The sequence below is a fragment of the Ensifer sp. NM-2 genome, assembly GCF_003024455.1.
In the GTDB taxonomy this organism is placed as follows: domain Bacteria; phylum Pseudomonadota; class Alphaproteobacteria; order Rhizobiales; family Rhizobiaceae; genus Ensifer; species Ensifer canadensis.
In genome coordinates this window covers 1-56,233 of the sequence record NZ_PVZR01000031.1, presented here as the reverse complement: position 1 = coordinate 56,233, position 56,233 = coordinate 1, and the positions used below count along the sequence as shown (strand labels likewise).

General features: G+C 61.8%; 58 protein-coding genes (1 of these 58 cut by a window edge). 39 read left to right on the top strand and 19 right to left on the bottom strand.

Annotation, left to right across the window (positions count from 1 at the left end; genetic code table 11):
• A protein-coding gene (locus tag C6558_RS35110; RefSeq protein ID WP_025426378.1) for a lytic transglycosylase domain-containing protein crosses the window boundary here: on the bottom strand, positions 1-156 show its 5' end (the start). Its footprint begins 1,917 nt before the window's first position; only the first 156 of its 2,073 coding nucleotides appear in the window; its start codon is at positions 154-156; its stop codon lies off the left edge, out of view.
• A gap of 296 nt (positions 157-452) precedes the next feature.
• Here C6558_RS35110 and dapA point away from each other — a divergent pair, with 296 nt between their 5' ends.
• On the top strand, positions 453-1,337 hold the full coding sequence (gene dapA, locus C6558_RS35105; RefSeq protein WP_025426379.1) for a 4-hydroxy-tetrahydrodipicolinate synthase: 885 nt from the start codon (positions 453-455) through the stop codon (positions 1,335-1,337).
• Entirely contained in the window at positions 1,337-1,816 is a 480-nt protein-coding gene (gene smpB, locus C6558_RS35100; protein ID WP_025426380.1) for an SsrA-binding protein SmpB, read from the top strand. The genes dapA and smpB overlap by 1 nt, the downstream gene beginning before the upstream one ends.
• Before the next feature lie 71 nt (positions 1,817-1,887).
• Here the strand turns inward: smpB and C6558_RS35095 are convergent, their stop codons facing one another.
• A complete protein-coding gene (locus C6558_RS35095; RefSeq protein ID WP_025426381.1) occupies positions 1,888-2,469 on the bottom strand; it encodes an NYN domain-containing protein in 582 nt (193 codons plus the stop codon).
• 470 nt (positions 2,470-2,939) lie between these two features.
• On the opposite strand from C6558_RS35095, the gene rpoZ reads away from it, so the two are divergent.
• The 8 genes from rpoZ to era all read left to right on the top strand — a co-directional run bounded on the left by rpoZ (position 2,940) and on the right by era (position 9,906).
• Positions 2,940-3,347, top strand: a complete 408-nt coding sequence (gene rpoZ, locus C6558_RS35090) for a DNA-directed RNA polymerase subunit omega (protein ID WP_025426382.1) — start codon at positions 2,940-2,942, stop codon at positions 3,345-3,347.
• 103 nt (positions 3,348-3,450) lie between these two features.
• A complete protein-coding gene (locus C6558_RS35085; RefSeq protein ID WP_025426383.1) occupies positions 3,451-5,676 on the top strand; it encodes a bifunctional (p)ppGpp synthetase/guanosine-3',5'-bis(diphosphate) 3'-pyrophosphohydrolase in 2,226 nt (741 codons plus the stop codon).
• Positions 5,677-6,021: 345 nt separating this feature from the next.
• Positions 6,022-6,174 (top strand): DUF3563 family protein, encoded by a 153-nt coding sequence (locus C6558_RS35080; RefSeq protein ID WP_067698885.1) that lies wholly within the window; start codon positions 6,022-6,024, stop codon positions 6,172-6,174.
• Positions 6,175-6,458: 284 nt separating this feature from the next.
• Positions 6,459-6,923, top strand: coding sequence for a DUF2062 domain-containing protein (locus C6558_RS35075; RefSeq protein ID WP_234907713.1), 465 nt, complete (start codon positions 6,459-6,461; stop codon positions 6,921-6,923).
• A complete protein-coding gene (gene acpS, locus C6558_RS35070) occupies positions 6,920-7,339 on the top strand; it encodes a holo-ACP synthase (RefSeq protein ID WP_025426385.1) in 420 nt (139 codons plus the stop codon). Before C6558_RS35075 ends, acpS begins: the two co-directional genes overlap by 4 nt.
• 169 nt (positions 7,340-7,508) lie before the next feature.
• The gene (gene lepB, locus C6558_RS35065; RefSeq protein WP_025426386.1) at positions 7,509-8,252 is read left to right on the top strand and encodes a signal peptidase I; all 744 of its coding nucleotides are present in this window, start codon (positions 7,509-7,511) and stop codon (positions 8,250-8,252) included.
• Positions 8,249-8,968, top strand: a complete 720-nt coding sequence (gene rnc / locus C6558_RS35060) for a ribonuclease III (protein WP_025426387.1) — start codon at positions 8,249-8,251, stop codon at positions 8,966-8,968. Before lepB ends, rnc begins: the two co-directional genes overlap by 4 nt.
• Before the next feature lie 8 nt (positions 8,969-8,976).
• The gene (gene era, locus C6558_RS35055; RefSeq protein ID WP_025426388.1) at positions 8,977-9,906 is read left to right on the top strand and encodes a GTPase Era; all 930 of its coding nucleotides are present in this window, start codon (positions 8,977-8,979) and stop codon (positions 9,904-9,906) included.
• Positions 9,907-10,146: 240 nt separating this feature from the next.
• On the opposite strand, the gene C6558_RS35050 is transcribed toward era, so the two are convergent.
• Positions 10,147-11,172, bottom strand: coding sequence for a glycerophosphodiester phosphodiesterase family protein (locus C6558_RS35050; protein ID WP_025426389.1), 1,026 nt, complete (start codon positions 11,170-11,172; stop codon positions 10,147-10,149).
• A gap of 174 nt (positions 11,173-11,346) precedes the next feature.
• Between C6558_RS35050 and C6558_RS35045 the strand changes: the two genes are divergently transcribed.
• The 4 genes from C6558_RS35045 (at position 11,347) to C6558_RS35030 (ending at position 16,962) form a co-directional block, all read left to right on the top strand.
• A complete protein-coding gene (locus C6558_RS35045) occupies positions 11,347-12,393 on the top strand; it encodes a glutathione S-transferase family protein (protein ID WP_084814310.1) in 1,047 nt (348 codons plus the stop codon).
• Positions 12,394-12,699: 306 nt separating this feature from the next.
• Complete coding sequence (locus tag C6558_RS35040; RefSeq protein WP_025426391.1) at positions 12,700-13,956, top strand: cyclopropane-fatty-acyl-phospholipid synthase family protein; 1,257 nt, start codon at positions 12,700-12,702, stop codon at positions 13,954-13,956.
• Between the two features lie 172 nt (positions 13,957-14,128).
• Positions 14,129-16,435 carry a Tex family protein gene (locus tag C6558_RS35035; RefSeq protein WP_025426392.1) on the top strand — a complete coding sequence of 769 codons (2,307 nt, stop codon included), beginning with the start codon at positions 14,129-14,131 and terminating at the stop codon, positions 16,433-16,435.
• 209 nt (positions 16,436-16,644) lie between these two features.
• A complete protein-coding gene (locus tag C6558_RS35030; RefSeq protein ID WP_025426393.1) occupies positions 16,645-16,962 on the top strand; it encodes a hypothetical protein in 318 nt (105 codons plus the stop codon).
• A gap of 136 nt (positions 16,963-17,098) precedes the next feature.
• Here C6558_RS35030 and rkpK read toward each other — a convergent pair whose 3' ends face one another.
• From rkpK to C6558_RS35015, 3 genes are all read right to left on the bottom strand, one after another.
• Positions 17,099-18,412, bottom strand: a complete 1,314-nt coding sequence (gene rkpK, locus C6558_RS35025; protein ID WP_025426394.1) for a UDP-glucose 6-dehydrogenase — start codon at positions 18,410-18,412, stop codon at positions 17,099-17,101.
• A 72-nt stretch (positions 18,413-18,484) separates the two neighbouring features.
• The gene (locus tag C6558_RS35020; protein ID WP_057211454.1) at positions 18,485-19,528 is read right to left on the bottom strand and encodes an NAD-dependent epimerase; all 1,044 of its coding nucleotides are present in this window, start codon (positions 19,526-19,528) and stop codon (positions 18,485-18,487) included.
• A gap of 69 nt (positions 19,529-19,597) precedes the next feature.
• A complete protein-coding gene (locus C6558_RS35015) occupies positions 19,598-19,930 on the bottom strand; it encodes a helix-turn-helix transcriptional regulator (protein WP_025426396.1) in 333 nt (110 codons plus the stop codon).
• 49 nt (positions 19,931-19,979) lie between these two features.
• Between C6558_RS35015 and C6558_RS35010 the strand changes: the two genes are divergently transcribed.
• Both C6558_RS35010 and C6558_RS35005 read left to right on the top strand, forming a co-directional pair.
• The gene (locus tag C6558_RS35010) at positions 19,980-20,462 is read left to right on the top strand and encodes an SRPBCC domain-containing protein (protein ID WP_057226537.1); all 483 of its coding nucleotides are present in this window, start codon (positions 19,980-19,982) and stop codon (positions 20,460-20,462) included.
• 13 nt (positions 20,463-20,475) lie between these two features.
• The gene (locus tag C6558_RS35005) at positions 20,476-20,832 is read left to right on the top strand and encodes a glyoxalase/bleomycin resistance/dioxygenase family protein (protein WP_025426398.1); all 357 of its coding nucleotides are present in this window, start codon (positions 20,476-20,478) and stop codon (positions 20,830-20,832) included.
• A gap of 16 nt (positions 20,833-20,848) precedes the next feature.
• Here C6558_RS35005 and C6558_RS35000 read toward each other — a convergent pair whose 3' ends face one another.
• Positions 20,849-21,586, bottom strand: coding sequence for a L,D-transpeptidase (locus C6558_RS35000; protein ID WP_025426399.1), 738 nt, complete (start codon positions 21,584-21,586; stop codon positions 20,849-20,851).
• Between the two features lie 236 nt (positions 21,587-21,822).
• Between C6558_RS35000 and recO the strand changes: the two genes are divergently transcribed.
• From recO to C6558_RS34975, 5 genes are all read left to right on the top strand, one after another.
• The gene (recO, locus tag C6558_RS34995; RefSeq protein ID WP_038576811.1) at positions 21,823-22,569 is read left to right on the top strand and encodes a DNA repair protein RecO; all 747 of its coding nucleotides are present in this window, start codon (positions 21,823-21,825) and stop codon (positions 22,567-22,569) included.
• Between the two features lie 63 nt (positions 22,570-22,632).
• Positions 22,633-23,142, top strand: coding sequence for a PaaI family thioesterase (locus tag C6558_RS34990; protein WP_057211453.1), 510 nt, complete (start codon positions 22,633-22,635; stop codon positions 23,140-23,142).
• A 253-nt stretch (positions 23,143-23,395) separates the two neighbouring features.
• Positions 23,396-26,224 (top strand): DUF2339 domain-containing protein, encoded by a 2,829-nt coding sequence (locus C6558_RS34985; protein WP_025426402.1) that lies wholly within the window; start codon positions 23,396-23,398, stop codon positions 26,222-26,224.
• A gap of 9 nt (positions 26,225-26,233) precedes the next feature.
• Positions 26,234-26,890: an HD domain-containing protein gene (locus tag C6558_RS34980; RefSeq protein ID WP_025426403.1), complete on the top strand. Its 657-nt coding sequence runs from the start codon at positions 26,234-26,236 to the stop codon at positions 26,888-26,890.
• A 79-nt stretch (positions 26,891-26,969) separates the two neighbouring features.
• A complete protein-coding gene (locus C6558_RS34975; RefSeq protein WP_025426404.1) occupies positions 26,970-27,818 on the top strand; it encodes an MOSC domain-containing protein in 849 nt (282 codons plus the stop codon).
• A gap of 29 nt (positions 27,819-27,847) precedes the next feature.
• On the opposite strand, the gene C6558_RS34970 is transcribed toward C6558_RS34975, so the two are convergent.
• Entirely contained in the window at positions 27,848-28,771 is a 924-nt protein-coding gene (locus C6558_RS34970) for a phytanoyl-CoA dioxygenase family protein (protein WP_038576814.1), read from the bottom strand.
• 129 nt (positions 28,772-28,900) lie between these two features.
• Here C6558_RS34970 and C6558_RS34965 point away from each other — a divergent pair, with 129 nt between their 5' ends.
• The 5 genes from C6558_RS34965 to nadC all read left to right on the top strand — a co-directional run bounded on the left by C6558_RS34965 (position 28,901) and on the right by nadC (position 34,973).
• The gene (locus C6558_RS34965) at positions 28,901-29,767 is read left to right on the top strand and encodes an AraC family transcriptional regulator (RefSeq protein ID WP_025426406.1); all 867 of its coding nucleotides are present in this window, start codon (positions 28,901-28,903) and stop codon (positions 29,765-29,767) included.
• A gap of 106 nt (positions 29,768-29,873) precedes the next feature.
• A complete protein-coding gene (locus tag C6558_RS34960; RefSeq protein ID WP_025426407.1) occupies positions 29,874-31,112 on the top strand; it encodes an MFS transporter in 1,239 nt (412 codons plus the stop codon).
• A 169-nt stretch (positions 31,113-31,281) separates the two neighbouring features.
• A complete protein-coding gene (gene nadA / locus C6558_RS34955; RefSeq protein ID WP_025426408.1) occupies positions 31,282-32,361 on the top strand; it encodes a quinolinate synthase NadA in 1,080 nt (359 codons plus the stop codon).
• A gap of 55 nt (positions 32,362-32,416) precedes the next feature.
• A complete protein-coding gene (locus C6558_RS34950; RefSeq protein ID WP_025426409.1) occupies positions 32,417-34,015 on the top strand; it encodes an L-aspartate oxidase in 1,599 nt (532 codons plus the stop codon).
• 49 nt (positions 34,016-34,064) lie between these two features.
• On the top strand, positions 34,065-34,973 hold the full coding sequence (gene nadC / locus C6558_RS34945) for a carboxylating nicotinate-nucleotide diphosphorylase (protein ID WP_084814308.1): 909 nt from the start codon (positions 34,065-34,067) through the stop codon (positions 34,971-34,973).
• 113 nt (positions 34,974-35,086) lie between these two features.
• Here the strand turns inward: nadC and C6558_RS34940 are convergent, their stop codons facing one another.
• The 9 genes from C6558_RS34940 to C6558_RS34900 form a co-directional block, all read right to left on the bottom strand.
• Positions 35,087-35,329 carry a hypothetical protein gene (locus C6558_RS34940; RefSeq protein WP_025426411.1) on the bottom strand — a complete coding sequence of 81 codons (243 nt, stop codon included), beginning with the start codon at positions 35,327-35,329 and terminating at the stop codon, positions 35,087-35,089.
• A gap of 256 nt (positions 35,330-35,585) precedes the next feature.
• The gene (locus tag C6558_RS34935; RefSeq protein ID WP_107028447.1) at positions 35,586-36,566 is read right to left on the bottom strand and encodes an NAD regulator; all 981 of its coding nucleotides are present in this window, start codon (positions 36,564-36,566) and stop codon (positions 35,586-35,588) included.
• A 1-nt stretch (position 36,567) separates the two neighbouring features.
• Entirely contained in the window at positions 36,568-37,107 is a 540-nt protein-coding gene (locus C6558_RS34930; protein ID WP_025426413.1) for a tyrosine phosphatase family protein, read from the bottom strand.
• Between the two features lies 1 nt (position 37,108).
• Entirely contained in the window at positions 37,109-37,717 is a 609-nt protein-coding gene (locus C6558_RS34925) for a YfbR-like 5'-deoxynucleotidase (RefSeq protein ID WP_025426414.1), read from the bottom strand.
• The gene (locus C6558_RS34920) at positions 37,714-38,559 is read right to left on the bottom strand and encodes a folate-binding protein YgfZ (protein ID WP_025426415.1); all 846 of its coding nucleotides are present in this window, start codon (positions 38,557-38,559) and stop codon (positions 37,714-37,716) included. Before C6558_RS34920 ends, C6558_RS34925 begins: the two co-directional genes overlap by 4 nt.
• 341 nt (positions 38,560-38,900) lie before the next feature.
• Entirely contained in the window at positions 38,901-39,671 is a 771-nt protein-coding gene (locus C6558_RS34915; protein WP_025426416.1) for a hypothetical protein, read from the bottom strand.
• A gap of 16 nt (positions 39,672-39,687) precedes the next feature.
• Positions 39,688-39,957, bottom strand: a complete 270-nt coding sequence (locus C6558_RS34910) for a hypothetical protein (RefSeq protein WP_025426417.1) — start codon at positions 39,955-39,957, stop codon at positions 39,688-39,690.
• Positions 39,958-40,116: 159 nt separating this feature from the next.
• Entirely contained in the window at positions 40,117-40,569 is a 453-nt protein-coding gene (locus C6558_RS34905; RefSeq protein WP_025426418.1) for a TIGR02301 family protein, read from the bottom strand.
• Positions 40,569-41,039, bottom strand: coding sequence for an NUDIX hydrolase (locus tag C6558_RS34900; protein WP_025426419.1), 471 nt, complete (start codon positions 41,037-41,039; stop codon positions 40,569-40,571). The genes C6558_RS34905 and C6558_RS34900 overlap by 1 nt, the downstream gene beginning before the upstream one ends.
• Here C6558_RS34900 and C6558_RS34895 point away from each other — a divergent pair.
• Positions 41,038-41,877, top strand: coding sequence for an SOS response-associated peptidase family protein (locus C6558_RS34895; RefSeq protein ID WP_025426420.1), 840 nt, complete (start codon positions 41,038-41,040; stop codon positions 41,875-41,877). The genes C6558_RS34900 and C6558_RS34895 overlap by 2 nt on opposite strands.
• A gap of 13 nt (positions 41,878-41,890) precedes the next feature.
• On the opposite strand, the gene C6558_RS40450 is transcribed toward C6558_RS34895, so the two are convergent.
• The gene (locus C6558_RS40450) at positions 41,891-42,037 is read right to left on the bottom strand and encodes a hypothetical protein (protein ID WP_162174732.1); all 147 of its coding nucleotides are present in this window, start codon (positions 42,035-42,037) and stop codon (positions 41,891-41,893) included.
• A 522-nt stretch (positions 42,038-42,559) separates the two neighbouring features.
• Between C6558_RS40450 and cysS the strand changes: the two genes are divergently transcribed.
• The 8 genes from cysS (at position 42,560) to rarD (ending at position 49,694) form a co-directional block, all read left to right on the top strand.
• Entirely contained in the window at positions 42,560-43,951 is a 1,392-nt protein-coding gene (cysS, locus tag C6558_RS34890; RefSeq protein ID WP_025426421.1) for a cysteine--tRNA ligase, read from the top strand.
• 110 nt (positions 43,952-44,061) lie between these two features.
• Entirely contained in the window at positions 44,062-44,442 is a 381-nt protein-coding gene (locus tag C6558_RS34885) for a VOC family protein (protein ID WP_025426422.1), read from the top strand.
• A gap of 12 nt (positions 44,443-44,454) precedes the next feature.
• Positions 44,455-44,946 (top strand): GFA family protein, encoded by a 492-nt coding sequence (locus C6558_RS34880; protein WP_025426423.1) that lies wholly within the window; start codon positions 44,455-44,457, stop codon positions 44,944-44,946.
• The gene (locus C6558_RS34875) at positions 44,943-45,419 is read left to right on the top strand and encodes a GFA family protein (RefSeq protein WP_025426424.1); all 477 of its coding nucleotides are present in this window, start codon (positions 44,943-44,945) and stop codon (positions 45,417-45,419) included. The genes C6558_RS34880 and C6558_RS34875 overlap by 4 nt, the downstream gene beginning before the upstream one ends.
• Positions 45,416-45,913 carry a GFA family protein gene (locus tag C6558_RS34870; RefSeq protein WP_025426425.1) on the top strand — a complete coding sequence of 166 codons (498 nt, stop codon included), beginning with the start codon at positions 45,416-45,418 and terminating at the stop codon, positions 45,911-45,913. The genes C6558_RS34875 and C6558_RS34870 overlap by 4 nt, the downstream gene beginning before the upstream one ends.
• A 2-nt stretch (positions 45,914-45,915) precedes the next feature.
• Entirely contained in the window at positions 45,916-46,878 is a 963-nt protein-coding gene (gene pip / locus C6558_RS34865; protein WP_025426426.1) for a prolyl aminopeptidase, read from the top strand.
• A 26-nt stretch (positions 46,879-46,904) separates the two neighbouring features.
• Positions 46,905-48,521 (top strand): citramalate synthase, encoded by a 1,617-nt coding sequence (cimA, locus tag C6558_RS34860; protein ID WP_025426427.1) that lies wholly within the window; start codon positions 46,905-46,907, stop codon positions 48,519-48,521.
• Positions 48,522-48,755: 234 nt separating this feature from the next.
• Positions 48,756-49,694: an EamA family transporter RarD gene (gene rarD / locus C6558_RS34855; protein WP_025426428.1), complete on the top strand. Its 939-nt coding sequence runs from the start codon at positions 48,756-48,758 to the stop codon at positions 49,692-49,694.
• Between the two features lie 176 nt (positions 49,695-49,870).
• Here the strand turns inward: rarD and C6558_RS34850 are convergent, their stop codons facing one another.
• Complete coding sequence (locus C6558_RS34850) at positions 49,871-50,491, bottom strand: TIGR00730 family Rossman fold protein (RefSeq protein ID WP_025426429.1); 621 nt, start codon at positions 50,489-50,491, stop codon at positions 49,871-49,873.
• Between the two features lie 243 nt (positions 50,492-50,734).
• Here C6558_RS34850 and C6558_RS34845 point away from each other — a divergent pair, with 243 nt between their 5' ends.
• From C6558_RS34845 to pssA, 4 genes are all read left to right on the top strand, one after another.
• On the top strand, positions 50,735-52,501 hold the full coding sequence (locus C6558_RS34845; protein ID WP_025426430.1) for a LysM peptidoglycan-binding domain-containing protein: 1,767 nt from the start codon (positions 50,735-50,737) through the stop codon (positions 52,499-52,501).
• A gap of 219 nt (positions 52,502-52,720) precedes the next feature.
• A complete protein-coding gene (locus C6558_RS34840; protein ID WP_025426431.1) occupies positions 52,721-54,613 on the top strand; it encodes an ABC transporter ATP-binding protein/permease in 1,893 nt (630 codons plus the stop codon).
• 114 nt (positions 54,614-54,727) lie between these two features.
• Positions 54,728-55,426, top strand: a complete 699-nt coding sequence (locus C6558_RS34835; RefSeq protein ID WP_025426432.1) for a phosphatidylserine decarboxylase — start codon at positions 54,728-54,730, stop codon at positions 55,424-55,426.
• 9 nt (positions 55,427-55,435) lie between these two features.
• The coding region (gene pssA, locus C6558_RS34830) for a CDP-diacylglycerol--serine O-phosphatidyltransferase (protein WP_107028446.1) at positions 55,436-56,233 on the top strand (798 nt) is incomplete at its 3' end.

Below are 56,233 nucleotides of genomic sequence, written 5' to 3'. Positions count from 1 at the left end.
GATGTCCTTACCCGAAACGCGCCCGACCTTGTCGGAGATTGCGGGTTTGCTGCCCGGTACCGGCACTGTGTTCGAGGCTTCGGAGGAGAGGGCCGACGAGGCCAGAAGCGCTGTGCCGATCATGGCGGCGACAGGCAGAAGAATTGATCCGCGCATCAAGAGCCCCGTGTTTCCCCGTGTCTCACATTCATTTGCCGCCGGATTGCCTAACGAAAGGTTACCGGGGTTTATAGATCACAGCAATCGCACCGCCGCCACCTTAGCACCGGGTGGCGAGCCTCAAGGATTATGCGGCTTGAACGTCAAGCTTTTACGTGAAAACCGGCATGAAATGCCGTGTCACGGCGCTTGCCGCAGCCCCCTCACATGATTATGGTGCGGCAGTTTTTTAACCGTCGATTACGGCCAAAGCGTGAGTGTATGCTCGTCCTTTGAGCCGTCAGGAGTTGTGCATGTTCAAGGGTTCCATTCCCGCTCTCGTAACACCGTTCACCGCCGCCGGCGCGGTGGATGCGGAAGGTTTCGTCGCGCATGTGGAATGGCAGATAAAAGAGGGAAGCTCCGGTCTCGTGCCCGTCGGCACGACAGGTGAATCCCCGACCCTTTCGCATGCCGAGCACAAGCAGGTCGTCGAGCTCTGCATCAAGGCAGCCGCCGGCCGCGTGCCGGTAATCGCAGGCGCCGGCTCCAATAACACGACCGAAGCCATCGAGCTTGCGCAGCACGCCGAAAAGGCGGGTGCGGACGCGGTGCTCGTCGTTACACCCTATTACAACAAGCCCACGCAGAAGGGCCTGTTTGCCCACTATTCGGCGATTGCCGAGAGCGTGAAGCTGCCGATCGTCATCTACAATATCCCCGGTCGCTCCGTCGTCGACATGAGCGTCGAAACCATGGCCGCGCTTGCCAAGGCCCATTCGACGATCATCGGCGTGAAGGATGCCACCGGCAAGATCGAACGCGTATCCGAGCAGCGCATGGCCTGCGGCAAGGATTTCGTTCAGCTTTCCGGCGAAGACGCAACGGCGCTCGGCTTCAACGCCCATGGTGGGGTCGGCTGCATTTCGGTCACGGCAAATGTCGCGCCGCGGCTTTGCGCCGAATTCCAGCAGGCCACCCTTGCTGGCGATTATGCCAAGGCACTGGAATATCAGGACAAGTTGATGCCGCTGCACAAGGCGATCTTCATGGAGCCTGGCCTGTGCGGCGCCAAGTACGCGCTGAACCGTCTCGGCCGTATGAGCCGCGCGGTTCGTTCGCCGCTGCTTTCGACACTGGAGCCGGCAACGGAAGCCGCAATCGACTCGGCGCTCAGACATGCAGGATTGATGAACTGATGGCACCCAAGGGAAGCCAGCGCACGGTCAAGAAGATTGTCGCGGAAAACCGAAAGGCCCGCTTCAACTACGAGATCGTCGACACCTACGAGGCCGGCCTGGTTCTGACCGGCACCGAGGTGAAGTCGCTGCGTGAAGGCAAGGCAAACATCGCCGAATCCTACGCCACCGACGAGGGCGGGGAAATCTGGCTGATCAATTCCTATCTGCCGGAGTACCTGCAGGCAAACCGATTCAACCATGAGACCCGCCGCCGTCGCAAGCTGTTGCTGTCCAAGCGCGAGGTCAACCGGCTGCAGGGGGCCGTCAATCGCGAAGGCATGTCGCTCATTCCGCTCAAGATCTATTTCAACGATCAGGGCCGGGCGAAGCTCGAGCTGGCGCTCGGCAAGGGCAAGAAATTGCACGACAAGCGTGAAAGCGCCAAGGAGCGCGATTGGAACAGGCAGAAGAGCCGACTGCTGAAAGAGCGCGGCTGAACGCAGCCGCACTCTCGCCCCGACGCCCTGCCTAAAAATTTTTTTCGTTGTTTGGCGAGTGACTGGTTCGCTCAGATCCCAACGGGGTCGGCTACCGGCTCGACATGTTGCCGGGGAACGCGTTCCGATGGGTCACGGCCGATTTCGGCCCGCAGCGTGACGAGATCGATGAAGTGATCCGCCTGTCGGCGCAGGTCATCGGCGATCATCGGTGGCTGGGTCGACATCGTCGATACCACCGAAACCTTGCGACCCTTCCGCTGCAGCGCTTCGACGAGCGTGGTGAAGTCGCCATCGCCCGAGAAGATCACCAGATGATCGACGGTTTCTGACTGTTCCATGGCATCGATCGCAAGTTCGATGTCCATGTTGCCCTTGATCTTGCGGCGACCGAGCGAGTCCGTGAATTCCTTCGCAGGCTTGGTCACGACCTTGTAACCGTTATAGTCAAGCCAGTCGATCAGCGGACGGATCGACGAATATTCCTGGTCTTCGATGAGAGCCGTATAGTAGTAGGCGCGTAGCAGATAGCCACGCTTTTGAAATGCCTTGAGCAGTTTGCGATAGTCGATGTCGAAACCGAGGCTCTTCGACGCGGCGTAGAGGTTGGCGCCGTCGATAAAAAGAGCGATTTTCTCGCGAGGGTCAAACATCGTTATTCCTTTTTGGTGCGCATCACATTCGGGTAAGCGGCCCGTCGGCGGATGCGCGAAAATACGGCGATTACATTAATAATTGCTGATATTGCAAATAATGTAGTTAACCACTTGCATTATTCCAAGCGGCGGCACGCGAATATAGCTAGTTTTAGCAGTTGCTGCAGTTCGTCCACATCGGAAATCTGCAGTTTCTACCAGGCGTTTCCGGTTTGTATTAGAAAATGCAACTAGGGTGTGTGAATACAAAGTCCAGCCCGTCCGCGTCGCATTTTATCACGCAGTAAAGGATGATGTGAGCGCTCCGTGCAGGAAAAACTTGAACTTATGCTGTTTTGATTGTATCCGGGCGGCTAATTCCAGAAATCGGAGCCGACGAGGCCGTCATCCGGCGGCCGTTCCGGTCTCGTGTCGTTAATCCGTGCTGCGGCGATGATCGCCGCGCTTTGAGCCCAAAAGGACAGGCAATGGCCCGCGTCACCGTCGAAGATTGCATTGACAAGGTCGACAACCGTTTCGAACTCGTGCTGCTCGCCAGCCACCGCGCCCGCCTGATCTCGCAGGGCGCAGCGATCACCATCGATCGCGACAATGACAAGAACCCCGTCGTGGCTCTCCGCGAAATCGCCGACGAGACGCTCTCGCCCGGCGACCTCAAGGAAGACCTGATCCACTCGCTGCAGAAGCACGTCGAAGTGGACGAGCCCGAGCCCGATCCGGCTTCGCTGGTGCAAGCCGATGCCGACACGACTTTTGCCGAGACGGCGGAAGACGACGACCAGCCGGAGGCAATCACTTTCGACCGCATGTCGGAAGAGGAACTTCTGGCCGGCATCGAGGGCCTCGTGCCCCCGGAAAAGAGCGACGACTACTGAGATCCGTAACGGAACAAGCGTTCCCGCGTGTTTTCAAAGCAGTGCGCCACTCGTATGATTGGCGCACTTTTTTTATTGTCTTTTCCCATGGAGCCGCCAGCGAATGATGCGCCAGTACGAGCTCGTTGAGCGCGTTCAGAAATACAAGCCCGACGTCAATGAAGCCCTGTTGAACAAGGCTTACGTCTACGCGATGCAGAAGCACGGGCAGCAGAAGCGGGCAAGCGGCGACCCCTACATTTCCCACCCGCTGGAAGTGGCGGCGATCCTTACGGAAATGCATCTCGACGAATCGACGATCGCAGTCGCGCTCTTGCACGACACGATCGAGGATACGACCGCGACCCGGCAGGAGATCGATGATCTCTTCGGCGAGGACATCGGTGCGCTTGTCGAGGGCCTGACCAAGATCAAGAAGCTCGATCTCGTCACCAAGAAAGCCAAGCAGGCGGAAAACCTGCGCAAGTTGCTGCTCGCGATCTCCGACGACGTGCGCGTCCTCTTGGTCAAGCTTGCCGATCGTCTGCACAACATGCGCACGCTCGACCATATGACGCCCGAGAAGCGGGCACGCATCTCCGAAGAGACGATGGACATCTATGCGCCGCTCGCCGGCCGCATGGGCATGCAGGATATGCGCGAGGAGCTCGAAAACCTCTCGTTCCGCCATATCAATCCGGAGGCCTTCGAAACCGTCACCCGCCGCCTGGAAGAGCTGTCCGAGCGCAATGAAGGCCTGATCAAGAAGATCGAGGACGAATTGACTGAGCTGCTCCAGACCGAGGGGTTGAAGGGCGCGCAAGTCAAGGGGCGGCAGAAGAAGCCCTATTCGGTCTTCCGCAAGATGCAGTCGAAATCCCTGTCCTTCGAGCAGCTTTCCGACGTCTGGGGCTTTCGTATCGTCGTCGACGATATCCCGTCGTGCTATCGCGCGCTTGGCATCGTGCACACCCGCTGGCGCGTCGTGCCTGGCCGCTTCAAGGATTATATCTCGACGCCAAAGCAGAACGATTACCAGTCGATCCATACGACCATCGTCGGCCCGTCGCGCCAGCGCATCGAACTGCAGATTCGCACGCGCCGGATGAACGATATCGCCGAATACGGTATCGCCGCTCACTCGCTCTACAAGGACGGCGAGGGGGTCTCGACGGAAACCGCCCTGTCGCCGACCTCGAACGCCTATTCCTGGCTGCGGCGCACGATCGAGTCGCTCGCCGAAGGCGACAACCCGGAAGAGTTTCTCGAGCATACCAAGCTCGAGCTTTTCCAGGACCAGGTGTTCTGCTTCACGCCGAAGGGGCAGCTGATTGCGCTGCCGCGTGGCGCGACGCCGATCGACTTTGCCTATGCGGTCCACACCAACATCGGCGACACCTGCGTCGGCGCCAAGATCAACGGCCGCATCATGCCGCTGGTCACGCGCCTCAACAACGGCGACGAAGTCGAGATCATCCGTTCGGGCATCCAGGTGCCGCCGCCGGCGTGGGAAGAAATCGTCGTCACCGGCAAGGCGCGCTCCGCCATCCGGCGCGCGACGCGCGCTGCCATCCGCAAGCAATATGCCGGCCTCGGCTATCGCATTCTGGAGCGAACCTTCGAGCGCGCCAGCAAGACGTTTTCACGCGAAGCGCTGAAGCCCGCGCTGCATCGGCTTGGACATAAAGAGGTCGAGGATGCGATCGCGTCGGTTGGCCGCGGCGAACTGTCGTCGCTCGACGTGCTGCGCGCGGTTTTCCCCGACCATCAGGACGAGCGCGTCACCGTCAAGCCGAACGCCGACGATGGCTGGTTCAACATGCGCAGTGCCGCCGGCATGGTGTTCAAGTTGCCTGGCCGATCCAAGGAGGCGGGCGAGCCGGCGCAAGCGGAAGGTCCGGAAGCGCTGCCGATCCGAGGGCTCTCGGGTAACGCCGGCGTGCATTTCAGCGCGGCGGGTGCAGTTCCGGGCGACCGTATCGTCGGCATCATGGAGAAGGACAAGGGGATCACCATCTACCCGATCCAGTCGCCGATCCTGCAGAAGTTCGACGACGAGCCGGAGCGCTGGATCGACGTGCGTTGGGATCTGGACGAGGCCAACAGCAGCCGCTTCATGGCGCGCATCGCCATCAGCGCCTTGAACGAGCCGGGCACGCTGGCGGAGGTCGCCCAGTCGATCGCGACGAGCGACGTCAACATCCGCTCGCTTTCCATGGGGCGTGTGGCTGCCGACTTCAGTGAGTTGCAGTTCGATCTCGAGGTCTGGGATCTGAGGCAGCTGAACCACCTGATCACGCAGTTGAAGGAATTGCCGAGCATCTCCACGGTCAAGCGCCTCTTCGAGTGAAGGGGCGCCGCTCGACTTTCGCATAGCTGCCGAACCGTCACCACCGGCGCCGTTGCTTCCGCCTTCCGTCGGGGTCTCGCCTTGGCAGGCGGATCATGACCGGCACTTTCTTCTTCTTGCCTCCGTCTGTCTGGCCGTCCGTGAGGGTTGGCGATACTCGCATTCGGCGGTGAAGTTTGGGCCTGTGCGCGTCCGTTTTGCGCAGTTGCCTTCAAAACAGGCAGGTCGGGGCTTGAAAAACGGCAAGGCATGCTTGTTGCGCATGGCTGCTGTCTCTTCCTGGCTCTGGTGGAACAGTGACCTCTAAACTATCTTCTGCATGGGAGGTAAACGAAGAGGTTTGCCATGTTAAATCAGTTGAAGAAGATCACCCGCGCTCTGCGCGTCGCCACTCAGGAAGAGCGCGAGCTCGCCTATCTCAACGGTTCGGTCGATCGCATCGATCTCGAATACCGTCAGCGCCAGATCGATCGCGGCCTGTTCCGCAACGGCTACTAAGCCGCTGCCTGTTCCCGCATGATGGCGGGAATGGCGAGCCATGCGCCAGGCGAATGGCTCAATCGTGATCGCTGCACCACACGCCAGCGGGTTGCAAGCAAGGGGCATGACGCCTATCTTGCGGCCTTTAAACAGGCGGACACGCCGTCTTGTGCCGACTGGCGGTTTCAAGATGCGGTCATGACGGCATAATGTTATTCAGACGTAGAAAACCGGTCACGATATCCGAGAGGCTTCGCGCGCTTTTATGGCCGCGCAAGGGCTTTCGGCGTGGCCCGAGATACATGGCGCTGCGCATCCTGCGCCTGTCGTCGTCACCGCACTCGATTGCGGTCGGGGTCGCTGCAGGTGCCGCGTCCTCCTTCACGCCCTTCTTTGGGCTGCATATCATCATCGCGGTCGCGGTTGCCTCCGCGTTCTCCGGCAATCTGCTTGCGGCAGCGATCACCACGGCGCTTGCCAACCCGGTGACCATCCCGATGATCCTGACCGCGTCCTACGAACTTGGCACGGTCATCATGGGACCGCAGGCGTCAGGTCCCGCAACCGGCGCGGACGTCGCGCATATGGTCGAGCACCTCGAATTGTCGGCGCTTTGGGGGCCTGTGTTCAAGCCTATGCTCATCGGATCGGTTCCGCTTGCCGCCGCCGGCGCACTGATCTTCTATCCTCTTGCCTATCAGGCAGCCCGTCTTTTCCAGTCCCGCCGCAGGCGCGCGCGCGCGTCCGGTGCAAGGTCCACATCATGATCATCGGTATCGGCAGCGACCTCATCGACATCAGGCGCATCGAAAACTCGCTCTCGCGTTTCGGCGAGCGTTTCGTCAATCGTTGCTTCACCGAGGTGGAAATTGCCAAGTCCGAAGGTCGCAAGAACCGCGCCGCCTCCTACGCCAAGCGCTTCGCTGCCAAGGAGGCCTGTTCCAAGGCGCTCGGCACCGGAATAGCGCATGGCGTCTTCTGGAAAGACATGGGCGTCATCAATATGCCCGGTGGCAAGCCCACGATGCATTTGAGCGGTGGTGCTGCCGAACGGCTCCAGGCGATGGTGCCCAAGGGGCATCGGGCGGCAATCCATCTGACGATTACCGACGATTTCCCGCTGGCGCAGGCCTTCGTGATTATCGAAGCACTCCCCGTTGCCCCGCCAGAGGGAACGGTTTAGAGCATTCCGTTGAGAAATCCGGGCGTGCCCGATTGCAGGGGGCAGAGCGCCCTTGCAGCATGGATACAGAATTGCGCATCCGCCGGTGAGGCTGGAACCGAAAGCGCGAATGACAGTTGATTGAGCGGAGCGCCTATCCAGCGCGCCGATGACAAAGGAAGACAGCAGCGTGGCAGAAAAGACAGAAGCGAAGCAGAGCGGTCTCTGGGAGAATGTGAAGGTCATCATCCAGGCGCTGCTCCTGGCCGTGGTCATTCGCACCGTCTTCTTTCAGCCCTTCACCATTCCGTCGGGCTCGATGATGCCGACCCTGCTTGTCGGCGACTACATCTTCGTCAACAAGTTCGCCTACGGCTACTCCAAGTATTCGCTGCCGTTCTCGCCGGATCTGTTCTCGGGCCGAATCTTCGCCAGCGAGCCGGAGCGCGGCGACATCGTCGTCTTCCGCTTTCCGCCAAACCCGGACATCGACTACATCAAGCGTCTGGTCGGCCTGCCGGGCGATCGCATCCAGGTCCGCAACAGCATTCTCTACGTCAACGACAAGCCGATCGATCGCGCGCCTGACGGTGTCTTCCGCGCCGACGATCAGTACGACACCGGTGGCGACGTTCCGGTCTACCGCGAAACCATGGACAATGGCGTTTCCTATGACACGCTCGATCAGTTCCCGGATTCGCGCGGTGACAACACCCGCGAGTTCATCGTGCCCGAAGGTCATTACTTCATGATGGGCGACAATCGCGACAACTCGGCCGACAGCCGCTTCGACGTCGGCTTCGTGCCGGCCGAGAACCTTGTCGGCCGCGCGAGCCTGATCTTCTTCTCGCTCGGCAATGACACCTCGTTCCGCGAGATCTGGAAGTGGCCGGCGAACCTGCGCTACGACCGCCTGTTCAAGGCGGTCGAATGATGAAGGCGCGGTCGCTAAGCGCGGAGGATCGGGCCAAGCTCGAGGCCGTGATTGGCTATCAGTTCAGCGAGAAGGAACGGCTCGATCGGGCGCTGACCCATTCCAGCGCCCGCAATGCCAGGGGATCGAACTACCAGCGGCTCGAATTCCTCGGAGACCGTGTGCTGGGGCTTTGCGTCTCCGAGCTTCTGTTCCAGACCTTTCGTGATGCCAACGAGGGCGAACTTTCGGTGCGGCTGAACCAGCTCGTCAGCGCCGAGAGCTGCGCCCTGGTCGCCGACGACCTGGCGCTGCACCAGTTTATCCGCACCGGTTCCGACGTGAAGAAAATCACCGGAAAGGCGATGATGAATGTGCGCGCCGATGTGGTAGAGTCGCTCATCGCCGCCATCTATCTCGACGGCGGGCTGGAGGCGGCGCGTAAATTCGTGCTGCTTCACTGGAAAGAGCGGGCGACCCGTGCCGACGGCGCCCGTCGCGATGCCAAGACCGAATTGCAGGAATGGGCGCATGCCAAGTTTGGCATTGCGCCGACATATCGGACGGACAACCGCTCCGGCCCCGACCACGACCCGCGTTTCACGGTGACCGTGGAGGTTGCCGGCGTTGCGCCCGAGACCGGGACGGATCGATCCAAGCGCGGCGCCGAGCAGGTGGCCGCGACAAAATTGTTGGAACGCGAAGGCGTGTGGCGGAAAGTCTCCGCCGGAAATTGACGGAAAACATGACGGATATGGAAAAAGATACGGCCGCCGAAAGCGCGCCGACCCACTCTGGTTTCGTGGCGCTGATCGGCGCCACCAACGCGGGAAAATCGACGCTGGTCAACCGCCTCGTCGGCGCCAAGGTTTCGATCGTCAGCCACAAGGTTCAGACGACCCGGGCGATCGTGCGTGGCATTGCCATCCACGACAACGCACAGATCGTGTTCATGGACACGCCGGGCATCTTCAAGCCACGGCGCCGGCTCGACCGGGCAATGGTGACGACGGCCTGGGGTGGCGCCAAGGACGCCGATGTGATCATGCTCCTGATCGACAGCGAGCGTGGCCTGAAGGGCGATGCGGAAACGATCCTTCAGGGCATGAAGGAAGTCCACCAGCCGAAGATCCTGGTTCTGAACAAGATCGACCAGGTGCGACCGGAGGATCTGCTGAAGCTTGCAGCGGCGGCCAACGAGACGATCAAGTTCGAGCGCACCTTCATGATCTCCGCGCTGACCGGCTCGGGCTGCAAGGATCTGATGGATTATCTTGCCGAGACGCTGCCGGAAGGTCCCTGGTATTATCCGGAAGACCAGATCTCCGACCTGCCGATGCGCCAGCTCGCGGCCGAAATCACTCGCGAAAAACTGTTCCTGCGCCTGCATCAGGAACTTCCCTACGCCTCGCATGTCGAAACCGAGAAGTGGGAAGAGCGCAAGGACGGATCCGTTCGTATCGAACAGGTGATCTACGTCGAGCGCGAAAGCCAGAAGAAGATCGCACTCGGCAAGAATGGCGATGCGATCAAGGCGATCTCCACCGCGTCGCGGAAGGAAATCTCCGAAATCCTTGAGCAGCCGGTGCACCTCTTCCTGTTCGTCAAGGTGCGTGAAAACTGGGGCGATGATCCCGAGCGCTTCCGCGAAATGGGTCTTGAGTTCCCACGCTGATCGGCCAGTATTCTCAATACCGCTAACGCCGCTCGCCAGCCCTGCTGGCGGCCGGCTCCTCTCGGAGGGTGAACTTCGGGCTGCCGGGCATCTGCCGAAACGACAGGCGGGACTTGTCTCAGGTCAAGGCGCCGGTGCCCCAACCGTACGCTCCCTCAGTGACAAACGAGATTGGATAGGAACCGCTACTGCATGTTTCCTTAAATCCTATTCGATTTAAGGATAAAAACATGCAGCAAATCAAAGTGCTGCAGCGACCTTTGCGCGTCTAATAAGACGCGCGGCGCTGTAGGACGCCGGCTGTCTTTTTGCCAGCATCGGCCCGATCATCTCGGCACGGTTAGTCCAGACGTAGCCCGAGAAGTTCTCCGGCACCAGTTCAAGATCTTCCGCGCTATCGATGCCCGTGGTGAAATCTCCGCCGGCATAGGGGCCGAGCAGGATGATCTCGCTGCCGGCTGATTTCATGCGCTGTGCAAAACGGTCGGGCCAACCCCACAGCCAGGGCGCATAGTTTCCCGGAACGATCACCAGCGTGTTCTGGCAGGCGGCCGGAACGACGCCGGTCCAGCCATAGGCGATGTAGCGGGCGAGGCAGCCGACGACAGAGTTCCTGTCGTAACCACGCAGGCCCTTCACCAGCTTCAGCGCTTCCCGCGTCGGCTCGCCGCCGCCATAGACCCCAAAGACGGCTTGCCGCCATTCCGGATGTGTTTCGAGCAGGGCGGCGAGCGCTGCGCCTTCCTCGGCCCGGCGGCTCTTGAAATTGACGAGAAACTGGCGATCGGGCAGGGCGGTGAAAACCTCCTCCAAGGTCGGCATGTGGCCGGTGCCTTTTCCGCGGAACGGAAAGGTCTTGCCGCCGTCGGCGGTATAGCCGTAGCCGATGTCGAGCGATTTCAGCACCGTCATTGGCGTTTCCTCGGTGACCCCTTTGCCTTCAGTGCGGCAGTCGAACGTCCAGTCGTGGAAGACCGCGAACTGCCGATCGGGCGTCAGGTGGATGTCGAGTTCGACGACCGCAGCGCCGGAATCGAAGGCGGCCTGCATTGAGGCGACGGTATTTTCGAGGTGATCGTGCCGTGGCTTTTCGATGATCTCGGCCGTGCAGGTATCGTTCCCCACGCCCGCTTTCGGATAGGTCTGGTGGATGCCGCGATGCGCGAGAATCTTAGGCGGGCCCTCGGGGGGCGTTGCCAGCAGGGACGTGTTGAGGAGCCAGACGACGGCAGCAAAAAGCACGGCGACAATGACGAATCTTTTCATCCTGATTCTCCCTCTCGCGACCGGGATTGCTCGACAATGTGGCGCTACCGTGATGCTACGCGCTGGGCGTGTGGGCTGTGTAATGCGAACGATCTGTCAACCGGCCGCCGAATTGACCGGCACGCGCCCGCGTGTGAGTGAGTTGGCATTCCCCGTAGGTTCAGGAGAGAATTCATGCCGCAGCTCGTCGATGGAAAATGGGTCAAGGGTGACGTTGCTGCGAGCGAGATGAAGGGTGGCGCCTTTTTCCGCGAGCCGACCCGTTTCCACAGCTGGATCACGGCCGATGGCGGCCCCGGCCCGCAGGGGCAGCCAGGTCTTCCGGCGGAGGCCGGGCGCTTTCGTCTGTTCGTTTCGTACCTCTGCCCCTGGGCGTCGCGCACGATCGCTTTTCGCAATCTCAAGGGACTGCAGGACGTCATCGGGCTTACCGTCTCCGACCCGCTGCTAGGCGAGGATGGTTGGGTCTACGACGAGCCTGTGGACGCTGGCGGGCGTGTTGGTCTGATCCGTTATCATCACGAGCTCTATACGGCGAGTGATGGCCATTACACCGGCAAGGTGTCGGTCCCCGTCCTTTGGGACATGAAGGAAGGGCGCATCGTCAACAACGAATCCGCCGACATCATCCGCATCCTGAATTCGGCTTTCGACGACCTGACCGGCAACCGCCTCGATTTTTACCCTCAAGCGCTGCGTGCGGAGATCGATCACTGGAACGACCCGATTTACGAGCGCGTCAACAACGGCGTCTACCGCGCCGGGTTCGCCAAGTCTCAAAGCGCCTATGACGAGGCCGTCACGAGCCTGTTCGGGATGCTCGACGAGCTCGAGCGCCACCTGGCGGCCAATCGTTACATCGCCGGCGAGTACCTGACGGAGGCCGATATCCGTCTGTTCGTGACATTGATCCGGTTCGATGCGGCCTACCACGGCGTCTTCAAGTGCAATCTTCGCCGGATCGAAGATTATCCGGCGCTTTCCAACCATCTGCGCGAAATCTACCAGTGGCCCGGCATCGCCGAGACGGTGCGCATCGACCATATCAAGCGAGGCTATTACGGCATCGCCCACGTCAATCCGACCCGCATCGTGCCTGTTGGTCCCATGCTCGATTTCACCCGGCCGCATGACCGGCATTCCCTACCGGGTCGCGGGGTCGTCGGAGCTGAGGCCAATTCGGCCGATTTACTAAGCAAACAAATCTTTGAGGGGGCATAAAAAGCCCATTGCCAATCGTTTGAAGCTTACTAAGTTAGTGTAAGTTCTGATGGATAGGAGCCCGATGGCGGCTGGCATGGCGAATTTCCGGCAGCGCGCGCACGAGGAGCGCCGCATCTGTTCCGGATACCATGAGGCCACGCCAGAGCCGGTTTTCGCCGCTTCCAGAATTAGGTCGCGTCATGCCCCTGCGTTCCGCATCATTCTTCATGCGCGCCGCAACGCTTTCCCGGAAGCCCCGATAGAACCGGCCCCGTCGCCGCTCCTACGCAGCAGGACACAGGATGTGTCTGGCAGGGGTTGGATATGAATGCGGCATTGTTGAATTTGCTTCGCCGTCTGGTGCGCAAGGGCAATCTGACGGTGTTTTTTTCTGCGGGTGAGCAGGTCATTCTGGGTGACGGCTCGGGAAAGCCGGCAACGATCCGCATTGTCGATGCGGAAGCTGAAAAAGCGATCGCTATCGACCCGGGGCTTCGTTTCGGCGAGCTTTATATGGATGGCCGCGTCGTCATCGAGGACGGCGACATTTTCGATGTGCTCTCGATAGTAAAGGAAAACGGTCTGGAGAACGCCGCGACTGTTCCCAACACGCTGGTTGCTCTTCAGCATGTGTTGCGCCAGCAGGTGAAGAGCCGCATGCCGGTCAATCGCAACCGGCACAATGTCGCCCATCACTATGATCTCGATCGCAAGCTCTTCAATCTGTTCCTCGATCAGGACTGGCAATATTCCTGCGCCTATTTCGAGCCGCCGGGCATCTCGCTCGATGAGGCGCAACTCGCCAAGAAGCGCCATATCGCCGCCAAGCTGCTGCTTGAACCCGGGCAGAAGGTGCTTGAGGTCGGCTCCGGCTGGGGCGGGATGGCGATGTATCTTGCGGAATCCTCCGGCGTCGAGGTGACGGGCATCACACTCAGCGAAGAGCAGCTGAAGATCTCGCGCGAGCGGGCGGCCAAGCGAGGCTTGTCCGATCGTGTCCGCTTCGAGCTTCAGGACTATAGGACGATGCAGGGGCGGCAGTTCGACCGCATCGTGTCGGTCGGTATGTTCGAACATGTCGGCATCGGCAATTACGGCCGATTCTTTCGCAAGATCAGGGAATTGTTGAAGCCTGAGGGCGTGATGCTGTTGCACTCGATCGGGCAGGTCTACAAACCCTGGGCGACCAATCCATGGATCGAGAAATACATCTTCCCCGGCGGTTACATCCCGGCGCTTTCGGAGGTTCTGCCTTCCGTTGAAAAGACCCAGCTTCTCGTCAAGGATATCGAGATCCTGTCGATGCACTATGCCTGGACATTAAGGGCGTGGCGGGAGCGTTTCCTCGCGCGGCGCGAAGAGGCGGTAAAGCTGTTCGACGAGCGCTTCTTCCGGATGTGGGAGTTCTATCTCGCCGCGTCGGAGACGGCCTTCCTGCATGACAAGCACTTCATCTTCCAGCTGCAGCTGTCGCCGTCGCTCGATACGGTGCCTTTCGCACGCGGTTACATCGAGGCGAAGGAACGGGAACTGATGGAATTCGAAATGACCCGCCCGCCGCTTGAGCTGGTGGATATTTAACGCATGTCGCCCGAAAGTGCGCCGCGGTTTCGGTGCAACGACATCCTTAGAAAACACAGGTCGAGCGCACCTCTCCTGTGGAGTTCCGGTTTCGCCACGCAAGCCTTCACTTGGCCTTGAAGACCTGCGCCTTTATGGTCGCCGACTGAAAACAGGAAAGACGGATCCCACCATGGCCAGCCCAGCAAAACCCATCGCCGCCATCATTGCCAGCGAGATCAAGGCGTCGACCTCCCAGGTAATCGCCGCGGTGGAGCTGCTCGATGAGGGCGCGACGGTGCCGTTCATCGCGCGTTACCGCAAGGAAGTGACCGGCGGGCTCGACGACACGCAGCTGCGCACGCTGGCTGAGCGTCTGACCTATCTGCGCGAACTGGAGGCAAGGCGGGGTTCGATCATCGAATCGATCCGCGGACAGGGCAAGCTGACCGACGAACTCGAAGCCAAGATCGCCGCGGTGGAAACCAAGGCCGAACTCGAAGATATCTATCTGCCCTACAAGCCGAAGCGGCGCACCAAGGCGGAGATCGCCAAGGAGCGGGGCCTTGGGCCGCTTGCCGAAGCTATTCTCGCCGACCGGACGGTCGCACCGGCTGACCGCGCCGCAAAGTTTCTGACGGCAGATGTGCCCGATGTGAAGACGGCGCTTGACGGCGCGCGCGACATTATCGCCGAAGGCATGGCGGAGAATGCCGACCTGCTCGGCCGCCTGCGCAATCACATGAAGGGCGCGGCGTTCCTGCGGGCCAAGGTCGTCGACGGCAAGCAGGCGGCGGGTGCCAAGTTCTCGGACTATTTCGATCATTCCGAACGCTGGGCGACCACACCGGGTCACCGGGCGCTTGCCATGCTGCGCGGCTGGAACGAGGAGGTGTTGTCAGTCGATATCGTCGTCGATCAGGACGATACGTCTCCCGTCAAACCGGTCGAGCGCATGATTGCGGCCGCCTACAATGTCGGCGGACAGCTGCCGGGCGACAAATGGCTTTCCGAGGTTATCGGTTGGACCTGGCGCGTGAAGCTGTCGATGTCGCTGTCTCTCGACCTGATGCGCGAGCTGCGCGAACGGGCGGAAGAGGAAGCAATCCACGTTTTCGCCCGCAACCTGAAGGACCTGCTGCTGGCCGCTCCGGCCGGCTCGCGCGCGACGATGGGGCTGGATCCGGGCATTCGCACCGGCGTCAAGGTCGCCATTGTCGATGGTACCGGCAAGCTTTTGGAGACAACGACCGTTTATCCGTTCCCGCCGAAGAACGATGTCCGCGGCACGCAGGCCGAGCTGGCATCGCTGGTCCGCAAGCACAAGGTCGAGCTGATCGCGATCGGCAATGGCACCGGCAGCCGCGAGACGGAGAAGCTTGTCGCCGACATGCTTGCCCAACTGCCGGCGCCAAAGCCCACCAAGGTCATCGTGTCCGAAGCCGGTGCTTCGGTCTATTCCGCCTCGGAGACGGCCGCACTTGAGTTCCCCGGTCTAGACGTCTCCCTGCGTGGCGCCGTCTCCATCGCCCGGCGCCTGCAGGACCCGCTGGCTGAGCTCGTCAAGATCGAGCCGAAGTCGATCGGCGTCGGCCAGTATCAGCACGATGTCGACCAGTCGAAGCTCAACCGCTCGCTGGATGCGGTCGTGGAAGACGCGGTGAACGCCGTCGGTGTCGATGTGAATACGGCATCCGCACCGCTGCTTGCGCGCGTCTCCGGTCTCGGCAAGTCTTCGGCAGAAGCGATCGTCGCACACCGCGATGCCGCCGGACCGTTCGCCAGCCGCAAGGAACTCTTGAACGTCGCGCGTCTCGGCGCCCGCACCTTTGAACAGTGCGCCGGCTTCCTGCGCATTCCTGATGGCAAGGAGCCGCTCGATGCGTCGTCGGTCCACCCGGAAGCCTATGGTGTCGCCAAGAAGATCGTCGCGGCCTGCGGGCGCGATGTGCGCGCATTGATGGGCGACAGCGCGGCGTTGAAGCAGCTCGATCCGCGTGTCTTCGTCGATGAGCGTTTTGGCCTGCCGACGGTGAAGGACATTCTGGCCGAACTGGAAAAACCGGGCCGCGACCCGCGCCCGAGCTTCAAGACCGCGACCTTCGCCGAGGGCATCGACGACATCAAGGATCTGAAGGTCGGCATGCAGCTCGAAGGCACCGTGACAAATGTTGCCGCCTTTGGCGCCTTCGTCGACATCGGCGTCCATCAGGATGGCCTCGTTCATGTTTCGCAGCTTGCGGACCGGTTCGTGAAGGACCCCCATGAAGTGGTCAAGGCCGGCGACGTGGTTCAGGTGCGGGTGACCGAGGTGGATGTACCGCGCAAGCGCATTGGCTTGACCATGCGCAAGGACATCGGTGCCGATACGGGCCGCGAGGCGAGGGCGCCGGCATCGAACAACGGCAATCGCAGCGCGCCAGCGCGTCCGCAGAAGCCGCAGCAGCCGTCGCAGGGCGCCTTTGGTGCCGCGCTCATGGAAGCGATGAAGCGCAAGTAATACGGGTCGCCCAGAAGTCGTATCGGTTCCCGGGTTACTCTCCGTAAATTAGTCAATTGTAATATACGGATTGCTCCGCCATACTGATCTCGTGGCGGCACTTGTATCGTGTCGCGAGCAAGTGCCGATCATAACAATGCCGGTCAACGGCGGATGAGGTCAGCGGAAACTCCTTTTCCGCCGGGTTTCCCGGCGAAAGGAGGTGCGTCATGGGACGCAATATGATCCGTGGCCTCGCTCGAGCCGTCATATTGGCGGCCGCGGTGACGGCACTTCCAAACCCGGCAAGTTCGCAGGTGATGGCGAACTGTGCCGCGCGATCCGAAGTGATCGAATTTCTCATGCGACAGTATCAGGAAAAGCCTGCGGGGATCGGATTGATCAACCCGCATGCGGTGATGGAAATCTATGCCGCCGATAGCGGCACCTGGACCCTGATCGTCACGGATGTCACCGGCCGAAGCTGTGTCATCCTTGCCGGCAAAAGCTGGGAGGCACTGCCGCCCCAGCCGATACCGAAGGCATAGAGCATGTCGCGCAAAAGTGTGCAGCGGTTTTGCGATAACGACATGCGGCATAACAGGAAACTTTAAGTCTGTCGCCGCCTGTCGCAGACGATCGCCGGGCAGGGCGCCCGGCGTTAGATTCCGTGTCTTGCAGCCCTCACTGCGGCCGGCCGACGCTGGCATAGGCAAAGCCGTGCTTTGCAACTTCGTCGGGGCGATAGATGTTTCTGAGGTCGACCAGTACCGGCGCCTTCATCACGGCTTTCAACCGGCGGAAGTCGAGCGCGCGGAACTCGTTCCATTCGGTCACGATCACCAGCACGTCGGCCTCTGCGGCTGCCTCGTACGGATCCTTGGCGAAATCGAGACCGTCCATCAGTTTCTTGGCGTTTTCCATGCCTTCCGGATCATAGCCGACGACATGGGCGCCGGCGTCCTGCAGCGTCTGAACCACGGTGATGGCCGGGCTGTCGCGCATGTCGTCGGTGTTCGGCTTGAAGGTGAGGCCGAGGACGGCGACCTTGCGTCCGCGTACATCGCCGCCGGCAGCCGCGATAACCTTGCGGCCCATGGCGCGCTTGCGGTTGTCATTGATGGCGACGGTGGTCTCGACCAGGCGCACGGGGCTGTCGAAGTCCTGGGCGGTCTTGACCAGCGCCAGCGTGTCCTTCGGGAAGCAGGAGCCGCCGTAACCCGGGCCGGCATGCAGGAATTTTCCACCGATACGGCCGTCGAGGCCGATGCCGCGGGCAACGTCCTGCACGTTGGCGTCGACCTTCTCGCAGAGATCGGCCATCTCGTTGATGAAGGTGATCTTCATCGCCAGGAAAGCGTTGCCGGCGTATTTGATTAGTTCGGAGGTGCGGCGCGAGGTGAAGACCAGCGGCGCCTGGTTGAGGTAGAGCGGACGGTAGACCTCGGTCATGACGTCGCGGGCGCGCGCATCATCGTCGGCAAGGCCGATGACGATGCGGTCGGGGCGCTTGAAGTCCTCGATGGCGGCACCTTCGCGCAGGAATTCCGGATTGGAAACCACGGCGAAATCGGCGTCCGGGTTGGTTTCGCGGATGATGCGCTCGACCTCGTCGCCGGTGCCGACCGGAACCGTCGACTTCGTCACGATGACGGTGAAACCCTTGAGGTTGACGGCGATCTCGCGCGCTGCGGCGTAGACATAGGAGAGATCGGCATGGCCGTCGCCGCGACGCGACGGCGTGCCGACGGCGATGAAGATCACGTCGCTGTCCGCGACCGCCGAAACGAGATCCGTGGTGAACGACAGGCGGCCGGACTGGACATTGCTCGCGACGAGATGGTCGAGGCCGGGTTCAAAGATCGGAATGCGCCCCTGCATCAGGGCATCGATCTTGCTTTCGTCCTTGTCGAGGCAAACCACGTCATGGCCGAAATCGGCAAAACACACACCCGAAACAAGGCCGACATAGCCGGCGCCGATCATCGTGACTTTCATCTGCTCTTCCTTTTGTTGCGAGAGCTTCGCTTATGCAAAGTGTGGCGACGGCAGTCGTCGCCGATGGTTGCCTCAGGCCTGCCGGGCCGGCGAGCCAGCCTTCTCGGAGCGACCGTAATATTCGTCATACCAGGCTGCAAAGCGCGCGACACCGTCTTCCACCGAAATCGACGGCTTGAAATCGGTGAGCGCCTCAAGCAGATCCGGAGACGCATAGGTGCGTGGCACATCGCCCTGCTGCATCGGCAGCATGTTGCGAAGCGCCGGGCGACCGACTGCCTTTTCGATCGTCTCGATGAAGGTCATCAGTTCGACCGGCTGGCCGCCGCCGATATTGACGACGCGGAATGGCGCCTGCCGCGACAGCGTGTCCTGCGCCTTTTCGGATGGCACCCGGTTTTCCTCCGAGGGGAGGACATGCGAAAGCCTGAGGATGCCTTCGACGAGATCGTCGATATAGGTGAAGTCGCGGCTCATGCGGCCTTCGCCGTAAATGTCGATCGGCCGGTCGTTGTGGATGGCGTCGATGAACTTGAACAGCGCCATGTCGGGCCGACCCCAGGGGCCATAGACCGTGAAGAAACGGAAGGCCGTCGTCGGCACCTTGTAGAGATGGGCATAGCTGTGCGCCATCAGTTCCATCGATTTCTTCGTCGCCGCGTAGATCGTCATCGGCTCGTCGGCCCGGTCTGTCTCGGCGAAAGGGATCTTTTCGTTGGCGCCGTAGATCGATGAGGTCGAGGCCAGCATCAGGTGCTTGGGGCCGATTTCGCGCGCCAACTCCAACATGTTCCAGGAGCCGATGAGGTTGGAATCGACATAGGCCTTGGGGTTTTCCAGGCTGTAGCGGACGCCGGCCTGGGCAGCCAGATGGATGATGACCTCCGGCTCGGCAAGCTCTGCGGCGTGGTTCAGCGCATCCCGGTCTTCCAGCATGCCGACGACCGCCTTGAAGCCGTTCGAGCGGGCGAGGATCGCGTGGCGCTGTTCCTTGAGCGTGACGTCGTAGTAGGGCGTCATTCCGTCGAAGCCGACGACGAAATGCCCTTCGTCGATCAGTCGCTTTGCAAGATGAAAACCGATGAAGCCGGCCGTGCCGGTGATGAGGTAGCGCAAGACGATATCCCCAGATTGCGTTGTCGCGCGTTCATACGAAGAAAGCAGGGCAATGGAAAGCCGAAACCGTCATTCCGAGGGGCGGTCGAGCCCTTGCTGAAGGGCGGAAAGGATCGACATCGCCTGGCCGGCATACTGGCTGATCCAACGATTGTGGATGGCCTGGATCGGCATGGCGTTGAGGTGGTTCCAGCGCTCGCGGCCCTCACGCTGAACGATCACCAGATCGGCGTCTTCGAGAACTCTTAAATGCTGCATGACGGTGCAGCGATCAAGGCTGTCAAACTGCTCGCAGAGCATGCCGGTCGTCTGCGGCTCATCCTTCAGGGCGTCGAGGATCTGTCGGCGCAGGCCGTTGGCGAGTGCCTTGAAAACAAGGTCATCTTTCGAATCGGTTGACATGTTATATTTTTATAACATATGCTGTGTCAGCACAATGGGAGAAGAGGTCATGTCTTTCGAATTTCGTGTGAATGGACGCATCGACCGGCCTGTCGCCGAGGTATTCGATGCCGTGGTCAATCCTGATCAGATCAGCAAGTACTTCGTCACCCTTGGCGGGGTCAGTGGGCCCTTGGTCGCCGGAACAACGGTTACCTGGTGGGGCAACGTGCCGATAGAGGTCGAGGCCGTGGAACCCCACGAGCGCATCGTCCTTCGCTGGGATGCGTTGGTGGAGAAGGAGGAGGAGCCTTATCGCACCAAGGTCGAGATGCGCTTCCAGCCACTCGAGGACGGCGCCACCATGGTGACGATCGCCGAAACCGGCTGGCGCGAAAACGCGCGCGGACAGAAGAGTTCCTACATGAACTGCGAGGGTTGGTCGCAAATGCTGGCCTGCATGAAGGCCTGGCTCGAATACGGCATCAACCTGCGCCAGGGCTACTACGTCAGCGAATTGTCCGGGCAGCCCGCAACCGAGCCGCCGCTTTAAGGGAGATCACACGATGACGATTACGGGTGGTATCAACATCGCTATGAAGGTGCCGTCGCACCAATATGAGGCGGTCGTCGCCTTCTACCGCGACACGGTCGGTCTCGAGCCTTTCGACGAGAAGGCGCCGGCCAAGGGTTTTATCCTCGGTCCTAACAGGCTTTGGATCGACGAGGCGCCGAATTACAGCCAGGCGGAGGTGTGGCTCGAACTCTTCACCGACGACCATGAGGCCGCACTCGGCGGGCTTGCCGAAAAAGGCGTGGTGCGCTGCGATGCGGTCGAGGATCTCGGCGAAGGCTTTCGCGGCGGCTGGATCATGAACCCGGCCAACATTGTGCACATGCTGCGCACGCCGGACGCCTGGTAGGCGCCCGGCAGCGGGATTAGTAGGCGAACGGCTCGCCGGCGTTTGCCGGCGTCGACATTGGCGCGAGCGTCTCATTCATCGGCGCTTCCGCCTGCAGCACGACGACGCGCGAATCCTTCGGCACGCGGCTGTAGAGATCGATGATATCAGGGTTGAAGAGCCGGATGCAGCCGCTCGATACCGCCTTGCCGATCGACCAGGCCTCGGTGGTTCCGTGGATGCGGAACAGCGTGTCGCGGTCGCCCTGGAAAAGGTAGAGCGCGCGCGGCCCAAGCGGGTTGCGCACGCCCGGTTCCATGCCGCCGGCAAGCGGGCCGTAGCGTTCGGGTTCGCGCGCGACCATGCTGGAGGTGGGCGTCCAGCGCGGCCATTCGGCCTTGCGGCCGATACGGGCTTCGCCTTCGAATTCCAGGCCGGCCTTGCCGACCCCGATACCGTAGCGCATCGCCATGCCGCCGTCCTGGACCAGGTAGAGGAAGCGATTCTGCGTGTCGATCACGATGGTGCCGGGCGGCTCATGGGTCGCATAGGCAACCTGCTGGCGCAGATAGCGCGTATCGACCTTCCTGATATCGATGGCGTCGAGCGGAAACTTTTCGTCCGGCTTCGGTCCATACATCGCGACATAGTAGGGATCGGGTCCCTTCGGCTTCGCCGGTCCGCCGCTGGTCACGCAGCCTGCGAGCGTGGACGTGGCAAGAAGGAGGGCGAAGAGCTGCGCCAAGCGGCCGGCGCTGTTCCGGGACACACACATAATCGGGTCAATATTCCTGCTGATTGCATTTCGGGAGGGAGCGGACGTTGCCGCCGTGTACGGCCGTTCTAATGCCAAACATGGCCTCGGGGAGGCAAGAGCGCGACGGAATTGAGGCAATTGGTGAGTGTCACCGAAAGGCGACAGTGCGGAGGTCTGCGTGAAAGCGCTAGATCGCGATGCCAGACTGGCATCATCGCTTGATCCGCTTTCCATCGCGGGTGTATGCCTTTTTCATGCAATGGAGCGATCAGGCCATCATTCTCGGGATCAGGCGGCACGGCGAAAGCTCGGCCATCGCCGAAGTCATGACTGCGTCGCGGGGCCGGCATCTTGGCATGGTGCGGTCCGGCCGTTCGCGCACCATGCAGCCCGTCCTTCAGCCGGGAAATACCGTCGAATTGACCTGGCGCGCGCGGCTCGATGAGCATATGGGCGAGTTCCGCATCGAGCCGCTCGAACTCCGGGCGGCGCGGCTGATGGAGGCGGCCACGTCAGTCTATGGCATCCAGGCGCTGGGCGCGCTTTTACGCCTGCTGCCGGAGCGCGATCCGCATCCGCATCTCTATGAGGCGCTGGCCGTCATCGTCGATCACCTCGAGGATCCGGCCGATGCCGGTGAACTGTTCGTGCGCTTCGAACTTGCCGTTTTGAACGATCTTGGTTTCGGGCTTGATCTGACCGAATGCGTGGCGACCGGAACGCGCGAAGACCTGGCCTTCGTGTCGCCGAAGTCGGGCCGGGCCGTCTGCCGCGCAGCCGGCATGCCCTATGCCGACCGCATGCTCGCGCTGCCGGAGTTTCTCGCCGTCGAAGCGCGAAGTGCGGCCGACTATGACAGCCTTGCCGCCGCCTTCCGCCTGACGGCCTTCTTTCTCAACCGCCATGTCTATGAGCCACGCGGCCTCAAGGTTTCGTCCGCGCGCGATGGTTTCGTCAATGCGGCGCTCAAGGCATTGAGGCCTTCTTCTTCAGCCGCGTGATCGACAGCGCCGCGCGTCCGATCGGGCGTGTGAAAGAGGCTGTCACACCTCAAGGGAGTTTGCATGTTTCAAGAACTTTTCCCCGGCATGCCTGTATCCGGCATCGGCGTGCTTCCGCTGGATCGCGTTGCGCGCGACGGCGGCCTCAAGGTCATGCAGGATCTTTTGAAGGGCGACCTGCCGGCGCCGCCGATGTCGGCAACGCTCAAGTTTGGCCTGACCGAGGTCGAGGAGGGGCGGGTGGTCTTCAAGGGGCTGCCGACCGAGGAGCATCTGAACCCGCTTGGAACCGTGCATGGCGGCTGGACGGCGACGGTGATGGATTCGGCGCTGGGATGCGCAGTGTTCACGATGATGAAGCCCGGCGAGGCCTACACCACTGTCGAATTCAAGGTAAACCTGGTGCGGCCCTTGCTGCCCGGCATGGGCGAAGTCTTCTGCGAAGGCAAGATCGTCCACCGTGGCCGCACCATCGCCACGTCGGAGGCCTGGCTGCGTGATGCTGGTGGCAAGCTTCTGGCGCACGGGACGGAAACCTGCGCGATCTTCCCGATCGACAATCTGCGCCGATAGCAGCCGCCCTTTCCCCGACGCTGCAACGATCGTCGGCGCTCACATGGGCGCCGGCGGAAGTCGCATACGTGAGTGGGATGCCGTTGGCTGTGCCTCATAGCTGCTCGGCTGTCGCGACGCCGGCGCATCACGTGAATGAAACTTATACATTTCCGCGAAGAGATTGGGGCTCTCAACCGTCTATGCCTTTGGCGGTCGTGCAAAACTCTGTATGGTCGCGATCGGCCTGCGAATATTGCCGCCAGGGGAAAACATGATTGAAGTTATTGCCTTAGTCGCTTTTGTTCTGGCGCTCTCCGCCTTTTTCGGCGGCAGGAAGACAGCAGAACGGTTGGACAGCGAAGTCGCCGCGCTCAAGAAGGAGATCGCGCGATTGACGGCTGCGGCCGGGCTCGCAGCGCCGGAAGGCGATATCGCGTCGGAGCAGGCGGCAGCGCTTTCTGAACGCTCCGCCGATGCGGTGACCGACGATGATGAAGGCGTCGATGGGCTCTCGGCGAGCGCTCGCGAAGGCGCAAGGATCTTCGGCAATGCCGAACCGACCGAGCCCGAAACCGCATCCGACGAAGCCGTGGCCGCGAGCGTCGAGGCGACCTCCGTCGATGCAGCGCCATCCCGGCAGGTGGAAAGCCTGGAAAGCCGTCTCGGTGCCCGCTGGGCCGTCTGGGTCGGCGGCATCGCACTGGCGCTCGGTGGCGTCTTCATGGTCAAGTATTCGATCGACGCCGGTCTTCTGAGCCCTGCCGTCCGGCTGACGCTGGCCGCACTCTTCGGTTTGCTGCTGGCTGCGGCTGGCGAGGTCATTCGCCGTCGCGCCGTGCCCGTTATCGCCAACGAATTCCAGAATGCGATGATCCCCGGCATCCTCACTGCCGCCGGTGCCGTCACGTTGTTCGGGGTCGCCTATGCGGCTTATGACATCTATGGCTTCATCGGCACGGCGACGGCCTTCGTGCTGCTGGCGATGATTTCGCTCGCAACCGTCGGCCTGTCGTTGCTGCATGGGCAGGCGCTGGCCGGCCTCGGCTTGCTTGCCTCGCTGATCACACCGTTGCTGGTATCGAGCGATGAGCCGCGCCCCTGGGTTCTCTTCGGCTTCCTGTCGGTCGTGTGGCTCGCGACCTTATTGGCGTCGCGGTTGCGGCGCTGGATGGTCGTGCCGACGCTCGCCAATGTCGGCATCGGGCTCTGGGGGCTTGCCTATGTCACCGCGGTATCGCCCTTCGACGCGCTGCCGGTCGCCTTTGCGCTGCTGGTGATGATCCTGGGTGTCGGGCTGGTCTGGCCGGGTGCGATGGACACCGATGCGCCCAGTGAGCCGTTGCCTGAGCCGACGAACCGCCCGATTGCGGTTGCCGGCCCGTGGGAGAAGCTCTTCACGCCGGCCTATGCCGCCATCAGCGTTTCCGCGGCCATTGCCGCGACCGTGCTCGCTCTGATCTTCATCAGCCCGGCCGTCAGCGCCGTGGAATATCCCGTCAAGGAGTTCTTCGTCGTGGTCGCGGCCCTGGCCGCACTCGGCGCATGGCGGACGAATGCCGTCTATCCGGCCCTGCTGTCTGCCCTCGGCGCGATCGTCGGCATCGGCAGCCTGACGGCGCTGAGCGGCGTCCTTGCCTATCTCGACTCTTCGCTTGCCGGTGTTGCGCCGGAGATCGTTCTGCCCAGCCGAACCGCGACGCTGACGGCCTTGCTGCTGGCAACGCTGTTCGTGCTGTTCGGCGCATTCGTGCTCACCCGCCGCCTGCGCGAACACCCGCAGTTCGCTATCCTGTGGGCCGGCATTGCCGCCGTCGTTCCGGTTGCTCTGACCACGATGTCATTCCTGATGACCGGCAACTACACCTTCGATCTGCCGCACGGCCTTTTCGCGCTCGTTGTCGGTGGTGGTCTGCTGGCGCTTGCCGATTGGCTCTATCGCCGTGACGGCGAAGCAGAGGGCGTGGATATCGCCTCGAGCCTTCTGGTTACCGGCTCCTTTGCGCTCTTCGTGATCGCCTTGCATGCCTGGACCGATGGCCTCGTCACCACCCTGGCGATTGCGCTGCTTGGGACTGCCTATGCCGGCGCGACCCGTGTTCGGACCTGGCCAATCCTGCCCTGGATGACCGGCGCAGCGGCGATCGTCGTTCTTGGCCGTATCGCCTGGGAGCCGACGATCGTCGGCGCTGAAAACCTCGGCACCACGCCGGTGTTCAATGCGCTGTTGCCGGGCTACGGCATTCCCGCGCTCTTGCTTGTCGCCTCTGCCTATCTCGTCCGATCCTGGCCGGATGTGCGTGTGCGCAACCTGCTGCAGGCCCTGGCGAGCCTCTTCGTGCTGTTGACGCTGGCGATCCTCGTTCGCCATGCCATGAACGGTGGCGTGCTCGACAGCGCCGTACCGACGCTTGGCGAGCAGTCGATCTACACGTTGCTGGCGATCGGTGCCTCGGGTGTGTTCATGACGCTGGACATGAAGTCACCAAGCCCTGTCTTCCGCTACGGCGGCATGGGGCTTGGCGTGTTCTCGATGCTCTCGGTTCTCTCAGCGCATCTCTTCGGGCTCAATCCGTATTTCAGCGGCGAACTCTTGGGGGCCATCCCGTTCTTCGATCTGCTTTTGATCGGCTATCTCCTGCCGGGCATCGGTTATGCGGGCCTTGCCTGGTATGCGCGCGGCAAACGACCATTGCCCTACGTCATGGCGCTCGCCGTCAGTGGCGCGATCCTCGCTTTTGCATGGGCAACGCTTTCCGTCCGGCGCCTCTGGCAGGGGGAGAACATCGTGGACTGGAAAGGCTTCCTGCAGGGTGAGACCTACACCTATTCGGTCGTCTGGCTGGTGCTCGGCGTGCTGCTTTTGGTGTTCGGCTCGCGCTTCAATGCCAAGAGCATTCGCATCGCCTCGGCCGTGCTGGTCTTCATTGCCGTTCTGAAGGTCTTCCTGATCGACATGTCCAATCTCGAGGGCTTCCTGCGCGCGCTCTCCTTCATCGGGCTCGGCGGCGTTTTGATCGGCATCGGGCTGTTCTACCAGAAGATCCTTTCGGGCGTCGGCGTGACGCGGCAGTCGTCTGCTGCGCCGACACAGCCGCAATAGGTTGATGCCATGACTCGTAATTTTGCATTGGCGGCGGCATTCGCGCCGCATGCTGATCTCGCCGCCGTTCTCCTGCCGCATGCTTTTGCGGCAGATGACGGTTCGCATGATGCATCCCACCTGATCCGGGTCTGGAAGAACGCCGCCCGCATCCATGCCGAAGAGGGTGGTGACGAACGCGTGCTCTCCGCAGCCGTGTTGCTGCACGATTGCGTTTCTGTCGAAAAGAACTCGCCGCATCGCACGCAGGCCTCAAGGCTTGCGGCTGAAAAAGCCGCCGACATCCTGCGCGATCTCGGCTGGTCGGCTGAAGCCATATCGTCCGTCGCCCATGCAATTCTCACCCACAGCTTTTCGGCCAGCATCACGCCCGAGACGATCGAGGCGAAGATCCTGCAGGATGCAGACCGACTGGATGCGATCGGCATGGTCGGCGCTGCCCGCTGCTTCTACATCGCCGGGCGCATGGGCAGCGGCCTTTACGATCCGCTCGATCCGCTGGCAGAGGATCGAGAGCTCGACGACAAGGCCTTTGCCATTGACCATTTCGAGACCAAGCTGTTCAAGCTGGCCGATGGATTTCAGACGGCTACCGGTCGCAGGCTGGCGCTCGAACGCCAGCAACGGCTGCGCGATGTGCTTGCCATGATGCTGGATGAAATCTAAGCCTTTCAATCCATTACCGCCGTCCTGTGAATCAGATCGCGAACGGCCTGAATCTGTTTCTCAACGTGGAGCGTTTTCGATGAAGGTGACCGGACTGAACATTCATCCGCTGAAGAGCGGCCGGGCGATCCCGCTTGAGACGGTCACCGTCAATCTCGATGGTTTCGAGGGCGACCGCCGTTTCATGCTGGTGGAGCCGGATGGGCGTTTCATCACCCAGCGCGAGCTGCAGACGCTGGCACAGGTCGAGGCAAACCACATTGATGGCGGCGTGCAGCTGAAGATGGGCGACAAGGCACTCATCGTGCGCTTCGATCCTGACCAGCGGCTCGACGTGCGCGTCTGGGCAAGCGACGTCGATGCGGCAGTGGCCGACGATGCAACAAACGAGACGCTGTCGGGCTGGTTCGGCCGGCCCGTCAAGCTTGCCCATATGGATGCTTCGGCGGAGCGTTTCGTCGGTGCCGAGTGGGCCGGCACGGCAGCACCCGTCGGTTTTGCTGATGGCTTTCCGGTGCTGATCACCACCACAGGCTCGCTTGCCGATCTGAACCGTACACTTGCGGAGAAGGGGCAGGAGCCCGTCGGCATGGACCGGTTCCGCACCAACATCCTGCTCGATTGCGATGAGGCCTGGGACGAGGATTTCTGGGAGAGCCTGGAGATCGGCGGCATCCGCTTCGATTTCGTCAAACCCTGCGCCCGCTGCATCATGACCACCCAGGACCAGATCACCGGCGAACGCATCGGCGGCAATCCGATCCAGGGCCTCGCCGAAAAGCGCATGTCGGCCGACCGCCGCGTGGCGGGCGTGCTGTTCGGTTGGAACGTCGTGCCGCGCGGCGAAGGAACCTTGAAGCTCGGCGACGAGGCGCGGATTGTCGACCGGCGCCGGGAGCGCTGGCCGATGAAGGTGCGCGCTTCCTGAACCGGCGGAAGCCACCTACGATCTCCGCCTCAGAACCAGGGCGTTACGCCGAGCAGCTTTGCCCCGAGGTCCGAGAGGTTGGCGGGCGTGGCGTTGTGCTTTTCCCATTCGCGCGGATCGCCCGGAAAGGCGTCGCGCTTCGGATGGTCGAGCTCCCGCCAGAGCCGCACGCGTTCTTCGCGTTCGGCTCTGTTGTTCCACTTGGCTGGATGCATGGAGATGTACTGTGCCATGCGAACCCTGCCATCGGAATGGTTGGGCCGGACGCCGTGGGCAAGCAGGCTGTTGAAAATCATCAGGTCACCTGCCTCCATCTCGATATTGACGGTCGAAAGGCCTGACATGTCGGGGTGCATGGGGTCTCTGTCCGCCGGTTGGGTCTTTTCCCAGGTGGCGAAGTTTTCAAACAGCTCAGGAACACACTGAAAGCCGCCGACATCGCCATCCTGCTTCTGCAGGCTGAGCACGCCCTGGACGCCGATCGGCAGCGGACGGATCGAGGTGTCGACGTCCCAATGAATGAAACCGTTGGGATTTCCCTTGACCCTTTTCGGCGGGTTGAGGTTGGCGCGGTCGATCGTCACCCAAAGATCCTCCCGGTCCCAGATATCGACGAAGGCACCATAGATGCGCGGTTCCTGGCGATTGTCCCAGAGATATTGGTGATTGTAGATCTCCAGCATGCCGGTGTTGTTGAGTTCCTTCATCTTGTGTTCGCGGCGCTGCGGCGCGTACCAGGTCGAAGGGTCGGCTGGATCCTTCTCGTCGAAGCGCCAGAGCAGTTCGACGAGCCGCTCGACATTGGCTGCCGGCACGGCCTGCCGGACGATCACGTAACCCTTGGTGATCCAGTGCTGCCAGTCCTCCTCCGAGAGCACGCGCAACGGGAGGCGCTTCTTGATGTCCTTCAGTTGGGTTTCGGCGGCGGCTGTGGGGTGGCTGTCTCTGAGCATGCGCAAGGCCTCCTGTGCATCTGCGTCTTTCTGTCGATGCAGGCAGATTAGGCGTTCCGTGGCTGGCATGTTGCCTTCGTACGGCAAAGATTGGTACTAATCTGGCGTCATGATCCAGATGAGCGCAATATGAAGGCCGTTCTGCAGAAGATCCCAAGGCCCACGGAAGCATCCTCCATCCTTCTCGACCGACGGCTTGACGATTGCATCCCGTTTCAGTGGCATCACCATCCGGAATTCGAGCTGACCCTTACGCTGAACTCGCGCGGCCAGCGTTTCGTCGGCGACCACATCGGCACCTATGATGATGGCGATCTCGTGCTGGTCGGGTCGAACCTGCCGCACACATGGCATTCCGCGTCCAAGGTCGATGAGGGGGCGCCCCATGTGGCGCTGGTACTCTGGTTCCACCCGGAATGGGTGGAGCGGATGCAGGACGGCTTTGTCGAGCTCGGTGGCGTGCGGGCAATGTTCGATCGCTCCGCGCCCGGCCTGCAATTCTCGCAAGGAGCAGCCCGTCGCGTTCGGCCGCTGTTCGAGCGCCTGCGTACGCTCGAGCCTGAAGAGCGGTTGCCGGATGTCCTTGCGCTGCTGACGATCCTTGCGCGGGACGAGCATGTAACGCCATTGTCTAACCGGGTCGTCGCGCCCTCGGGCAGGGCCGTCGATCGTGGTCGCCTCGACCGCGTGCTCGATCACATCCACCTCACCTATGCCGAAAGCCCTTCGATGGACGAGCTTGCGGATATTGCCGCCCTCAGTCTCTCGGGCCTGCACCGCCTGTTCCTGCGCCATCTCGACATGCCGATCTCGGAGTATCTGATGCGGCTGAGGATCGGCGAGGCCTGCGCGCTTCTATCCGGCTCCGGAAAATCCATCGCTCATGTGGCCGAGGCGGTCGGCTATCGCTCGATCGCCAATTTCAACCGGCAGTTCAGGGTCCAGAAGGGTATGACGCCACGACTGTTTCGCCAGCGGTTTCAGCATGTCCGATGAGTGGCTTCCGGCCTCATCAATTCCGGTGATCGCGTCGTCAATTTAATTGGCTTTTATCTATTTTAGCGTCCGCGTAGGGTCGCGCTTCGTCATCAGGAGAAAACCCATGTCCGCCATTTCGGGAGCATCCGCGCCGTCGAGCGTTCGCCAGGAAATGCCTTGGCTGATTATTGTCGCCGGCTCGCTCGTTGCGATGCTCACCTTCGGTCCTCGCTCGGCGATGGGCTTCTTCCAGCTGCCGATGCTTGCCGAGACCGGTTGGGACCGCACGACCTTCGGTCTGGCAATGGCGTTGCAGAACCTCTGCTGGGGGCTGAGCCAGCCCTTCTTCGGCGCGATCGCCGACAAGTTCGGCACCTGGCGCGTGCTGACCATGTCGGGGCTTCTCTACGCCTCCGGCCTGTTCATCATGGCCCACGCCAATGCGGCGATCTGGTTGCACATCGGTGGCGGCGTCTTGATCGGCATGGCTGTCGGCTCCGGTTCGTTCGGCATTCTGCTCTCCGCATTCGCCCGCAACGTCACGCCGCACCAGCGCTCCATGGCCTTCGGCATCTGCACGGCGGCAGGGTCCGCCGGCATGTTTCTGTTCGCGCCTCTGAGCCAGGGGCTGATCTCCGCCTATGGCTGGTCGGACAGCCTTGTCTATCTCGGGGTGTTGATGTTGCTGGTGCCGTTGTTCGCCATTCCGTTGCGTGGAAACGCTTCCTCCGGCCGGCAGACGGAAGCGCAGTACAAGCAGTCGATCGGTCAGGCGCTGAAGGAAGCGCTCGGCCACAAGAGCTACCTGCTACTGGTCTCCGGTTTCTTCGTCTGCGGCTACCAGGTGGCCTTCATCACCGCGCATTTCCCTGCTTATATCGGCGACATCGGCATCGACGCCCGCTATGCGGTAATCGCGCTGGCGCTGATCGGGTTCTTCAACATCATCGGCTCGCTGTCGGCCGGCTTCATCGGCCAACATTATTCCAAGCCCTATTTCCTGGCGCTGATCTACATTGCCCGGTCGGTCGCGGTCACCGCCTTCCTGCTGCTGCCGCAATCGCCGACCTCGGTCATTGTCTTTGCAATCGTCATGGGCTTGCTCTGGCTTTCGACCGTGCCGCCGACAAACGCGCTCGTTGCCATCATGTTCGGGACACGCCATCTCGGCCTGCTCGGCGGCATCGTCTTTCTCTCGCACCAGGTGGGTTCGTTCCTGGGCGTGTGGATGGGCGGATACCTCTATGACCGCTTCGGCTCCTATGATCCGGTATGGTGGCTAGGCGTGGCGCTCGGCCTGTTTGCGGCCGTCGTTCATTGGCCGATCGAGGAGAAAGCCGTTCCCCGGCCTGCCATGGCCTGAAGAAATCCGTGAACGGGGCGTCGCAAAATGCGACGTTCCGTTCTTGAATTCTGTCACAAAACTTTCTAAATCAATCCATGCGGCTTTGCCGCTTTTGTTTTGGTTCAATTATGCTCATTTTGAGCATAATTGAAGAGCCGCCCAGGAGAGGGGCGGAGAGGAGATCTCGATGACGCGCCTTGACACCCGCACGCAGGCCGTGGCGAACCCGGTTCTTGTAAGCGCCGCCCAGCGCTTCGGCGTCATCGAAAGACCCGAGCTTGCTTTCACACCCGCAGTCGCGCGCGAGACGGAGCATCTTTACGAGAAGGTGAAGGATTTCATTCCGGCGATCGAGTGGCCGGTCTATGCGCCTTACGTTCACGCCATCAACCGGCTGAAGAAAGAGCGCAACGCCGTCATCCTCGCGCATAACTACCAGACGCCCGATATCTTCCATTGCGTCGCCGATATCGTCGGGGACTCGCTGCAGTTGGCGCGCGACGCCAGCAAGGTCGATGCCGAGATCATCATCCAATGCGGCGTTCACTTCATGGCGGAGACCTCCAAACTGTTGAGCCCGGAAAAGACCGTGCTGATCCCTGATGGAAAGGCCGGCTGCTCGCTGTCGGAATCGATTACCGGCGCGGATGTACGGTTGCTGAAGCAGCGTTACCCCGGCGTTCCCGTCGTCACCTACGTCAACACCTCCGCCGACGTGAAGGCCGAGACGGATATCTGCTGCACCTCGTCGAACGTGCTTGCGGTCGTTGAGAGCTTCGCATCGGACACGGTGCTGTGCATCCCGGACGAATATCTGGCCATGAACGTCGCACGCCAGACCAACAAGAAGATCCTGACCTGGAAGGGCCACTGCGAGGTGCATGAGCGCTTCACCGCCGCCGAACTGCTGGCCTACAAGGAAGCCAATCCGGGCATCGAGATCATCGGCCATCCCGAATGCCATCCGGATGTGATTGCCGTTTGCGATTTCGCCGGCTCGACATCGGGCATGATCAACTACGTCAAAGACCACCGGCCGTCGAAGGTCCTGCTCGTCACCGAATGCTCGATGGCATCGAACATCCAGGCCGAGATCGAAGGCGTCGAGTTCATCAAGCCCTGCAATCTCTGTCCGCACATGAAGCGCATCACGCTGCCGAAGATTCTCGACAGCCTGCTCACCATGACGGAAGAGGTTCTGGTCGATCCGGCGATCGCCGATCGGGCGCGCCTTGCAGTCGAACGCATGGTCAACCTCAAGCAATAACACCTGCCGGGCGAAAGGCCCGGCATACAAGCATGCGCTGGAGGAGAGCCGCACCATGCTGAGAGATCATTTCCGTCCGCAATCCTTCAACGGGATTGACGATATCGTCATCGTCGGCGGCGGCCTTGCCGGCCTCTTCTGCGCGCTGAAGCTCAGCCCCCGGCCGGTAACCATTCTCGCCGCCGCACCGATCGGCCACGGCGCCTCGTCGGCCTGGGCGCAAGGGGGGATCGCTGCGGCGATGAGCCCGGGCGACACTTTCGAGAAACACGTCGCCGACACGTTGACGGCGGGGGCCGGCATCGTCGACGAGAAGATGACGCGCATGATGGTGGCCGAAGGTCCCGCGCGCATTCACGATCTGCTGGAATATGGCGTACCCTTCGACCGCGATCTCGAAGGCAAGTTGATCCTGTCGCGCGAAGCTGCCCACTCCGAACGCCGCATCGTGCGCGTCAAGGGCGACATGGCCGGCAAGGCGATCATGGAAGCGCTGATCACGGCTGTGCGCAACACCCCGTCGATCCGCATCATCGAAGGCTATGTGGTCGAAGAGCTGGTGCGCGAAGGCCGCTTCATCTCCGGCGTCATCGCCCGGCCGGATGCCGGCCAGGCGAAGAAGCGCGTTTCGTTTCCGGCGCGGGCCGTGGTTCTGTGTTCCGGTGGCATCGGCCACCTCTATGCGGTGACAACCAACCCTTGGGAAGCTTGCGGCCAGGGTCTCGGCATGGCGGCGCGGGCAGGGGCGATCATCGCCGATCCGGAATTCGTCCAGTTTCACCCGACGGCGATCAACATTGGCAAAGACCCGGCGCCGCTTGCGACCGAGGCGTTGCGTGGCGACGGCGCCCAGCTTATCAACTCGGCCGGGCATCGCTTCATGCTTGACATTCACCCGGACGGCGAGCTTGCCCCACGCGACATCGTCTCGCGCGGCGTGTTCGCCGAGGTCCAGGCCGGTCGCGGCGCCTTTCTCGATTGCACCAAGGCGGTCGGCAAGCATTTCCCGGACATGTTCCCGACAGTCTATGCCTCGTGCATCGGTGCCGGCATCGATCCGGTGACGCAGCCGATCCCGGTCGTACCGGCGGTGCACTACCACATGGGCGGCGTGCTGACGGATGCTGAGGGCCGCACCTCGATCGACGGTCTTTGGGCAGCCGGCGAAGTGACGTCGACCGGCGTGCACGGCGCCAATCGGCTGGCCTCCAATTCGCTGCTGGAAGCGGTGGTTTTTGCCGCCCGCATCGCCGAAAACATCAAGGGCACCCTGCCGACGCCGCAGCTTACCCAATGGGGCGACAATGCCGGCGAAAACGACGACCCGGTCACGGTCGAAGACAGCCCGCAGCTCACGATCCTGCGCAGCCTGATGAGCGACTGCGTCGGCGTGGTGCGCACGCGCGAAAGCCTGTTGCGGGCGATCCGCGAAATTTCGGCGCTCGAGCGCGACAACACCCGCATGCGCTTCACCAACATCATCACCACCGCCAAGCTGATCGCCGTCGGCGCCCTTCGCCGCACCGAGAGCCGTGGTGGCCACTACCGCGCCGATTGCCCGACGGAACAGCCGGAATGGCGGCGCAGAACCTACCTGACGCTTGCGGAAGCGAACCGTCTGGCGGCCGACGTCGCGGAAGCCGAAACGGCCTGAGCATGGCGCGCAATAGTCACTTGAGAATAGAGACAGGACCAACGACCAGATGACTGCAGCCCTTCGCCCCGAACTGCCCGCCCTCATGGTCGAGGATCAGGTGCGTGCCGCCTTGCTCGAAGATCTCGGTCGCGCCGGCGACATCACCACCCTGTCGACGATCGGGCCGGAACTGTCGGCAACGGCTGGCATGAACGCCCGCGATCCCGGGGTGATTGCCGGGCTTGAGCTGGCGCGGACAGCGTTCCGCTTCGTCGATCCGTCCATCGTCTTCGAGGCTCTGGTTTCGGACGGAGATCGTGTGACACCGGGAACGGCGATTGCCCGCATCTCTGGTCGCGCCCGCGGGCTTCTGTCGGCCGAGCGCGTTGCCCTGAACTTCCTCATGCATCTCTCGGGCATTGCCACCTACACCGCGAAATTTGCCGACGAGATTGCCCACACGCGCGCAAAGGTCTGCTGCACCCGCAAGACGATCCCTGGCCTGCGCGCGCTGGAGAAATACGCCGTGCGTCTCGGCGGTGGCTCCAATCATCGCTATGGCCTCGACGACGCCGTGCTGATCAAGGACAATCACATCGCCGTCTCCGGCGGCGTTGCCGGCGCCGTCCATGCGGCGCGCGCCTATTGCGGTCATCTGGTCAAGATCGAGATCGAGGTCGATGGCCTCGACCAGATGCGCGAGGCGCTGACTGCGGCACCGGACGTCATCCTGCTCGACAATATGGGACCGGTGCGCCTGCGCGAAGCCGTCGCCATCAACGCCGCCCATTGGCAGCTTGGCGACGAGGCCTATGCCGCAGACCCGCGGCGCACGCGCCTGGAAGCTTCCGGCAACGTCAGGATCGACACGGTACGTGCCATCGCCGAGACCGGCGTCGACTATATCTCGACCTCCAAGATCACCATGGCCGCTCCGACGCTCGACATCGGTCTGGACGTAGCGATCAAGCACTGAGGCGCTCCGACGCGTAAGCGCCGCGATAATGCTTGAAGCGCGCCGCATAGGGCCCTGAATCGATTCCGGTTTAAGGAGTTGTTTAGTGGCCGTCGGCGCAGTTGAGGCCGACGCTAGCGCTGCATGATGAAGGGGCAGACGACGCGTTTGTCGATGGTGATCTCCGTGCCGCAGTCATAGCGACAGATCTTGAACTGCCCTCGCATGTCCTGGCCGTTGAGGTTGCAGATCGTCACCTGGCCGCGGCCCATCTGGTTGTTCTTGAAATAGTCGGGGATCGCCTTGTTCCCCTGCGGGTTCGGCAGGAGAGGCTGGTCCGTCAGGAGGCTGGTGAGCAGCGCAAGCGCAAGCAGCATGTGTTCTTCCCTAAAGCATTTCCAGAAAAAGTGCGGAGCGATTTTCCGTTCGGAAATGCGTTAAAACAAAGAGGTAGAGTGCTTCTTTGACTCCGTTTCAACCGGAAGCGCTCTAGCCGGCCACAGAGCCGGCACCATATCCAATTGAACGAATGTAGCGCGCATTGGCCGAAGTGTTAGATGCAGTCCGCACATTAAACCCGCCGCAACGATGTCATCGCCAGCATAAATCCCCAGTCGTTTCTGCCTGCGCGTTTCATGCGGAGGATGAGCGGCCGCCCACCTTGAGGCCGGGTGCGGGCCGTTCGTCGAGGATTTGCCGGCGGAAGCGGAACAGCGCCGCAGGCCTGCCGCCGGTCGACGCCAGCGTCATGCCGGTCGGCTCGACCAGCTCCGCACCTTCGACCAGACGCCGAAAATTCTGCTTGTGCAGGTGGCGGCCGGAAATGGCCTCTACCGTTGCCTGCAGATCGGTGAGGGTGAATTCGGGCGGCATCAGTTCGAAAATGACCGGCCGATATTTGATCTTGCCGCGCAGGCGGGCGATCGCCGTTGCGACGATGCGGCGGTGGTCGTGGCGCATGGCCTGCCCGGCGGCAGCGTTGTCCTGCTCCCGGCTGCGGCCGTCAATCACCGCTTCGCGCACGAGACCGGCCTCGTAGAGCAACTCGTAACGCTCCAGCACCCGTTCCTCGTCCCAGGGGAAATCGTCGAGGCCGAAGGCAAGCCGGATGCGTGCGCGCCGCTGCGCGCTTGGCGCCATGCGCTCGTCGTCTGATGTGGCAAGCTCCCACCGCGAGAGCGCGGGCAAAATCAGCTGGTCGAGGATGGCAGGGCGGCCCTGCCGCCAATCCTCCCACGGCAGGTAGCCGTACCAGTCGCGCCAGTGCGCGCCGGCCTCGGCCAACCGCTCGGTGTTCTCGGTATCGGTTCGCGTCAGGGCGAGATAGCCGACCGAGACCATGTGCTTGCCTTCTTCGCCCGGCAGGCGCTGCCGTCCGCGGTCGCCGAAGGTGTAGAGCTGCTCGATATAGCCGAGCTTGAGCGCCGTGCGTTTTTCCACGCGGTCGCGCAGACTGGTCTCGAAGGTGCGGTGAAGAGCAGGGTCGAAGGGGCCGAAGGGCAGGCTGTCCCTCGCGTCGCCATCCGCCTCGTTGACGGCCAGGATGCGCGGGCTGCGGCTGACGACGGCAACGATGGCCGCGTTGAGACCGATTTCGACGGTGACGGCCCGCATCTCAGTCGCCAACATTGGCTCCCTCGGCTACAAGCGGCAGCACGAAGGGAACATTGCCGTCCGTGTCCGCACCGCGGCCGATCGAGCGTACGGCAGCGACCAGCCGCCCGCCGCGCGACAAGACAGTGTCGCCGATTTCGACAAGCCGCGTATTCGGCGTCGCATAGGGAGAGGCGAACCGCAGCCGCTCGACCAGTTCTCGGTCGTCCTGCTCAGGCTCCACCGCAAGGGCGGCGATAAGGGCAGCGGCCGGCGACCTCGAAACGCCCATCCAGCAATGAACGAGCATCGGCCGCGAACGGTCCCAGCCCTTGGCGAAGGCGACGATCTGCTGGACGTGCTCTTCCTGCGGAGCGATGAGCCCACCGGTACCGGCGAAGCTGATATCGTTCATTCCCAGCGTCAGGTGCCGCGCCTTGGCAATGACGGCCGGACGGTGGAAGTCCTGGCCCTTGGCGACCAGGCTCAGCATCTCGGTGCAGCCGTGGCGCACAGCCATCTCGGCGATGCGGGCAAGCGGCGATACGACGATCTGGGGCATCTCAGGCATCCACCTTCGCAGCGGCGCGTTCCGCCTCGAGCGTGGCAAAACGCTCGGTAAACAGACGCTGGGCCTCTATGGCCGGCAGGGGGGCGATCAGCAGGCTGTCGCGGGTGATGCCGCGCGGCTGCCCGAAGAACTTTCGCGCCTCCTCGGTCGAAAAGCCGGCAAGCGCAGTCGCCTCGAAATAGGCGGCAATATGATCTGCCTTCTTGATCCGGTCCTTCAGATCCTTGGCGCAATGGGCAGGCAGACCGAAGCGCAGGTGAATGGCGCTTTCCAGCCTCTTTTCGACCAGCTTGTAGCCGCCGCCGACCACGGCCTTGAAGGGGGAGATCATATCGCCGATCACATACTCCGGGGCGTCATGCAGCAGCGCCATCAGGCAGTCGTCGGCGTTGCACTTGTAGCTCCGGCGAAAGATGTCCTCGACGATGAGGCTGTGCTGGGCGACGGAGAAGGCGTGGTCCCCGGCCGTCTGGCCGTTCCACCGGGCAACGCGGGCAAGACCGTGGGCGATGTCGGTGATCTCGACATCGAGCGGTGACGGGTCGAGCAGGTCGAGCCGCCGGCCGGAGAGCATGCGCTGCCAGGCGCGTGCCGAGGTCACGCGCTTGCCTCGTCGGCGGTGGTTGGGAAGGCAAGCCCGGTCCATTCCGGCAGGGTCAACGTCACAGTCACGTCGCCCGCGAGCAGGTCGACGCCGTTGGCCATCGCTTCGCCGGCCTTATCGATGCGCACGATCGCGAGGGCCGAAGTGCCACGCACTGTGCCGAGCGTGCCGATCGACTTGCCGTCTGCCGTTATCGCTGTGCCGGTCGGCGGGAGCGCCGATGCACCGGCGACGATTACGACGCGACGGCGCTGCGTGCCGCGGTGCTGCATGCGCGAAACCACTTCCTGACCGACATAGCAGCCCTTGCGGAAGGAGAGCGCACCATTCTTGTCCATTAGCACATCATGCGGGAAGGCGTCCTGCAGCGCATAATCGGGGCCGGAAACGGCAATGCCGGAGACGATCCGGAGTTGGTCGAGGTCGGCATTAGAGGCTGAGTCCGCTTCGCTCTCACCATAGAAGCGGAAAACGGTGGCGCCGGCCTTCTCGAAGCGGTGGTCGCGAAATCCCTCGGCCAGCGGCTCGTCGAAGGCAATGACAGTGGGTGTGGAGGTGTCGAGCGACAGGGTCACCGCCGAGCGCAGCTTGTACATGGTCAGCCGCTTCAGAAGCGCTTCGGCCTGATCCGCAGTCGTTTCCAGCCTGAAGCCGTCGCCGTCGCGGGAAATCATGAAATCGAACAGGATCTTGCCCTGCGGCGTCAGCAGCGCGCCTGGCCTCGCCTCGTCAGGGGCGAGGGCATCGAGATCGGTGGTGATCAACCCCTGGAGAAGATCTTCCGCATCCTTGCCGGAAACGGAGACGATCGCGCGGTCGTCGAGGCGAACTCTGGGCATGGCTCGATTCCTGTTCACATTGCCGAACAGGTAGGATGTTCAGGGATGAACGGCAAGCGTATCGCCGGCGCTTAGAGCACTTCATCTTTAAACGGAAGCAATTCTGTTGGCTCAAAACGGCCGTTCCACACGAAGGATGGCGCTGAGCGATGCGGATCCATCGGGCAAGCCATCCGACACAGTGGGCGGCCGTTTTCAGCCAACCCTAAGGGCCGGATGAATTTCGGCCATTACCGGCGGCGGCCGTCTCGACCGCAGCTTCTGCTGCGCTCTTTGCCAGCCGCCTTGGTCCTGGCCGAAATTCCTTCCGGCAGAATGCTTCTGTTTAAAGATGAAGTGCTCTAGTCGCCGGCGATGAAAAATTTCCACTTCCCGTCGGGCATGATGCCGACACGATAGAAGTTGTAACTGCCGAATTCTTCCATGTCCGCGAAATCGCCTGCCGTCACCAGCCGGAAGAGGTCGACTTTCTCAGGGGCGGTCAGCGAGGCCAGCGGCTTTTCGGCGAAATAGGGCCAGACATAGGCTTCCTGTGGCGTACCTTTGTCGACCTGGACGAAGCTGGTCGAAAGAACGTCGAGCAGGATTGCCAGGATCTCGACGCCATCCTGGTCGCCCGACAGGCTTTTCAGGATCGCGATCGGATCTTCATCGGCGCTGACGCCAGTGACCTGGGTCTGGGTCGGGCCTTTGCCGAGCAGGGGCCGCAGCCGCTCGATATCGCCGGAGGCAGCCGCCTCGACGATCAACTCGCGCATGCGCGCCACAGGCGCCGGTATCTTGGAGACGTCGCTGAGCACTTCTACGGGTTCGACCGTCTTCGGCTCTTCGGCGGCCTGATCTTCCTTCGTTATGGTAACCGTCTTTTTGATCAGCGGGTCCGGCATCGGGATTTCGAGCGGGAGCTTTTCTTCCTGATCCGGTTCGTCGTCCACAGGTTCGGCTGGCGGAGGAGGAGTATTCTGGTCGCTTGCGACTGCGTTGGGCGCTTCCTGCAATTCGCTGAGCGCGAATGCGGGCGACATCATAACCGGAACGCAGAGAGCGACACCGGCCAGAAGCAGCGTAACAAGGCGAACCGGAGAGGTCCGGTTGGCATGGTTCCGGCTCATAAGGGCAGTCCTGATATTACTGAAGCGAGCGTTGGGGCGAAAATTCACCGGCGAGCATGCGCTCGCGAAGCGAATTGAGCATCGCTTCCGCACCTTCTTCACCATGAAGCCGAACGGTTTCCCGCATGGCTAGAGCGATGGCCGCATCGGCGATGATTTCTGGCTCGATGCCATCAGCCATGCCGTCCGCCCAGGCCTCGTTCTGGTGTTCCAGCGCTGCCTGCATTTTCTCGTGGACGATCATGTCATCGATGTCGGTCAGGCTTGGTTCCATCATTCGTTCCATGCGACTTCCATTGCTGCAAGTGGCTCACTTTAACGTCGTCCGGCTGAACCCCAACTGAACGACTGTGACCCGGTTGTCACTTCTTACCACTCTCTTAACGAACTTAGCAGCCTTTTCCCGAAACGACACGGGGTCGTGAGAAAAGAGGTTAATTTATTGCTAATTTCCAAAGCGAGCGACGATTTCTGACGCAAGTGTTGCTCCTTCGGCACGATATCGCTGTTCCGCGACGATCGCCGGCTGCGTGCAGGTCGTGTAGACAGAGGCAAAGGTGCGATACCCCCGGTTGAAGGCGGCGGTCATCCGCTCGCGCCTTTTTTCCTCGTTGGCCGTTTCCTTGTCGATCAGCTGCTGCATCGAGCGCCGCCAGACATCCTCGGGCTCTTTTACGCAGAGATTGCGCAGATAATGGACCGATCCAAGCACCTCGGCGAGGCGAATCAGCCGTTGGTCATAGGGTGTCGGCTTCTCCTCGACGACAGCAGGTGCGGGCGCTTGCGTCTGCGTCTTGTCCTGCGGAGGTGCAGCCGTCTTCTGCGACGCAGCGGCCGTCGCCGTGGCAAGCAGCAGTGTTGTCACAGTCAGGCGGATGATGGTCGGGCCGAATGTCATCATCCCTTCAAGTCCGAATCGACGGCTGTTTCAAGGCATCCGCCCGTCTTTGCGTTGGCTGCAGCCTGGGCGGCCAGTTTTTCCACGCATTCGCGAACACTGTCGGGAATGGGAAGCGCAAAGATCTTGTCCGGCGTGAACCATCCGAGGCCGGCTGCGTCGTCGCTGGCAACAGCGACAGCCTTCGCGTCCGCCTGCGCCTTGAAGACGGAGAGGAAGAAATGCCGACCCTCGGATTCTTTGCCCGGCAGATCGTAGGTTTCAAACAGCACGGGGTTGTCGGCACAAATGCCGGTCTCTTCCTGCAATTCGCGCAGGGCCGTCTGCTCCGGCGTCTCTCCCGGCTCGGCCCGGCCGCCGGGAAAAGCGTACATGTCGGCCGACGGCGGATTGGCGCGCCGCACAAGCAAGTAGCGGCCATCGCGTTCGAGAATGACGGAGGAGGCGAGTTCGGGCTGTTTCGGCATGATGGAATCAATTTCGATCGGTATCGTTGACCCATCCTACGTGAAGTGCCACATCCATGTCATGTGCGGACGTTTTGCGCTGACGGCGACCCCGGAAGAATTGATGGAGCTGTTCGGCCTGCTGGAAAGCGACGACTTTCCGGTGCGCTTCAATATTGCGCCGACGCAGCCGATCATCGTCGTGGTCGCCGCGGATCGCGCCGGGCCGGGCAGCAATCTGCCGGAGCGCAAGGCCCTTCTCGTTCGCTGGGGCTTCACGCCCGGCTGGGTCAAGGACCCCAGGGACTTTCCGCTGCTGATCAATGCCCGTGCCGAGACGGCGATCGAAAAGGCATCGTTTCGCGCCGCGATGCGCCATCGGCGCGTTCTCGTCCCGGCATCCGGCTTCTATGAATGGCATCGCCCCGCAAAGGGCAGCGGCGAGGCGTCGCAGGCCTATTGGATCCGTCCTCGAAAAGGGGGCATCGTCGCCTTTGCCGGCCTGATGGAGACCTGGTCTTCCGCCGATGGCTCCGAAGTCGACACTGCTGCAGTGCTCACCACCAGCGCCAATCCCGCGATTGCCCCCATACATGACCGCATGCCGGTGGTGATCCAGCCGGAAGATTTCGCCCGCTGGCTGGATTGCAAGACGCAGGAGCCGCGCGACGTCCTCGATCTGATGGTGCCGGCGTCGGAGGATTATTTCGAAGCGATCCCTGTATCCGACAAGGTCAACAAGGTGGCGAATGCGGGGGCCGATATCCAGGAGGCGGTCATCCCGCAACTGGTGCCGAAAGCGCCCGTGAAGGACGACAAGAACGGGGACAAGCCCGACGACGGGCAGATGTCCCTATTCTGAATCTCATGGGTACTTAGGCCGTCTGCTTCTTCAGCTTGGCGGTGGGCTTTGCCTTCACCTGCAGGGCAGCGGCCAGCACGGCCTTGAGACCAAGCGGACGGTACTGTTGAACCAGATCGGCGGGTGTCTTGGCGATGTCGGTGGTCTTGGCGGTCTTCACGTGCATGCACTCCTTGATGCTTTTCCTGGACCGGAAACGCCTCGTTCTCGCTTGCCTACTGCATGTTTCCTTAAATCGTATCCGATTCAAGGATAAGAACATGCAGCAATTCAAAGGGCTACAGCGACCTTGGCGCGTCCGATAAGACGCGCGGCGCTGTAGGCGACAACGACGCTCCTCCTCATTTTCTCCGGAGACAGGAACCGTGGCGCAGGGCCAAGCTGCACCGCGAATCTCTTTCCCGCGTGGCGATCCCAGATAAGCCAAATCGTGACAAATCCATGACCATGCCTCAGCTTGGATAGTTGGCTGTGCTTCGCATGCGGCTCACCACTTGACCGGCGCCATGCGACGCGCGATAAGTGTGGCCATGAAAACGGTTACCTGCATTATCTGCCGGAAGATTATTCGCTAGCGCTTCGCTGGCCTGGCCGTTTTCGTCTCCCGAAATCCAAGATGACAAACGTGCGGGCCTCCCGGGCGCCGTATTTCTGACGGTCGCATGCGTATTGGAGATTTGGAATGGGCGGAGTGCCGACACTTAAGCTGTACAACACGCTGACGCGGGAGAAGGTCGATTTCCGGCCGATCGATCCTGACAATGTCCGCATGTATGTCTGCGGCCCGACCGTCTACGACTATGCCCATATCGGCAATGCGCGTCCGGTCATCGTTTTCGATATCCTGTTCCGGCTGCTGCGCCATGTCTATGGGCCGCAGAGGGTGACCTATGTTCGCAACATCACCGACGTCGACGACAAGATCAACGCGCGGGCCCTGCGCGACTATCCCGGCCTGCCGCTGAACGAGGCGATCCGGCATGTGACCGAGAAGACCGAGACGCAGTTCCTCGAAGACGCCAAGTCGCTCGGCTGCCTTGATCCTGATGTCGAGCCGCGCGCCACCGACAATATTCCGCAGATGATCGACATCATCGACAAGCTGATTGCCAAGGGCCATGCCTACAAGGCCGGTGGCGAGGTGCTGTTCGATACCAGATCGATGCCGGATTACGGGCAGCTTTCCAAGCGCAATCTCGACGAGCAGCAGGCCGGTGCCCGCGTCGCCGTCGAGGTGCACAAGAAACACCCGGGCGATTTCGTGCTCTGGAAACTCTCGGCCGACAACGAACCGGGCTGGGAAAGCCCATGGGGCAGGGGGCGTCCGGGCTGGCACATCGAGTGCTCGGCCATGAGCGGGCGTTATCTGGGCGAGGTCTTCGATATCCACGGCGGCGGGCTCGATCTCATCTTCCCGCACCACGAGAACGAGATTGCCCAGTCGCGTTGCGCTCACGGCACGGATGTGATGGCGAATGTCTGGATGCACAACGGCTTCCTGCAGGTCGAAGGCCGCAAGATGTCGAAGTCCGAAGGCAACTTCGTCACCATCTACGAATTGCTGCACACCGAAAAATTCGGCGGCCGGAAGTGGCCGGGCGACGTGCTGCGCCTTGCCATGCTGATGACCCACTACCGCGAGCCGATCGATTTCTCGATCAAGCGCCTGGAGGAGGCCGAGCATCTGCTGTCGAAATGGCCGGTGCCGGGCGACGCCAAGGGCGAGGTCGATCCGGCCATCGTTACGGCGCTGTCCGACGACCTGAACACGGTGGCGGCGGTTCAGGCGCTGCATGCGCTGGCGCAGAAGACCGCCAGCGATCCAAGCCTGAGGGGCAGCTTTGCCGCCAGCGCGTCGCTGCTCGGCATCGTGCCGCAGGCGGTCGAACTCGACGAGGCCGTCGTGCACGAAGTCGATGGCCGCGTCAGGGCACGTCTCGAATTGCTGAAGGCCAAGGATTTCGCTGCGGCCGACAGAATCCGTGACGATCTGCTCGCCCAGGGCATCCAGTTGAAAGACGGCAAGGACCCGGCGACTGGCGAGCGCCTGACGACCTGGGAAGTGAAGCGATGAAGACGGCCTGCCATCCCCTATTGCCCTTGGATGCCGACGGTGTCCGGGCAGGGGACGGCGGTCGCAGCTTGACGGCATGAGGAGAGGCGCATGAAGGAGGAGTTCGTGCAATGATCGATCATACTGGTATCTCGGTTGCGGATTTCGACAAGGCGAAGTCGTTCTACGACGGGGCGTTTGCGCCGCTTGGCGCCTCCCTCCTGATGATGGTGCCGGCCGAGCACACCGGCGGCGTCAAGGTCGGCGGTTACGGTCGCGAACGTCCGGTCTTTTGGTTGCATGAGGCGGCCGCAGGTCCGGGCAGGCACTATGCTTTTACCGCACGCAGCCGCAGCGAAGTCGATGCCTTCTACGACGCAGCTCTTTCTGCCGGCGGCCGCGACAATGGCAAGCCGGGACTGCGCCCGCACTACCACCCGGATTATTATGCCGCCTTCGTCTTCGATCCCGACGGCAACAACATCGAGGCGGTCTGTCATGTGTCGACTTGAGGAGACGTTGCGATGAGTCTCGACAACAGGCCGTATCATACCGGCGGCTGCCAATGTGGTGCCGTGCGTTTCCGCGTCGAGGGCGTTCTCGGCGACGCTTCCGTCTGCCATTGCCGCATGTGCCAGAAGGCGAGCGGAAACTTCTATCTGCCGTTGGTGTCGGTGCGTGGCGCTACCGTCAACTGGACGCGTGGCGAGCGCAAACGCTTCCAGTCGTCCAATTTTGGCTGGCGTGGATTTTGCGGTGATTGCGGCACGCCTCTAACCTATGAGGCGCCCGATGGCATGGCGCTGGCGATTGCTGCCTTCGACGAACCTCAGGGGATCGTGCCGACAATCCAGTGGGGCATCGAGGCTAAGCTGCCCTATGTCGATCAAGTGCCTGAATTGCCGGGGGAGGAGACGTTGGCCGATGCCGACGCCGTGGCATTCCTTGCCGATCTCGTTTCCTACCAGCATCCTGATCATGACACCGAAACCTGGCCCCCGGAGGACGAGAAATGACCGATACAGTGCGAACAGGCGGATGCCAGTGCGGCGCGGTCCGTTTCCGCATTCGGGGACAACTCGGCCGTCCGTCGATCTGCCATTGCCGCATGTGCCAGAAGCAGTTCGGCGCCTTCTTCTCGGCGCTGGTGACAGCGCCGAAGGATGGCGTCGAGTGGACGCGCGACGAGCCGAGCTACTTCCAATCCTCGGTCAATATCGATCGTGGTTTCTGCCCGAAATGCGGCACGCCGATGATCTACCGCCATCCCGGCGGCATGGAAATCGCCATCGGCACGTTCGATGATCGCAGCGATCTGGCCCCGCAGATACAGGTTAATTATGCCTCGCGGCTCCCCTGGGTCGAGACCATCTTCGACCAGCCGGTGCTGACGGATCCGGATTTCTATAGCAGGCAGGAGAGTGTCATTTCCTTCCAGCATCCCGATCACGACACCGAGCAGTGGCACCAACCGGGAGTGTTCCGATGACGATTTCGCGCATCTTTACCGGCGGCTGCCAGTGCGGAGCGATCCGCTACCGCGCCGAAGGCGTGCTGGCGGATGCGCATATCTGTCACTGTCGCATGTGCCAGAAGGCCGCCGGCAATTATTTCATGCCGCTCGCCAACATCGCGCGCGACAATTTCGACATCACCCGCGGGCAACCCTCATGGTTTCGCTCCTCGCATCTGGTGCGCCGCGCCTTCTGCCACGATTGCGGAACGCCGCTCTTCTATGACATGCCGGACGAGGATTTCCTCAACATCGTGCTCGGCTCGCTCGATGATCCAGACGATCTGCCACCGGTTTATCAGTCTGGGGTAGAATCGCGCATGGTTTGGTTCTCGCGGCTTGCGAAGCTTCCCGAAAGGCAGACCGACGACGGCACCGAGCTTTCCGCCACCCGGCACCTGCTCGTGCTCGAAACGAACCGCCAGCATCCCGATTACGATACGGTGCACTGGCCACCGATGAGAGACTGAAGATGACTGCTCAATTGCGTACGCTCTACCCGGAAATCGAACCCCATGCGTCGGGTCACGTCGACGTCGGCGACGGTCATTCGGTCTATTGGGAACGGGTAGGAACGCCAGGCGCAAAACCGGCGGTGTTCCTGCATGGCGGGCCGGGCGGCACGATCTCGCCCAACCATCGCCGGCTGTTCGATCCCAAGCTTTACGACGTGACGCTGTTCGACCAGCGCGGTTGCGGCATGTCGAAGCCGCATGCGGAGATCGAAGCCAACACCACCTGGCACCTCGTCGCCGATATCGAACGTCTGCGCGAGATGGCAGGGGTCGAGAAATGGCTGGTGTTCGGCGGCTCCTGGGGATCGACCCTGGCACTCGCCTATGCGGAAAAGCACCCGGGTCGGGTGACGGAACTGGTGCTGCGCGGCATCTATACCCTGACCAAGGCCGAGCTCGACTGGTACTATCAGTTCGGCGTCTCGGAGATGTTTCCGGACAAATGGGAGCGGTTCATCGCGCCGATCCCGGAGAATGAGCGGCACGAGATGATGCGTGCCTATCACCGGCGCCTGACCAGCGACGACAGGGCGACGCGTTTGGCAGCTGCCCGGAGCTGGAGCATATGGGAAGGTGAGACGATCACGCTGCTTCCGGAACTGTCGACCAGCGGCCGTTTTGAGGAGGACGAGTTTGCCGATGCCTTCGCGCGCATCGAGAACCACTTCTTCGTCAATGCCGGCTGGATGGACGACGGCCAATTGCTGCGGGATGCCCATCGTCTGCATGGCATCCCCGGCGTGATCGTCCAGGGCCGCTACGACATGCCATGCCCGGCAAAATATGCCTGGCAGTTGCACAAGGCCTGGCCCGAGGCTGAGTTCCACCTGATCGAGGGGGCAGGGCACGCCTATTCCGAACCCGGTATCCTCGACCGGTTGATCCGCGCCACTGACAAATTCGCCGGCAAGACCGAATAACGACTGAGCATTATTGGAAACGAGCCATGACCAGGGAACGCATCTACCTCTTCGACACGACGCTACGGGACGGGCAGCAGACGCCCGGCATCGACTTTTCCGTCGAGGACAAGATCGCGATTACCACCCTGCTCGACGATTTCGGCATGGACTATGTCGAAGGCGGCTATCCCGGGGCAAACCCGACCGATACGGAGTTCTTCAAGCGCAAGCGCACGAAGAAGGCCTCCTTCGTCGCCTTCGGCATGACCAAGCGCGCTGGCGTTTCCGCCTCGAACGACCCGGGCCTTGCCGCCCTGCTCGAAGCAAACACCGACGCGATCTGTCTCGTGGCCAAGAGCTGGGATTACCACGTGGCGGTGGCGCTCGGCTGTTCCAACGAGGAAAACCTCGACAACATCCGGGCTTCCGTCGCAGCCGTTGTCGGCGCCGGCCGCGAGGCCATGGTCGACTGCGAGCATTTCTTCGACGGCTACAAGGCGAACCGCGCCTATGCGCTTGCCTGTGCGCAGACTGCCTTCGAAGCGGGCGCACGCTGGATCGTGCTTTGTGATACCAATGGCGGCACCCAGCCGCACGAGGTGCGCGAGATCGTTTCGGCTGTTATCGCCGCCGGTGTGCCCGGCGCCAGTCTCGGCATCCACGCCCATAACGACACGGGGCAGGCGATAGCCAATTCGCTTGCAGCCGTCGAGGCCGGCGTCCGCCAGATACAGGGAACGCTGAACGGCATCGGCGAGCGGTGCGGCAACGCCAATCTGGTGACGCTTATCCCCACCCTCGCGCTGAAAGAGATCTATTCCAGCAGGTTCGAAACGGCGATCGATTCCGACCGCCTGCAGGAACTGACGAAGCTCTCGCATGCTTTCGACGAACTATTGAACCGCTCGCCGGACATGCAGGCGCCCTATGTCGGTGCCTCGGCCTTTGCCACCAAGGCCGGCATTCACGCCTCGGCGCTTCTGAAGGATCCACGCACCTACGAGCACATCGCCCCTGAAAGTGTCGGCAATCTGCGCAAGGTCATGGTGTCCGACCAGGGCGGCAAGGCGAACTTCATCAACGCGCTGAAGCGGCGGGGGATCGTGGTTGGCAAAGACGATCCCAAGCTCGACAAGCTGATCGCGATCGTCAAGGAGCGCGAGGCGACCGGTTATGCCTATGAGGGCGCCGATGCGAGTTTCGCGCTGCTGGCCAGCCGCATCCTCGGGACGGTGCCGGATTTCTTCCACGTCGAAAGCTTCCGGGTGATGGTCGAACGTCGGTTCGACGCCAACGGTCATCTGAAAACCGTGTCGGAAGCGGTCGTCAGGGTCGTCGTCGATGGCGAAACCATGATGTCGGTGGCCGAAGGCCACGGGCCGGTCAATGCGCTCGATCTGGCCCTGCGCAAGGACCTCGGCAAATACCAGTCGGAGATCGAAGACCTGGAGCTTGCGGACTACAAGGTCCGTATCCTCAACGGCGGGACCGAGGCGATCACGCGCGTTCTGATCGAATCGACCGATGGCACGGGCGCGCGCTGGTGGACGGTCGGCGTCTCCGACAACATCATAGATGCCTCGTTCCAGGCGTTGATGGACAGTATCATTTTCAAGCTGTTGAAGAATCGCGACCATGTCGGACTGATCGCCGCCGAGTAAGCGCCTGCTTCAGGTGAGGGAGAGCATAGGCACCCCGCTGGGCGTCGTTGCTCTTGCCTAAAGTATGAGCAAAATTCACCATCCGTTCACGGAAATGAATTGGTGCATTGATGGTCATTGGAGTACGACGCCCCATGGAAGGGTTCGTCGGCCGGTAAGGCTGCACCTTCGATTGCGACCGGAGCGGGCGTCATCGCCAAGACAGCCTCCGGCGACTACATCAGGAAAAATGTCATGGCCGAGCCGAACGCGAAAGTACCCGCAGAAAACACCGATTCCGCCAAGGGCTTCGCCTTTGCGCTCACGGCCTATCTGCTCTGGGGATTCCTGCCTTTCTTCATGAAGGCGATCGCCCATATCCCGGCGCCGGAAGTGGTTGCGCACCGCATCGTCTGGTCGGTTCCGCTCGCGGGCCTCGTGCTGGTGTGGCTTGGGCGCACGGAAGACGTCAAGGTCGCCCTTCGTTCACCGCGCATGTTGCGCATGGCGGCTCTCACTGCCGTGCTCATCACCATCAACTGGGGTATCTATGTCTGGGCGATCGGTGCTGGTCGCGCGATCGAGACGGCGCTCGGCTATTACATCAATCCGCTTTTCTCGATTTTCCTCGGCGCTCTGTTGCTGAAGGAAAAGCCAAGCCCGGCGCAGATGGTGGCGATCGCGCTGGCCGCTGCCGCCGTTGGCGTACTCGCCTTCGATGCCGGCGGTCTGCCCTGGGTGTCGATCGGGCTCTGCCTCTCCTGGGGCTTCTACGCCTTTTTCCGCAAGACGCTGCCGATCGGGCCGAACCAGGGCTTCTTCCTCGAAGTGCTGCTGCTCAGCGTTCCAGCGATCGGCTACATCATCTGGCTCGAGGCGACCGGCCAAGGGCACTTCGGCGACACGGGCATGACTGACGTGCTGTGGCTGATGTCCTGCGGCATTGTCACCGCGATCCCGCTGATGATCTATGCCAATGGCGCCAAGCTGCTGCGGCTGTCGACCATCGGCATCATGCAGTATATCGCGCCGACGATGATCTTCCTGATTGCCGTCTTCGTCTTCCACGAGCCTTTCGGCACCGCAAAGCTGATCGCCTTCGCACTGATCTGGGCCGCATTGGTTATTTATTCCGGCGCCATGCTGGCACAGAGCCGCGCCCGTCGCGCCGAACAGGTCAGCCCGGCCGAATAAGACACTACAGCGCCGCGCGTCGTGTTAGACGCGCAAAGGCCGCTGTAGCACTTTGAATTGCTGCATGTTTTTATCCTTAAATCGAATGTGATTTAAGAAAACATGCAGTAGGCAAGAATGGAAAAAGGCGCGTCCGTCAGGCGCGCCTTTTCTGATTTTGGGGGTGTAACACAGGCCTAAAGGCGGGAGATGATCTCGGCTTCGCCTTCGCGGCCGTTTGCGCCGCTAGCGGCCGCAAGGATCGCCGGCACGATGTCCTCGGCCTTGTCGACGACAAGCGGCTGGACGAGGTGGGCCGTGTGAACGAAGCCTTCAGCGCGCATGTGCTGCAGCAGGTCCAGCATCGGCTTCCAGAAATCGTTCATGTTGCCGAAGACCATCGGCTTGCGGTGACGACCGAGCTGCGCCCAGGTCATGATCTCGACGATCTCTTCCAGCGTGCCGATGCCGCCCGGCAGGGCGACAAAGGCGTCCGCCCGCTCGAACATGGTGTGCTTGCGCTCATGCATGTCGGCGGTGACGATCAGCTCGTTGAGCTGGCCGAGCGAATGGCGCGTCGCTTCCTTGTCCATCAGGAATTCCGGGATGATGCCGGTGACCTCGCCGCCATTGGAAAGCACGCCGCTGGCGACCGCTCCCATGATGCCGCGCGTGCCGCCGCCATAGACCAGACGCAGGCCATGGTCGGCGATCGAGCGGCCGAGCGCGCGGCCGGCTTCCATGTAAATCGGGTCGCGCCCGGGCTGCGAACCACAGTAGACGCAGATGGATCGAATCGTGCTGGTTTCAGTGCTCATCCGGTCAAAAAGCATTGCAGCGCAGCAAGGGTCAAGAAAAATGAGGGGAAAGCTTGGTTCGCGGCGCCTGCAGCAGGGGCGGCTGCTTGTCTGCTACACTAGGAAACGCTAGCAATTTCAGGGATCGATTGAAGAAATTGGGCGGGTAGCTCGCAGTTGCGCTATAATGACCGCGCAAGCCCCGCGCCTTAGGCCGATGAGAGGGCATGCGCGGAGCGTCGCTCCGCTCCTGTGGAGAGTGGCATGATCAAGAACAAGGCCGGCTGGGTGGCCCTTACTGTCCTTGCGGCAGCAACAGCGTTGATGGTTTTTGTAGTTCAACCGAATTTGCGTGACGGCAAGGAAGCCTCGGCCGATGGCACGGCAAACGCTCCGGCCCAAACCGGTGACGCGGCATCGTCGACCGGCGGGCCTCAGCCCACTTCGGACTCGGCGAAGTCCGATGACGCCAGCAAAATGGCGGAGCCGCAACAGGCGGCAAGCGCCGCTGACGCGAAATCACCGGTCGAGGATGCATCTATTCCCGGTTTTGACGTGCTGCGCGTCGAGCCCGATGGTTCGACCGTTGTTGCCGGCCACGCCGCACCCGGTTCCAAGCTGGAAATCCTCAACGGCGCGACGATCGTCGGAACGGCTGATGTCGGCGTGACCGGCGATTTCGCCGCCGTCTTCGACAAGCCGCTTCCGGCCGGGGACTACCAGCTGACCCTGCGCGCGGTCGGCGAAGACGGCGTTGCCAAGAATTCGCAAGAAGTCGCAACGGTTTCCGTTCCAAAGGACCCGACCGGCCAATTGCTTGCCATGGTCTCTAAGCCCGGCACTGCCAGCCGGCTGCTCACCACGCCTGACGCGCTGGCGGGCGTTGCGCAGACGGCTGACGCGCCTGCTTCGCAGCCGGCCGCGGCGACATCCGCCGATGTGGCGTCTGCAACGCCGCAGACGACGAGCGACGCAACGGCGGCAAAGCCAAACGGCGCTGCAGGGCTGCAGGTCACCGCCGTCGAGATCGAGGGCGCCAAGATGTTCGTCGCCGGTAGCGCAAAGCCCGGTGCCGTCGTTCGCATCTACGCGGACGACAAGCTGCTCGGCGAAATGAAGGCGGATGACAAGGGCCACTTTGTCGTAGACGGTCAGATCGACCTTGCGGTCGGCAGCCACATCATCCGTGCAGACATGTTGAGCGAGGACGCAAGCAAGGTCGTCATGCGCGCATCGGTGCCGTTCGACCGCCCGGCCGGTAGCCAGGTCGCAGCTGTTGCCGGCCCGGTTTCGGCCGCCGCGACAGCCGGCCTCGACGGGCTGCGTGCCGAAGCCGGCAAGGCGCTCGCGCTGCTGAAGGGGCTTTTCTCCAATGGCAAGGTGCCGACGGGCGAGCAACTCGCGGCAGCACGCTCAGCAAGCGAATTCGCACTGAAGTCGCTGGCCGATTTCAGGCTCGCCGACAATTCCGATCAGGCGCTCGCAGGCGAGGTCGCCCGGACAGCAAAGGCTGCTGCCGATGCGCTGGCCGTGCTGAAGGAGGCCCCGCAGGATGCCTCAAGTGTCGCTGCGGCCCTAACCAAGGTCGAAGCCTCGGTCGGTGCAATCCTTGCTGAACGCGGCAGTGTCACGCCGGCGGTTGCCAACACCATCGCATCGGGCGAGATCGCCGAGGCTTCCGGCGCGTCGAAGGTCAAGGGTGCCGGCAGCTCGATCACCAATGACGTCGCCGCTGCGCAGCCTTCCATGGCCTCGACTGAAACCCAGGCTCAGCCGGCAACGGTGGAGCAGGCGCCGCTGAAGGAAAGCAAGAGTTCCGTGATCATCCGTCGCGGTGATACGCTCTGGCAGATCTCACGGCGTGTCTATGGCGCGGGTGTTCGCTACACCACGATCTACCTCGCCAACCAGGCACAGATCGAAAACCCCGATCGCATCCGCCCTGGCCAGGTCTTCGGCGTTCCCGATCAGGCACTTTCCGATGAAGAATCGCGCGAAATTCACAAGAAGCACATGAAACACGAGCAATAGGCTGTTCATCGACATCATCGCATTGCGGCAGTGTCGACGGAGACCTATTTGTCAAAGAAGGCGGCGTCTTCAACGAGACGCCGCTTTTCATTGGATGGCGATGATGTGCCCCGATGTCCTTGCCCAAAGGTTCGAGGCGCGGAGCCGCAACTGCGCGACGCCGGTGGATTGGCATGACCGTCCGCCCGGGCGTGCGAAAGAGTGAAGGCGGATCAAGACGTGGCACCTCAGAACCAGACGAAGACGATTTCCGCCGATACGAGCAACCCGTTTCGAACCATCGTCAACCTGTGGCCCTACATGTGGCCTTCAGATCGGGCTGATCTGAAGCTTCGAGTCGTCTGGGCGACGATCATCCTGGTGATTGCCAAGGTCGTCCTCATCCTCGTTCCTTATTTCTTCAAGTGGGCGACGGATGCGCTGAACAACAAGCCGGATGCACTGGGCTTCCTGCCGCAGTTCCTGGGCGGCGCAGTCATGCTGGTGCTTGCCTATAACCTCGCGCGTTTGCTGCAGGCGGGGCTCAACCAGTTGCGCGACGCGCTGTTTGCCAGCGTCGGGCAGCATGCGGTCCGGCAACTCGCCTACAAGACCTTCGTGCATATGCACCAGTTGTCGCTGCGCTTTCATCTCGAGCGACGCACCGGCGGCCTGTCGCGCGTGATCGAGCGCGGCACCAAGGGCATCGAGACCATCGTTCGCTTCACCATTCTGAACAGTGTACCGACGCTGATCGAATTTTTGCTGACCGCCGTGATCTTCTGGTGGGGCTACGGTTTCAGCTACCTGCTGGTCACGGCCATCACCGTCTGGCTCTATATCTGGTTTACGGTCAAGGCGAGCGACTGGCGCATCGCCATCCGCCGCTCCATGAACGACAGCGACACCGACGCCAACACCAAGGCGATCGACTCGCTCTTGAACTTCGAGACCGTCAAGTATTTCGGCAACGAAGAAATGGAAGCCAAGCGCTTCGACAGATCCATGGAGCGCTATGAGAAGGCGGCGACCCAGGTCTGGACCTCGCTCGGCTGGCTCAACTTCGGCCAGGCGATGATCTTTGGCGCTGGCACGGCAGTCATGATGGTCATGTCCGCGCTCGCGGTGCAGCGCGGCGAGCAGACGCTCGGGGACTTCGTCTTCATCAACGCCATGCTGATCCAGCTGGCCATTCCGCTCAATTTCATCGGCTTCGTCTATCGCGAAATCCGCCAGGGGCTGACCGACATCGAACACATGTTCGATCTGCTCGACGTCGAAGCCGAAGTGGTCGACCGCCCGGATGCGCGGCAGCTCGCCATTGCAAACGGCGCCATCGCCTTCAAGGACGTGCACTTTGCCTATGATGCAGCGCGACCGATCCTGAAAGGCATCAGCTTCGAGGTGCCTGCCGGCAAGACCGTTGCCGTCGTCGGCCCGTCGGGGGCCGGCAAGTCGACGCTGTCGCGGCTTCTTTATCGCTTCTACGACGTGCAACAGGGCACGATCACTATCGACGGGCAGGACGTGCGCGGTGTGACACAGAAGAGCCTGCGCGCCGTGATCGGCATGGTGCCGCAGGACACCGTGCTGTTCAACGATACCATCGCCTACAACATCCGCTACGGACGCGTTTCGGCAACCGAGGAGGAGGTTGTCGCTGCGGCTGAGGCGGCACAGATCGCGACCTTCATCCAGTCGCTTCCCGAAGGGTTTCAGGCAATGGTCGGCGAGCGCGGCCTCAAGCTTTCGGGCGGCGAGAAGCAGCGTGTCGCCATCGCCCGTACGATCCTGAAGGCACCGCCGATCCTCATCCTCGATGAGGCAACTTCCGCGCTCGACACGCGCACGGAACAGGAAATCCAGTCGGCGCTCGACGTGGTTTCCCGCAACCGCACGACACTGGTTATCGCCCACCGGCTTTCGACGGTCATCAATGCCGATGAGATCATCGTGCTCAAGGATGGCGTCATCGCCGAGCGCGGCACGCACGGGGAACTGATCGATCGCGACGGACTTTATGCTTCCATGTGGAGCCGCCAGCGCGAGGCGACCCAGGCGGAAGAACAATTGAAGCGTGTGCGCGAGAGCGACGACCTCGGTATCGTCACGCGTGGCGAGCCGGCCCTATGACGGCCATGTCTTGTCGCTGATCGCGACGCGTTTTGTCGCTGTCGGGCGGGCAGCGTTGCCGCGGGCGGCATTTCGCGCTAGGTCACGTTCCACAGCAAATTTGGAGTAGAGTTCATGAGCTTGGTCAATACGGTGCGCAACACGCTGGTCCCGGTGCACAAGGAAGGCTATCGCTTCATCGCGATCTTCTTCGTCGCGTCGCTGGTGCTGGGCTTGCTGTGGGAGCCGCTGATGTGGATCGGCTTCCTGCTCACCGCCTGGTGCGCCTATTTCTTCCGTGACCCCGAGCGCATGACGCCGATCGACGACGATCTGGTGATCAGCCCGGCCGATGGCCGCGTTTCGTCGATTGCCATGGTGACGCCGCCGGAAGAGCTGGGTCTTGGTTCCGAACCGATGCTGCGCATCTCGGTCTTCATGAACGTCTTCAACTGCCACGTGAACCGTGCGCCGATGACCGGCACCATCAGCCGCATCGCCTACCGCGCCGGCAAGTTCGTCAACGCCGAACTCGACAAGGCCAGCCACGAGAACGAACGCAACGGCCTCGTCATCCAGACGAAGCATGGTGAAATCGGCGTCGTACAGATCGCCGGTCTGGTTGCCCGCCGCATCATCTGCTGGAAGTATGAAAACGGCTCGCTCGACGCCGGTGAGCGTTTCGGCCTCATCCGGTTCGGCTCGCGCCTCGACGTTTTCCTGCCTGATGGTGTCGAGCCCCGCGTCAGCCTCGGCCAGACCGCGATTGCCGGTGAAACCGTGCTTGCCGAATTCGGCTCGGCCAAGGGCCCGGTCATCAGCCGTCGCGCATAAGGAGCCCCTATGGAAGGTCCTCAACAGGAAAACCCAGCCGAACCGCCGAAAGTCGCGGGCGAGGCGAACGGTTCAAGCGATACCGGTCGCGGCCCTCGACTGCGCGAGATACCGCTGCGCCTGATGATCCCGAACATGATCACCGTGCTGGCGATCTGCGCAGGTCTCTCCGGCATTCGGCTCGCCTTCGAAAACCGCATCGAGCTCGCCGTTGCCATGGTGTTGCTTGCGGCCTTTCTCGACGGTATCGACGGTCGCGTCGCGCGCCTGCTGAAGGCGACGTCGAACTTCGGCGGCCAGATGGACTCCCTCGCCGATATCATCAACTTCGGCGTGGCGCCGGCGCTCGTTCTCTACGTCTTCATCCTGGATCAGGCCCGCTCGATCGGCTGGATTGCGGCGTTGATCTACGCGATCGCCTGCGGCCTGCGATTGGCCCGCTTCAACGTCATGGCCGAGCGCCAGTCCAAGGCAGCGTGGCAGTCGGAGTATTTCGTCGGCGTGCCTGCGCCGGCGGGTGCCATGCTGGTGCTGCTGCCGGTCTATCTCGGCCTGCTGGGCTTGGCACCTGAGCGCACCTTCGCGCTGATCGCATCGGGCTACACCGTGCTGATTGCCTTCCTGCTGGTCAGCCGTCTGCCGGTCTGGTCGGGCAAGTCGGAAAACAGCCGCGTTCGCCGCGATCTCGTCCTGCCGGTCATTCTCGTCGTCGTCTTTTATGTCGCGACGCTGATGACCTACACCTGGGAGACAATGGCGGTGACGGCGCTTGGCTACCTGATCACGCTGCCGTTCGGCGCGCGCTCG

Bases quoted from the DNA above. Each gene is read 5' to 3' on its own strand.
- C6558_RS34950 (WP_025426409.1), top strand. From the start codon at position 32,417: ATGCTGAGAGATCATTTCCGTCCGCAATCCTTCAACGGGATTGACGAT.
- era (WP_025426388.1), top strand. From the start codon at position 8,977: ATGACGGATATGGAAAAAGATACGGCCGCCGAAAGCGCGCCGACCCAC.
- C6558_RS34845 (WP_025426430.1), top strand. From the start codon at position 50,735: ATGATCAAGAACAAGGCCGGCTGGGTGGCCCTTACTGTCCTTGCGGCA.
- C6558_RS34930 (WP_025426413.1), bottom strand. From the start codon at position 37,107: ATGCCCCAGATCGTCGTATCGCCGCTTGCCCGCATCGCCGAGATGGCT.
- C6558_RS34910 (WP_025426417.1), bottom strand. From the start codon at position 39,957: ATGGAACGAATGATGGAACCAAGCCTGACCGACATCGATGACATGATC.
- recO (WP_038576811.1), top strand. From the start codon at position 21,823: ATGCAATGGAGCGATCAGGCCATCATTCTCGGGATCAGGCGGCACGGC.
- C6558_RS35085 (WP_025426383.1), top strand. From the start codon at position 3,451: ATGATGCGCCAGTACGAGCTCGTTGAGCGCGTTCAGAAATACAAGCCC.
- C6558_RS35015 (WP_025426396.1), bottom strand. From the start codon at position 19,930: ATGTCAACCGATTCGAAAGATGACCTTGTTTTCAAGGCACTCGCCAAC.
- C6558_RS34975 (WP_025426404.1), top strand. From the start codon at position 26,970: ATGAAGGTGACCGGACTGAACATTCATCCGCTGAAGAGCGGCCGGGCG.
- C6558_RS34915 (WP_025426416.1), bottom strand. From the start codon at position 39,671: ATGAGCCGGAACCATGCCAACCGGACCTCTCCGGTTCGCCTTGTTACG.
- acpS (WP_025426385.1), top strand. From the start codon at position 6,920: ATGATCATCGGTATCGGCAGCGACCTCATCGACATCAGGCGCATCGAA.
- C6558_RS34920 (WP_025426415.1), bottom strand. From the start codon at position 38,559: ATGCCCAGAGTTCGCCTCGACGACCGCGCGATCGTCTCCGTTTCCGGC.
- C6558_RS34850 (WP_025426429.1), bottom strand. From the start codon at position 50,491: ATGAGCACTGAAACCAGCACGATTCGATCCATCTGCGTCTACTGTGGT.
- C6558_RS34970 (WP_038576814.1), bottom strand. From the start codon at position 28,771: ATGCTCAGAGACAGCCACCCCACAGCCGCCGCCGAAACCCAACTGAAG.
- C6558_RS34835 (WP_025426432.1), top strand. From the start codon at position 54,728: ATGAGCTTGGTCAATACGGTGCGCAACACGCTGGTCCCGGTGCACAAG.
- C6558_RS35045 (WP_084814310.1), top strand. From the start codon at position 11,347: ATGCCGCAGCTCGTCGATGGAAAATGGGTCAAGGGTGACGTTGCTGCG.
- rkpK (WP_025426394.1), bottom strand. From the start codon at position 18,412: ATGAAAGTCACGATGATCGGCGCCGGCTATGTCGGCCTTGTTTCGGGT.
- rnc (WP_025426387.1), top strand. From the start codon at position 8,249: ATGATGAAGGCGCGGTCGCTAAGCGCGGAGGATCGGGCCAAGCTCGAG.
- C6558_RS34870 (WP_025426425.1), top strand. From the start codon at position 45,416: ATGACGATTTCGCGCATCTTTACCGGCGGCTGCCAGTGCGGAGCGATC.
- C6558_RS35030 (WP_025426393.1), top strand. From the start codon at position 16,645: ATGGGACGCAATATGATCCGTGGCCTCGCTCGAGCCGTCATATTGGCG.
- C6558_RS35050 (WP_025426389.1), bottom strand. From the start codon at position 11,172: ATGAAAAGATTCGTCATTGTCGCCGTGCTTTTTGCTGCCGTCGTCTGG.
- cimA (WP_025426427.1), top strand. From the start codon at position 46,905: ATGACCAGGGAACGCATCTACCTCTTCGACACGACGCTACGGGACGGG.
- C6558_RS35095 (WP_025426381.1), bottom strand. From the start codon at position 2,469: ATGTTTGACCCTCGCGAGAAAATCGCTCTTTTTATCGACGGCGCCAAC.
- rpoZ (WP_025426382.1), top strand. From the start codon at position 2,940: ATGGCCCGCGTCACCGTCGAAGATTGCATTGACAAGGTCGACAACCGT.
- C6558_RS34875 (WP_025426424.1), top strand. From the start codon at position 44,943: ATGACCGATACAGTGCGAACAGGCGGATGCCAGTGCGGCGCGGTCCGT.
- C6558_RS34980 (WP_025426403.1), top strand. From the start codon at position 26,234: ATGACTCGTAATTTTGCATTGGCGGCGGCATTCGCGCCGCATGCTGAT.
- C6558_RS35080 (WP_067698885.1), top strand. From the start codon at position 6,022: ATGTTAAATCAGTTGAAGAAGATCACCCGCGCTCTGCGCGTCGCCACT.
- C6558_RS34880 (WP_025426423.1), top strand. From the start codon at position 44,455: ATGAGTCTCGACAACAGGCCGTATCATACCGGCGGCTGCCAATGTGGT.
- cysS (WP_025426421.1), top strand. From the start codon at position 42,560: ATGGGCGGAGTGCCGACACTTAAGCTGTACAACACGCTGACGCGGGAG.
- C6558_RS35075 (WP_234907713.1), top strand. From the start codon at position 6,459: ATGGCGCTGCGCATCCTGCGCCTGTCGTCGTCACCGCACTCGATTGCG.
- C6558_RS35035 (WP_025426392.1), top strand. From the start codon at position 14,129: ATGGCCAGCCCAGCAAAACCCATCGCCGCCATCATTGCCAGCGAGATC.
- C6558_RS34965 (WP_025426406.1), top strand. From the start codon at position 28,901: ATGAAGGCCGTTCTGCAGAAGATCCCAAGGCCCACGGAAGCATCCTCC.
- C6558_RS34990 (WP_057211453.1), top strand. From the start codon at position 22,633: ATGTTTCAAGAACTTTTCCCCGGCATGCCTGTATCCGGCATCGGCGTG.
- C6558_RS34885 (WP_025426422.1), top strand. From the start codon at position 44,062: ATGATCGATCATACTGGTATCTCGGTTGCGGATTTCGACAAGGCGAAG.
- C6558_RS35040 (WP_025426391.1), top strand. From the start codon at position 12,700: ATGAATGCGGCATTGTTGAATTTGCTTCGCCGTCTGGTGCGCAAGGGC.
- C6558_RS34895 (WP_025426420.1), top strand. From the start codon at position 41,038: ATGGAATCAATTTCGATCGGTATCGTTGACCCATCCTACGTGAAGTGC.
- C6558_RS34935 (WP_107028447.1), bottom strand. From the start codon at position 36,566: ATGCGGGCCGTCACCGTCGAAATCGGTCTCAACGCGGCCATCGTTGCC.
- C6558_RS34960 (WP_025426407.1), top strand. From the start codon at position 29,874: ATGTCCGCCATTTCGGGAGCATCCGCGCCGTCGAGCGTTCGCCAGGAA.
- smpB (WP_025426380.1), top strand. From the start codon at position 1,337: ATGGCACCCAAGGGAAGCCAGCGCACGGTCAAGAAGATTGTCGCGGAA.
- C6558_RS34905 (WP_025426418.1), bottom strand. From the start codon at position 40,569: ATGACATTCGGCCCGACCATCATCCGCCTGACTGTGACAACACTGCTG.
- nadC (WP_084814308.1), top strand. From the start codon at position 34,065: ATGACTGCAGCCCTTCGCCCCGAACTGCCCGCCCTCATGGTCGAGGAT.
- C6558_RS35000 (WP_025426399.1), bottom strand. From the start codon at position 21,586: ATGTGTGTGTCCCGGAACAGCGCCGGCCGCTTGGCGCAGCTCTTCGCC.
- pip (WP_025426426.1), top strand. From the start codon at position 45,916: ATGACTGCTCAATTGCGTACGCTCTACCCGGAAATCGAACCCCATGCG.
- C6558_RS35010 (WP_057226537.1), top strand. From the start codon at position 19,980: ATGTCTTTCGAATTTCGTGTGAATGGACGCATCGACCGGCCTGTCGCC.
- C6558_RS35005 (WP_025426398.1), top strand. From the start codon at position 20,476: ATGACGATTACGGGTGGTATCAACATCGCTATGAAGGTGCCGTCGCAC.
- C6558_RS34985 (WP_025426402.1), top strand. From the start codon at position 23,396: ATGATTGAAGTTATTGCCTTAGTCGCTTTTGTTCTGGCGCTCTCCGCC.
- rarD (WP_025426428.1), top strand. From the start codon at position 48,756: ATGGCCGAGCCGAACGCGAAAGTACCCGCAGAAAACACCGATTCCGCC.
- C6558_RS34940 (WP_025426411.1), bottom strand. From the start codon at position 35,329: ATGCTGCTTGCGCTTGCGCTGCTCACCAGCCTCCTGACGGACCAGCCT.
- dapA (WP_025426379.1), top strand. From the start codon at position 453: ATGTTCAAGGGTTCCATTCCCGCTCTCGTAACACCGTTCACCGCCGCC.
- nadA (WP_025426408.1), top strand. From the start codon at position 31,282: ATGACGCGCCTTGACACCCGCACGCAGGCCGTGGCGAACCCGGTTCTT.